This is a genomic window from Chitiniphilus eburneus (assembly GCF_005048205.1).
Lineage (GTDB): Bacteria > Pseudomonadota > Gammaproteobacteria > Burkholderiales > Chitinibacteraceae > Chitiniphilus > Chitiniphilus eburneus.
The window spans coordinates 1-42,369 of the sequence record NZ_SUMF01000029.1 but is presented as its reverse complement, the minus strand read 5'-3'; the positions used below and the strand labels follow the sequence as shown (position 1 = coordinate 42,369).

The window sequence follows — 42,369 nt, the reverse complement described above, 5'->3', positions numbered from 1 at the left end:
GCTTCCAACCCGATCCATAGCTTTGGGCGCTATACCTATGCCAATAACAATCCGCTGAGGTATGTTGATCCGGATGGTCGTGCCGCCATTGTGCTTGAAGTTGGTGTGCCGCTTCTAATTGCTGCCATCTATGTTGCTAATAATAAAGATGCTCAACAAAGTCTGATTGATGCATGGAACTCAATTAAGGGGATGATGAATAGTGATCCCAGTCCTACAACTCCCACTGGTTCTCGTGGTAGTCCGATTGAGGTTGAGCCGGGTACGAATGCACCAGGCACGATTGGTGATCGCGACTACAGCGGGCATGCCTTTGATAGGATGCAAGGTCGGGGTGTTCCACCCTCGGCTGTGGAGGAAGCAATAAAGAACGGTGAGAGTCGGCCTGATCGAGGTGAGATTGTGCACAACGATACGAAAAATGGTGTTCAAGTGGTAGTTAATCAAGACGGTAAAGTAGTTACAGTAAAAAGTATCGGGAAAAGCGGAAAAAAGGAAAAAGGGGAGACAAAGGGTGAAGATAAGGGCGGGGGAGAAAACAAGGGTGGCGGTGGCGATAAAAAATAATTGAAAAGAGGTTTTTTAATGAATTCAGATATATTTCTTGATTTGATAAGAACGATTGATGGTTTTTTTCAAAAAAAAATTAAATTGCCATCGCTGCTCTTGCGCATGGAGACACTAAATTCCCTTTTGATGGAAAGGGGGTTTGAGTGGGATTTTGACTTTGAAGACGGGATGCTGGGCATCGACATTGTTTGCGGGAATATGTCTTTGGAGGGGCGCTCAGATATGAGTCCAGATGAAAAATTAGAAGTGGAGTTTTTTTTGCGTGAGGTGAGTGAATTGGCAAAAAAAGAAACAATGAGTGACGAATGAATGTTTGGATGTTTGGTGATTTAAAAGACGAAGCTGCCATTATCCTGCCGCACAAAGGTGGTGGCTATGGCGAAAGCTCAAGACATCGGAGAGTTGACAGCGCTGAGTCGGCGCGTCATGCGCCAGTCTTGCGGTTGATGAACAGCTTGCGTGGTTGTTCTGTTGACCACCAGCACTAGATTGATGTGCTTGCCTTCGTCCCCATCGGGCAGCATGCCCCGGCGCGCGACGACGTGCTGCTCCGCATCGTCGGCCTGAAACTCGGCAAGATCCGTCGTCGCATCGAGGAAAACCACGGCGCGCAGGTGGATTTCCTCGAGGAGCTGATCGAACTGGTGATCAGCCGCTGCTACGACGTGGACAGCGGCGCACGCGACGCCGACGCGATCCTCAACCGCACCGTGCTGGCACGCATCTCCGCCGACCTGCTCGACCGCATGGCGGCCGGCAAGCCGATGAAGAAGATCGGCGTGACGGTGAAATCAAAGGTTGGAGTTTAAGTAAAGGGGAGTTTGATCTATGAAAAATTCATTTTTTCTTTTTTTCTTCTATGCAAATTGTGCAATGGCACAGAATGGATTAATTTGTGACGTCCGCTTGGATAGGGTTTTTCATGACAAGGCCCAAAAGGAATTTGTTTATAAAAAATCTCAAGTTCGCGATTTGACAGAAAAAAGCCCCAAGGAGTGCTTGCAAAACAAAAATGCACTAAAAGCCATATTGGCAACAAAAAAAACCTTAAGTGACGATATTAAACATGCAATGGCTGCCGTCTTCAAGGAGGGGGATAGGTATCAAGTTAGCCTTCACAATGGTGGTCCAAGGGAAGAGTTTGAATTTGGTGGAATTTATAGTTGTGAGGTAATAGAAGGAAAGGCTTTTGATTGCAAATTTGATCGCTAAAAAATAGTTTGCGCATCAGTAGATCGACCTCGCCCCCGGCGCCTGCGTAAACTTTATTACCGCGCCCGCTAGAAAATAGCGGATGAAGCCACCAATGGCACGTCCTGTTGCACTGCGACTCCCTGGGCCACCGGATTGCCGCCATCGCCGCCAAAGGCAAACTACTGTGGCGGAGGATCTACCGCCCATATGGCGAAAAACTGGTCGGTGCCACCGGCCGGAGCTGCCGCGCGAAAAATGAAAGGCGAAGCTCATGGAGTGAAAGGGAAGGGAAATTGAAATGGATGTTATTGTCATTCCTTTTGAAAGTGTTGGCGATGTAAATTTCAACTCGCCGGTACCAATGGCCTGCAGTACCAGGAAGTCGATCTCAGTACCGGCAGCCGCGAAGACTTCTATTACTACGACTACCAAAAAATGACGGACAAAGCCGCCAACGGTACGTCACCCCTGTACCACAGCAAGCCACTGGGCAAGGTGAAGCGATGAAAAAAATATTGGAAAATGTAAATTTGGATTCGATTGTTATTGAAAATAATGGAAGAAATATCAATTTGAAATTCATCGATATGATGAAAGGGGATTTTGTTGGTTGGGTGGAATGTAGAAATACCATTTCGTTGGATTATCAAAATTGCTTTGACGAGGCAGAGCATGAAGGGTTTGCCGAATATGTTGGCTTGGTGTCTTGTCAGGTATTTTCACCAGGAGAGTGTGAGCAATGGATGGGGAATGAATATCGATTTGGATCGAAGGAGGATTTTAAAATGAAAAATTTGATTTTGCTTTGTGCCGCTGGCGGAGAGGTGGATTTGAGGATCGTATGTAAAGAAGTGTTTTTTAACCAATCCAGATTTGCTGTGGTTGATGGGTTGATAGGGGTGGACAATGAAACCCTTGGTTGAGTTTTTCAAGGCATCTGGCGAAGTATTGAGTATTTTGAGGTTTGAAAAAAATAACCAGAAAAGGGTGCGCCTTCTGGCTATTTTGAAAGCAATCCATATGGGAGTGGCTGAGGGTAAAGCATTTGATATGTTTGGTGAATTTTACTCGCCGGAGTGGATTCTTGAGCAAAAATCGCAGGCCGATGAGAATAATCTCAAGGTTTTGGAAAGATACGAAGTTGTCTTGTGGGCGGGTGTTGAGGAGATTTTCAGGCTCTCCACTGCCGGTGATTGGGATGAGTTGCAGGATTTGGCTGATACATTGCACTGTCTGGGTGACGCGATTCAAAACAAGCATGGATGGGATGAGCCGGGGTTTTGGGCTTGTTATCTTTTACCCTATGAGAAAAGATGGAATAAAATGCTGTTTTCCAGATATAAAAGATGAAAATTTATTCGTTTTTTGTCGAGTTTCAAGGGGGCACTTACGTGTCTCAATATCTTGCTGATACTTTAGATGATGCTGCGTCCCTGTGAGGGAAGGATTTTTGAAGAAAAGAAGAGGTTTCTTCTAATAGAAAGATGTTTTCAAGACTGATGTCGTCTGTAAATGAACCTAATGATGAATTTGTTTTGCTGGATGGCATGAAGAACATATGGTGCTTTACAGTGTTGCTGGATGAGGACCTGCTTCTTGCTCATGTTGTTGAATCATGATGGAAGGGGTGGTTCTTTAGCGGAAATATGTGAAGCTTTGGGGCCAAAGAGTAATTTCAGGTGAGAAAATTCCGGTGAATGTCTACGTATTGGAGCACATTTATGGGAATGATGAGTGTGAGAGCGAAAATTATAAATTTTTAGGGGTTTTCGACTCAGCGGAGAGCGCGGAAAAGGCCATCGAATTTCTAAGTGGCCTCCCGGGGTTTAGAGATTACCCGGATGGATTTTTAATAGAAAAGTATGCAATGAATGATGTCCATTGGACGGAAGGGTTTGGATGGGATGAATGAAGAGGTGGAAGTAAAAGTAAAACATATGAAACTTTAGGGGCTGTACCCGTGGATTCTGTTTATATACTACATCATGTACATGAGCTTCCCGGTGGGGAAGAGGATGTAAAATTTATCGGTGTTTATGCCAGCGATGCAGAGGCAAGGCTCGCAATTTCAAGGCTTTCGGAAAAGCCCGGTTTCATGGATGCACCCGATGGATTTGACATCCAAAAATACCAGGTGGGCAAGGATCACTGGGTTGAAGGGTATTTCACCTATATTCCGGAATAAGAGGCCAATGGTTTTTTCTTGATTTTATTTTTTGAGAAAGCAAGCTGAAGCAACCAAGCTGCCATATTGCGGCCTGAGTTCACCTGCACCAATTGTCTGCTGTAGCAAGAGATCGGCGTCAGTGCCAATCAAGCCAAAATCTTCTACTGCCACGGCCCCCGGGAAGTGCATTCGTTCAATCGATATGAGTGTACGAATAGCAATCCATTGAGGTTTATTAAGCCCGATGGAAAGGAATGGCAGGCATGATTATGCCGTTGACTTACACAATTGATGATGAGATGGATAACGCGGGATTGAAAGTCAGGATTGCTGCGCTCGACTGGATGCTGGCGCTGGCCCGCTTTTGGTTGGGCTACACAAATGGCCAACCTGACGTGGGCATGGCGAGCAGGTACATCCGTGCGTTGTGCCAGTTTGACGTATCCGGGAAGGAGAAGGTGCCAGCGTTCATGGCCTTGCAGGGGTTGCCACAAACAGAAATTCTGTCAGAGGCCGATTTTATCGCACAGTTCGAAAGTGCTGTCTGTGGGGTTGAAACACCCAATTTCCGGCTTTTGCTTGACCGCTATCATGCAGTCATCGCGGATGGCATCTTGGAAGCAAAGAAAGCCATCAATGCGGGGAAATATCGAGAGGGCCATGAATTGCGTGGATGCTATTCATGCATTGCCCTCTGCGGTGCTGTCGGTTCGGTGGAACCCAACTGCATATTGGGTGACATATCTGGCGCCTTATCATAAAAAGTGGAAATCAAACGTGTTTGAGCCTTATAAGGCGGATTTTCACTATGGTACGACGTGGCTATTCAGCTGTATTTACTGGAATGTTCGGCGGTTTTTCTTACAGAAAATTTCGTTGGGAATCGGTGCAATTTTCCCGCCAGACGAAGAGGGTGTCGCCCTGGACGGGTTTCGATTGAGCCGAGCCCTGGAAGGCAAGGACTGTGCGCTTACCGTGGTTGGAGGGCAGACCATTCAGGGAATTCATCGTATCGAGAGTGCAATCAGGGCGAGGCGTTCAGTCAACGTCAACAACTGGTGTGTGAAGCCATGAAAAGTGCTATGGAAGAGACGAAAGAATTCATATCTGATGGCTATCTGGATGAAGTTGAGCGGCGCTGCAATGCGGCCGCGCCGATGCCATGGGTTTCCTATGTGGAGGGGCGGGATCATCAAAGTGGTTCCAACTTTATAATGATTGGAGAGGGCGAGAACCGAAGAGAGGATATCGAGTTGATCGGCGCCAGCGTGGCAGATCAGGATTTTATTGCCAAGGCGCGCCAGGATATTCCTCAATTGATTGAGGCTATCCGATTTTTGAAGAAATCAATTTCAGGTGTGGACTGACTACGAAGCGGCCAAGCCGGGCCGTTGTAGCATTCACACAGCCGACAGCTTGCTGCATCAGGCGATCAATCTTGTCTCTGATGCAACCCAGGCCATTCATTCCACGGCCGTTACCAAGCTGGTGCAGTGTTCAAGAGCCAGCTCCAGGACTTTGGGGTGGATTGACCGGGCATATGCAACATGGGCGCAGCCTCCTCCGATATTCTCGCCGCCATCAGTAGCGACGCAGTACTTGTAAAGTGACTCTTGATAGGCGCGAATGTAGGCGTCCCCACATGCCTCCCGCTCCCCCTGCATTGAATTGAATTGAGCGCGACCTTCGGCTGCTCGTTCAGATGTATAGGATTCCCTCGGAATACTTGGATTTATGAGGGGGGCAGCTTCCTGAGCATTGGAGCTACCAATTATTGGCACGACCAAAGCGGTGAGAAGAAAGGAGCGAAAGTTCTGGGACGTTTTCATGTGGTCTAGCGAATAAAAGGGACTTCCCCATCCGAGGCTGCGGTGGAGGCCGCAGGCAGCACTTACAAGAGGGGAAAACCATGACTTGGATGATCAGATTCCGCATTCGGTATCACGGTAGTTTGGCCGGTAGCCTCCATGGCGTCCGCCAAAAAAACAAAGACCCGAAGGTCTTTGTTTTTGTCGTTCATGCTGAGTCGGCCGTTCATGCCTGCCGGAAATCCAGCAACTCCCGCAGTTGACCCAGTGTGGAGTCGTCTTTGATCACCGTTTGCAACCAGTCTTCCAGTGGCATTTCGGCCCATTTGGCGGCGCGCTCGGCGAGCAGGGCGACGGGGCTGTGCGGTTCGTTGGCGCGGAAGAAGCGCGCGATGTCGCGGAGCTGGCGGATGGCGTCGGCGCGGCTGGCGATGGGGCCGGCGGCGATCAGTGCCTGGGGCGTGGCTGTCGGTGTGGCCGGGGCATCGTGCGGGGTGGTGTTCATGACGGGCTGGGTCTCCCCGGCGGGCGTGGCGGCGGCGCGGCCGCCGAACTGTTCGAACAGGCGGTTCACCACGTCGCTGGCGGCGTTGATCGCTTCGCGGATTTCCGCCAGGTTGGGCGCGGCGTAGCCGAAGCGTTCGTCGCACAGGCTGTCCAGCCCGGCATAGGCGTCGCGTGCGTCGGTCAATTGTTCGCTCAGGGTCTGGAACCACGGCAGGCCGGCGTACTGCGCGGCTTTGTCGAACACTTCGCCGGACAGTTTGCCTTCGGCGATGGCGCGTTCGCGGGCTTCGCCATCGCGCAGGCCCAGGTTTTCCACCTCGCGCGATTCCTGCCAGCGGTACCAGTCGTAGCCGCCGTGCGCCTGCGGGATGAGCGGCACCTGGCGTATGGCGCGTCCCAGTTGGGTGTTCAGCCATTCCAGCTTGCCCACGCGTTCGTCCAGGTCGTCCGGGTCCAGTTCGGGATACGCGGTTTCCCAATAGCGTTGCAGCAGGCCGGCGACGAAGCGCAGCCCGAAATCCAGGCCGGCGTAGCCGTCGATCCGGGTCAGTGCTTCGACGTACCACACTGCCAGTTGCAGGTCTTTGCTCTGGCCGATCAGCGCGTCTTCGCACAGTTTGCGCGTTTTGGGCCAGTCGGCGCTCTTGAGCGATGCGGCCCAGTCGCCTTGCGACAGCACCGGGTCGTCGGCGCGGCGCGCTTCGCGAATCTGGTCGAACAACGGCGAATAGCCCAGGTCGCTACCGGCCGGCTGGGCCTCCGATACGGGGGCGAGCAGCAGTTCCAGTTTGTCCTGCCGGGACTGATCCATGCTTTAACCTCTTTCCATGTTGGGTATCGTGGCGATCAGCGCGGCGCCACAGCTTGTCTTGTGTCCGTCCAGCGCGACGGGTTTGCCATCGACCAGCCAGTTCGGATCGGCTTCGACGATGACGCAGTTCGAATGGCCGGGTTTGGGGCAACTGACTTTGTCGCCCAGGCGGGCGATGGCTTTGCCCATCACCACCGTGGACGGTGATGCGCTGACCACCGAGCCGCCGTGGCTGGTGGGGTCGCCCAGGCGGATGACGCGTTTCATGGGGTTGCTCCTGCAATGGCGGGGCGCATCACGCCGACCCCGACGAAGTCGTCGCCGTCGAACTCGGCCGCGACGGTGGGCTGCGCCAGTTGCGCGGCGCGCAGCAGCGCTGTGGCCAGCAGCAGCGGGCCGCGTGCGGCGCCGATGTCGCCGTATTCGACGACCACGTTGGTGGCCTGGTCGATGGGGTTCAGTTCGCTGCCGAAGTAGTGCAGGGCGGTGGCCAGCGCTGCCAGCCGGCTGCCGCCGGTATCGACGCTGCCGCTGTTGTGCGCCAGCCAGCCGATTTCCACCGGCGCGGGGGCGTCGGCCTCGGCGCTGTCGAATGGCTGGTCGCGCAGGCTGGCGTTGATCAGTGCGCCTTCCAGCAGGTTCTGGATCTGCCGCGACAGGCCGTTGCCGTGTCCCACGCCGCCCTGCTTTTGCAGGGTGCGGCCCTGGTGCAGGGTGGCGAGCGGCGCCAGGTCCAGCAATGCGGGTTGCAGTGGCGGCGGTACGCGGGCCCAGCCCAGGCCGGCGGCTTCGCCGCCCTGGCGTTCCCAGTAGGGCTGGTACGGGTCCTGGTCGTCACCGGTGACCACTGCGTCGTCGTCGCGATAGCTGGTGGTCAGGCCGGGGCGGCTGAACAGCAGGGCGACCACGGCATGGCCGGGCTTGCCGCTGGCGGATGGGGCGGGGGGCGCGTCGTCGTCGTAGGGGTCGTCCGCTTCGGTGTCTGCCAGTGGCGAGTCGGGGCCGAGCAGCAGCAGTGCGGGCAGGGTGGGGTCGTTTTCGAACAGGGCGACGACGCGGTCGGCCACGCCATCGATGCCGGGCAGGAACTTGCAGTCGGCCTGGCCGGGCGGGTGGTCGAGGGCATTGTCGTCGATGGCTGCCTGCCAGGCGCCGCGCGCCAGGTCCAGTTGGGCGGCGCCGGCCATCTGGTTGCCGGGCAGCAGGTAGATCGGCAGCCAGGCGATGGCGGGGCTGCTGCCGATGGCCAGCGAGAGCACTTCGTGCAGCGATTGGCGCAGGGCGGTTTCGCGGCCGACGCCCAGCGTTTCCTCGGCTGGATGTTCCAGGAACGCGCAGGGTGCCGGCTGGCCTTCGAACCAGCCGGGCGGCGGTGTGGTGGAGGAGACCCAGACGCCCCGGCAATCCACGTAGGCGCGGCGGCGGCGCAGTTCGGCTTCGTGCGTGTCGCGCGCGGCGCTGATCCGGGCTGCGTTTTCGGCGGCCTGGGCGTCGATGGCCGCTTGCGCGAGCGCCGCCGCGCGTTTGGCGCGGTAGCTTTTCCAGGCGCTCCATGCGCCCATCAGCAGTACGGGGGGCGCCACGTGCAACAACGTCAGCGAGGGCACCGACAATTGTCGCAGGTCCACGGGCAGTACGAACCACACCAGTGCCCACCAGATGCCGGTGATGCCGCCAAAAATCAGGGAGTTGAGAATCATGCTGGAAAGCTTACTTTTTGTTGGTTTGCTGACAGCGGTAAAGCGGCATTCTATCTCTTTTGCTACATCCAGCGATAAGTGGGCTGACTGGACTACGCCCGGGTTCTTGCAGCATTGCGTCATGGCCGCTATCCGCGGGCGCTGCCGTCGGGCGGCGACAAGGCGACGATTATCCCGGCGCGGGCCAGTGGCAACCGTTGGTAGCTGACGATCGGATGGCGTTTTGCGTGCCGGCGCCGGAAGGACGGCCGGGGGTGGTTGGCAGTGTGCTTTGCTTACGCCAGGGCAGGCGGCGATGCGGATATCATGCGGTGCGATGGGCGTGGCGCTTTGGAGGCGGTGTGTTCGGGCTTCATCCTGGGCGATCTTGGCTTACCCTGAAGACAGGCTGCGCGGTGGCGGGCCGGTGCCGCCCGCGATGCCGGGCTTGCCGAGCCTTGCGGATGGTGCAGCCTTGGCGATTGTCACTGGCTCTGGATAGGGACTACTGTCGCGTGTCGCATGAGCAAACCCCTCAGGAGGACTGGAATGAACTATAAGGCCGCTTCGGTCACGCTGGCGCTGACCTCGGTGTTTTCATTGGGGCTGATCAGTTGTAACGGGCCCGCCGATGGCACCGGGGGCGGTGATCCGTCCCCCACGCCCACCACGGCGCCGACCCCGACCCCGGTGCCGGCCCAGGGGATCTACAGGGGATCCACGTCCGACAGCCGCCAGACCACCACGCTGATCGTGCCCAGCGGGCAGTTCTATACCTGGTACACCACCAAGCTGTCGTCGAGCATCATCGGCGGTGGTGTGGAAGGCGTTCTCTCTGCCAGCGACGGTACGCTGGCCTCCAACAATGCGGTCGATTACAACATCGAGCTGGGCACCATCAGTCCGGCCTCGATCACTGGCAGCTACACCGAGCAGAGCACGATCTCGGGCAGTCTTACCTATGGCCAGAACGCGGATACGGTGACCTTCAGCGCCAATTACGATTCCGCCTATGAAAACACCCCGTCGCTGGCGGCGGTGGCCGGCTCCTACGATGGTCTGGCCAGCAGCCCGGGCGGTACCGAGGTGGTGGTGTTGACCGTGGACAGCGATGGCAAGGTCACCGGCGTGGATACGGCCGGGTGCGCTTTCAGCGGTACCGTGACTCCGGATGCGACGCATAACTATTATGCGATCAGCACTACCTTCGGTGTGGCGCCGTGCGTGTCGGCGGGGCTGACGTTCACCGGTGTGGCGTTGTACGAAACCAGCGGTGGCCGCCTGCTGGGCATGGCGCCCAACAGTAGCCGGACCGGTGGGGTGATCTTCAATGTGGTGAAGCGTCCCTGAGTCGCTCATGGCCGCACCCACCACCACACCGCGCTTGGGTGCGGTGTGGTGGTTTGGGTTCACGCTGCCTTGGGGATCAGTTCGGGCGGTAGCGCGGTGCGGGAATGGCGATGCAGGTAGCGACGCAGCAGCAGGAAGGTCGCCACTGCCAGCAGGGCTACGGCGAGGTAGAGCCGCTGTACCGGTACGCGGTCGCCCACCGCCGTGACCAGCAGCCCCGCCAGCGGCAGGCTCAATTGGTTGAGCAGGACGATCAGGCCGATGGCGCGGCCCAGTTGCGCTTGCGGTATCCAGTGCAGGCGTTCGGTGCGGATGAAGACGTTGAACAGGCCGCACAGGGCGAAGCTCAGCGCGTAGCCGAACACGAACACGGGGTAGCTGCCGGCCAGCCCCATGATCAGCCCGCCGACGGCGATGACCAGGAAGGCGACGATGCCCAGACGGTAGACCGAGATGCGCTTGAGCAGCCACGGTACCAGCAGGAAGCTGGCGATCGACAGGATGCCCACCGAGACCTGGAGGCTGGCGTAGGCTTGATCGGGCAGGCCGAAGTGGCCGACGGTGATGGCGGCGCCGGTGGCCAGCGCCAGCCCCACCACCAGGTTTACCGCCAGCGACAACCCCACCAGTGCGATCAGCAACGGCGTGCCGCGCAGGATGCGAAAGCCGGTTGCCAGGCCGGCCAGTACGCCTTCGCGGCGGACGTCGGTATCGATCCGTCGCGCTGCACGCAGGGTGCGCACGCCGCAGGCGCTGAGCGCGAATACTGCGCTGGCGGCCCATAGTAGCTGTGCCGGCGCCAGCCACAGCATCAGCAGGCCGGCCAGTGCGGGGCCGGCCACGCCGGCGCCGTAGTTGATGCCTTGCAGGGTGCTCTGCGCCTTGGGCATGTCGGCTTTGCTCACCAGCAGCGGTACGGTGGCTTCCAGGGCGATGAAGGCCTGGGCGTAGCAGAACGCGCACAGCGCCATCAGCAGGGCGGTGACGGCGAACGCCTGCTGGGGCGCTACGGCCAGTGCCCAGGCCGCCAGCAGGCAGGCCACGGCGCGCACGCTGTCGGCCACGACGTAGACGCGCGCGCCACCCACGCGGTCGGCCAGTACGCCGGCCAGCGGCAGCGAGACGACGCGGGGCAGCCATTCGCAGAGAAAGGCCAGTCCGGACATCGAGACGCTGCCGGTGGCGCGGTAGACGATCAGCGGCACTGCGAACATCAGCATCTGGTCGCCCAGGGTGGAGGCCGCGCGCGAGGCGAGGAAGACGGCGATGCGCGAGCGGGTCATGTCAGTGCCGGTACGGGCTGGGTGACGGCATGCGGTGCGATGTGCAGGCTGGCCTCGATGGCGCCGGCCAGCGCGTCCAGCCGGGCGCGCAGTGTGGCGTGGTCGTCGGCGTGCAGGATGATCTGGCCGATGAAGGCGGCGTTGTCGCGCACGGTGGCGCTGACGATGTCGCCCGGCTGCTTGGAATAGCCGGCCTGTTCCACGGCGATGCCCAGCGCCTGGGCCAGTGTGGCGATGTCCGGCATCGCGAGCAGGATGCCGTCGGCCGGTGCGCGCAGCATGCGGATGCCGCTGTAGCCCCGGCGCTGCAATGGCGCGGCGCGGTGGCTGTCGTCGAGCGCCCAGGCCACCCATTCTTCCCACGGGTTGAAGCCGGGGAACGACAGGGCGGCGAGGTCCCAGATGTGCATGCCGGCCGGGCGCATATTGGTTTCCACCGCCCAGGTGGTGTCGTCGCGGTGGAAGATTTCGTTGTGGTAGGCGCCGTTGGTGTCGGACACCAGTGCGCGCATGTAGCGCCCGGCCTGATCGATGCGATGCGCGTCGGTGGCCAATAGCGGCGCCGGTACGATCTGTTGGTATTCGGCGCGGAATTCGTCCTGTGTGGTGTGCTTTTCGGTGATCCAGCACTGGCCGGCGACGTAATCCCAACTGTATTCGCGGGCGTGTTCGATCAGTGTTTCGACGATCACGCCGCCCTGGCGGTAGGGCGCCAGCGCCTGCCATACGGCGGCACAGGCGCCGAGGTGGCGGATGACGTGGCAACCGCGGCTGTTGCCTTCGCTGGCGGGTTTGACGAAGGCTTTGCCGCCCAGCGTGGCTACGGTGGTCTGCAAGGCGTCCAGGGTGTCCACCTGGGTGCTGAATACCGGCTGGTAGCCGGGCGCGCGTTCGGTGCGGGCCTGGTCCAGCGCGCGGAACACGCGTTTGTCCAGCCCGGCGGCGGCCTGTGCGGGGGCCGGGCCGGGCAGACCGAAGCGGGTGGCGAGCCGCGCGCCGAGCAGGATGCCCCGGTCGGAGAATGGCAGGATGCCCAGCGGGCGTAGCCCGTGCTGGGTCAGCGCGGCTGCTACCACGGCCTGCGCGGCGTCCAGCGCGGCGGCGTCCAGCGAGACGACGATCACCGCGTCGGCGGCGTCGTAGTCCTGTGGCTGCGGGCGTTCGGTCAGCAGCATCAGCCGCAGGCCGCGTCGCTGGGCGATGGCGCGCAGCTTGGCGATGTCGTAGATGCGTACGTTGTTGTAGCCAACGACGATCAGGCAGTGTTCCATGGCGGTCCTCGAGCGTTTCAGGCGGTCTGGCTGACCCGGGTTTCGGCAAAGATGCGTTGTAGTGTGTGGCGTACGGCGTCGGCGTTGCCCTGGACCACGCCCGATAGCGGCGATGCGCCGGGGGTGTAGCTGATGCCGTGGCTGTCCCGGGGGCGGTGGTTGCGCTGGTGGGAGCGCAGGGTGTCCTGCCAGCGGGCGGCGTCGAAGTCGACGTGCAGCGGTCCGTGGTAGCGGTGGCCGGGGTAGACGAACCAGCCGAAGTAGTGGTCGTGCTCGCGCGGTTGCAGCACGGGCGCTTCGGCGTGCAATTGGTAGTACAGGTCGGCCTGGTAGAGGTTGATGCCGGTTTTCAGTTCGAAGGTTTCCGCCACCCCGGCGCCGCCGACGCGCGCGGCGGTTTCCAGGAACCAGTAGTGGCCGTCCGGATCGCGGATGCCTTCGAAGTGAAAGCTGCCGTCGCGCTGGCCCAGCGCGGCCAGCGTGCGGCCGGCCAGCGCCAGCGCCACCGCGTCGGCCGGCCGTTGTGCCGATCCCAGTGGTGCGCCGTTGGCGTAATTGAGGCAGTCGCCCACGTAATCGCTGGTCACGGCGGTGACGATGCGGCCGGCGGCGATGAAGCCGTCCACATGGAAGATGTCGCCGGGGACGAAGGCTTCGACGATCAGCGCGCCGGTATCGTCGAGCTGCGCCAGCCGCGCCGCGATCTCCGCCCGCGTGCCGGTAACGATGCCGGTGCTGGAGGCTTCGAGCCGGGGCTTGATCAGGTAGCGGCCGGTTTCCGGCGCTTGGTGCGCGAAGGTGGCGGCGTCCCAGTAGTCGGGCTGCGGCAGGCCGGCGGTGCGGCAGCGTTCGCGCATCAGCCATTTGTCGCGCAGCGGCAGGAGGGCGGCCGGGCGCTCGCCGGGGATATCGAAGCGTTCGCGCAGTTGCGCGGCGGCCAGCAGGTCGTATTCCGAGCGCGCGATGATGCGATCTGCGTCTTGCCACAACGGCGCCAGCGTGGCGGCCAGGTGGTCGGCGTCGAAGCGTTCGCGTTCCAGCAGGCGGAAGTCGGCCGTGCTCGGCAGGTCGGCGGCGCTGGTGGCGTCCAGGCACAGGTAGGTGACGCGGTGGCGGGCGTGGTCGATCGCCAGGTCGTAGCGTACTTTGGCGTAGGGAATGCGGTGCAGGATGACGATGTTCATGCGTGATACTCGATGGCGAAGTGCGCCTGGCTGTCGATCACGAAGCGCGCGCGTTCGGCGGTGGAGAGCGCGGTGATGTCCCACAGCGCCTGGCCGATGAAGATTTCGCGCTCGACCTGCGGCAGCCGTTCGCCTTCGCGCACGAACAGTTTGTCGCGCAGCGCGGGCTGGCCGGTGTCGCGGCGGCTGAGCTGGCGCACGGTGCGGCCGCTTTCGCCGAAAAATACGCGGAAGAAGGTGTGGCGGCGTTCGTTGTGCGCGGGGGCGGCGATGCGGCCGGTCAGCAGGTCCAGCCAGCGTGCCAGCAGATCGACGCCGCTGTGCAGTTGCGTGCTGTCGACGATGTAGGCGCCGCCGATGCGTGGGTTGATCTCGATGATCTCCCAGCCGTCTTCGGGGTGATGGCGCGCTTCGATGTGGTAGACGCCGCTCTGGATGCCGAAGGCGGCCAGGCAGCGCGCGATGAAGTCGTGGCCGCTGGCGGCGGCCTGGGGCGGCAGCGACAGCGGGGGGCAGGTGCAGGCGTTTTCCAGCGTGGTGCGGCCGTGCGATTGCAGGTCGATCTTTTCATGTACCGCGTGGACGCAGACGCAGCCACGCTCGACGCTGACCTCGAAGCTGCATTCCGGGCCACGGATCAGGTCTTCGACGATGAAGGCCGGTTCGCCGCTGAAGATGCCGCTATAGGCCGCGTCTTCGCAGGCCAGGCGCCACAGCGCCGCCAGTTCGTCGAAATGGGTCAGTCGGTCGGCGCGGAAGGTGCCGAAGCTGGCCAGGCCGGTGCGCGGTTTGATGAAGTGCGCCGCGCGGTGCTCCAGTGCGGCGAAGCGTTCCGGCGTCAGTGGCTGCGCGGTCTTTTTCGTCAGGCCATGCCGGGCCAGCGTGTCGCGCATTGCCAGTTTGTCGCGCAGTGCGTCGATCACCGTCGCCGGTACGTCGCAGGCGCCGAGCCGCTGGTTGGCCTGCGCCATCAGGCCGCGATAGCCATCCCACACCGAGATGCAGCCGACCATGCGGTATTGCCCGGCGAGTGTGTCGAGATGGGTGTCCACCTGTGGCCAGGACAATGCGTGGTCGTCGGTGAACGCGGCATGGTCCACCTGTTCCGCCCATTCCGGATGCAGGCCGCGCGCGGAGGCGGACGACAGTACGCAGGCCGCGTAGCCGCGCCGGGCCAGCTCGGCGGCGAGCGGCGCCACCATCGACAGGCCCTGGTGCGACAGAATCAAGAATCCCTGTTTCATTGTGTTCATCCTCGCTGCCCGCCGCCGCAGGGGCGGCGGGCGATTGCACCGGGCACTCAGGCGGCTTGCTGCTCGGCGGCGCCGTGCAGGCGATACATCTCTTCGAAGAACATTTTCAGCAGGTCCTGGATCTCCGAGAGGTAGCGCTTGATGTCGGTCAGATCCTGCTCGTTGTCCACCAGCAGGCTGAGGATGTCCCACATGTCCTGGGTGTGGTCTTCGACCAGGTCGGTGTTCAGGTGGGCGGCCTGGCCCCGGATGTGGTCCTTGCCCAGCGATTCGCCCATGGCTTTGATCTGCCGGGGGGTGATCTTCTGGGTGGTGTATTCGACCAGGTAGCTGTAGCAGATCACCCCCAGCGGTTTTTCGTGCTCGGCGACGAAGTACAGGTAGCCGGCTAGCAGGCGTGTGCAGAAGCTGGGCTCGGTGGCGTAGATTTCGTCACGGCTGACGCCGATGCGCTCGGCATCCTGCATGAACAGCATGTCGTGCAGCATTTCCTCGTCCTGGTAGGCCGCGTACAGCTTGGCGGCCTCGGCGTGCAGCTTGGTGATGCGATGCAGGGCGTTGGCCTGCGCGCTGCGCATCAGGCGGATGCGCCAGCAGTGCTCGATCAGCGACTGGCGGTAGTAGGGCAGGTGAACCTGTTTGCCTTCGAAGTGCCGCGCGTAGGGCACGGTGCGGTTCCATTCTTCGATCTTGCCGTCGAGGAAGGCGTCGATCTCGCGCTTGGCGCGGGCGCTGGCTTCCTTGTCGAGAAAGGGCTTGCTGCGGATCAGCGAACGGTCGGTGATGCGGTTGTGGTGTTCCATGGAAAGCTCCTAGTTGATTTCAAACAGCACGGCGTCGCCGTAGGCCTTGCATTGGCAGGCGAGCCGCATCGCGGGATCGGTTTCGCCGGTGAGTTCGAACAGTCGATGCTCGCGGTCGGTCTTTTCGGACAGGTTTTCCCCGCCACTGACGATGCGTACGGCGCAGGTGCCGCAGTTGCCGGATTTGCAGCCGAACATGATGTGGTCTTCCATCTCGATCAACGCCACGCTGCCGGTGAACTCGACCTGGGTGCCGGTGTTGACGAACCTGAGGGTGGGCATGTGCTGGTTTCTCCAAAGCGTGCGAAGCCTGGCGAAACGCTTTGTCTGTCATGGCGATGGGCGATGCCCGCCTGGCTGGAGCGGGCGTTTCGCATCAGGCGAGCGCAAGGGTAGGGGGTGGGGCGTCCAGCGGGCAGATAAATGGCTCAGCAAAATAGCCTGACTTTACCGGTACGATTACCAGTAAAGTTTGGAGTGGTATGTGCACGTATCTGCAATAAATTTCACGATAGGTTTGCCTAAGGTTCAACAGATTGCCGATCACCTGGCGCAGGCCATCGCCGCTGGTGAACTGCCGCCAGGCACCAAGTTGCCGTCGATCCGCGAGCTGACGCAGACCCTGGGCGTGAGTAAGTTCACGGTGATCGATGCGCTCGACCGCTTGCGGGGGCGCAATCTGATTGTTTCGTACCAGGGGCGCGGCTATTTCGTGGCCGCGCGCGGCCAGGGCGGGCAGACCTCGGCGGTCTTGAACGATCTGCTGCCGCAGGATTTCCTCAGCGTGCTGCGGCGGCTGCTGATCTCGTCGAACGGTGCGGCACGCCCCGGTTGCGGTTTTCTGCCCGAGTCCTGGCTCGATTCGGACGCGTTGCGCCAGGCGATGCGGCAGACGGTGCGCGCGCCCTTGCTGCGGCTGGCCGAATACGGTGTGGCCAGCGGTTACCCGCCCTTGCGCGAGGCGTTGCGGGAAAAGCTGGCCTGCCAGGGGTTGGTGGTGCCGGCGGAGCAGATCGTGACCGCCGCCAACACCATGCAGGCGGTGGACATGCTGTTGCGGTTGCTGCTGCGCCCCGGCGATACGGTGCTGCTGGACGATCCCTGCTATTTCAATTTCCACAGCAATCTGACGCTGCACGGGGCGCAGGTGGTGACGGTGGCGCGCGGGCCGGAAGGCCTGGACCTGGAGGCGTTCGAGCGCTGCCTGTCGTCGCGCCGGCCGCGTGTCTATCTGACCTCCGGTCTGTTGCACAACCCTACCGGGCAATCGTTCCTGCCGGCGCAGGCGTTCCGTCTGCTGCAACTGGCGCGGCAGTACGGCTGCCATGTGATCGAGGACGATCTCTACGGTGACCTGCACGATAAGCCGCCGCCCCGGCTGGCGGCGCTGGCCGGTGTGGAGCAGGTGAGCTATGTGTCGGGGTTTTCCAAGATACTCACTGCCAATCCGCGCGTGAGCTATGTGGCGGCGTCGCCCAGCCTGGCCGCCGCGCTGACCCATCTGAAGCTGATGAGCGGGGGCGTGACCTGCGAGCTGCTGGAGCAGATCGTCTATCGCATGCTGATCGATGGCAGCTATGGGCGGCACTGCAAGCGCCTGGTCCATCGCTTGATGGAATCCGGCGGGCGGGTGGCGCAATGGCTGCTGGCTGCCGGGTGCACGCTGCCTTTCGGCGGGGAGGGCGGTATGTTCCACTGGGCGCGCCTGCCGGAAGACATCGACAGCGAGACCCTGGCCCGCGCGGGCCTGCGCCACGGCCTGATTCTGGCCCCCGGCAGCCTGCTCAGCCGTGGGCCGGATGCGCGGCGGTTCATGCGTTTCAACGTGGCGTATAGCGACGACGATGCCGTGAAAGCACGCTTTGGGCTGGCGTTGGCTGATGTGCGCGCGAAATGAGCGGCGGTTAAAGCCCCGGTTGGGGAGAGGTGCGGAATCTGGTTACTGGTGACGATCCATTCTGGCGTTGGGGGCACTTCGCTGAATGGATGTGGCATTCACATGCTGCGTAAGGTGCGTCATGCTTGTATGATTGCGTGCATGCAAAGACATTTGTTGGGTAAATGTTATAAAAATCATCCCCTTGGGGGCTTGGGGATATCCGTATTACTGATGATGCACTGATGGAGCTGTCAGTCTCAACTGTGAGGGCCAAAAACATGAAAATGCGTTTCGCACTAGTCTGTCTGCTTGTTCTTGCTCCGCATATTGCAGCCGCTTCGAATTTCATCGCGGTCAAGTTAGATCGTGGGGTAGAGCTTCAGCTCCCGAAAGATTGGGGGCTCTTTACGGCAGAACACCATCAGTTAATTGATACGACGGTTGAGGCCACCATGGAGCTCTCAGGCGTGGGCGCACCAGATAGAACAAAAGCAAATCTCATTGCGGCCTACTCGATGCCTCGATCCACCTATGCCGCGGTTCGGGTGGATTCAACGAAACCCCTTGCTGGATCGACGTCGGCGATTGCCAATATGAGCACTGCTGGGATAAAGCTATTTCAAGCCGGGGTGCACAGTACTCTGCAAAAGACTCTTCGCCAACAAGGCCTTCAGCTATTGGCGTTCTATGGTGTTCGTCGTGCCACCATCTCTGGGTACCCCGCTCTGATTACCGACTATCGCCATAGCGACCCCAAAGGCCCCGTCATTGGGAGCATTGTTCAAATATTTACGCCAAGCCAAACCCTCGCTATCAATCTTTCCTACCGGGAATCTGAACAGGCAATCTGGAAGTCCGTCATTGGAAAGGTATATAAGTCAATTATCATCCACCGGTGGCCCTGACCATCGCATGCAGCCGAGGTATTTGCCTTCGCTCCGCTGCGGCAAATCCGCGGCTGATGCGGGGCGTTAGAACCATGACACCACAACGACGTCGCCTTTCGCTCATAGTGCTGGTTTCGGCAATCCTTTTCGTAGCAATCATCAGTATTTGCTGGTTCAACTACTCAACAGCCGTTAAGCACGAGGCGCATATGTTTTATGCGATTGAGGAAGGGGCTTCTCGTGAATCCGTCGTAGAAGTCTTGGGCCCACCAAGCGAGGTGCGTCCATGCGGTGATAATTTGTGGTGGGGAAAGGATGCCGACTACCGTGGCAAGAACGATGGTCGCTGTGTCACCGAGGAACGCTACATGCACTTTCTTGGCGCATTCGGGATTGGATACTCAGCGGGTGGCAAAGTCGTTTCAAAGTATGAGTACATTTCGGAATAGAGGTGGGAAGCACTCTGGCTGTCCAGCCAACCGGACTGCCCGAAGCTGCGCTTTGGGTTCCCTCCGTTGCCGTGCAGCCCCGGCCTCCCGTCAGGCGACACGGAGTGAGCACTTCCGTAACCGGACCCATGTCCTGGGGCAAGGCGGTGGGCGTTTCGTCGCGCATTTCGAACGGAGGACACCATGGGGCTCTTGACCTTCAGTATCAACCTTACCCTGGACGGCTGCGTCGACCACCAGGAAGGAATTGCCGACGGCGAGACACACGCGTTCTTTACCCGTCTCATGGAAGAGAGCGGGGCGATGCTGTGGGGGCGCGTTACCTACGAGATGATGGAAAGCTACTGGCCAGCGGTCGCCCGTGGCGAGGCGGAGGCGTCGTCGGCGATGCGCGAGTGGGCGGTCAAGCTGGAGGCGAAGCCGAAGTATGTGGTGTCCTCGACGCGACAGGTCTTTCCGTGGACCCATAGCCACCTTATCGCCGGGGATCTGCGCGCCGGTGTGCAGAGACTCAAGGATGCGACACCGGACGGTGTGCTGCTCGGTAGTGGCAAGCTCGCGACCGCGCTGGACCGGCTGGATCTGATCGATGAGTATCAGTTGTTGCTCCACCCCAGAATCGCCGGCCACGGCCCTACCCTGTACGAAGGCGGCTTGCCCGGCACGAGGCGACTCGAGTTGGTTTCGGCGAGGCCGCTTGGCAACGGTGTGATGGCCATGCACTACCGGCGCGCGCGCTGACTGGAAGGTGGGCGATGTCGCCTCATTCGGACGTTAAGGTCTGCAATGCGGCGAGATGCCGACATCGATTGGCCGGCCATGAACCGCCGCGCTGGCCGCAAAGCAGCAGTTCCGCCCGCACCCGCTGCTCAGACTTCGACGGAGCGGGCCTGCGAATTTGTCTGGCAACAGACCAGGGGCGCGCCGGGCGGCGTAATGTGGCGGGATGATTGACGAGTACATGATTCGTTGGGGCCTCGTAGCGGACGGCCTGCCCATCGCGACCCAGAGCGGGCACCTTTTGCCAGTCCGGTACGACGGAATGCCTGCAATGCTCAAAGTTGCCGTCCAGGAGGAGGAAAGGGCGGGCGCCGCTTTGATGATCTGGTGGCGGGGCGAAGGCGCGGCCAGGGTTCTGGCCCATCACGGAGCGGCGCTCCTGTTGGAGCGTGCCGAGGGGGGCATGGCGCTCGCCGAGCTGGCTTGCATTGGACGCGACGACGAGGCAAGCCGGATCATGTGTGAAGTGGCTTCCCGGCTGCATGCACCGCGACCTGGGCAACCGCCTGTATTGACTGGCCTGTCCAGACGGTTTCAAGCGCTGGAGGCCCGCGCCGCGCAGGGTGGAATCTTTGCCAGTGCCGCGGCAACCGCCAAGGACTTATTGGCATCGCCACAGGATGCTCGAGTGCTCCACGGGGACATACACCACAACAATATTCTCGATTTTGGTCCGCGTGGCTGGCTCGCGATTGACCCGAAGGGGCTGTTGGGGGAGCGCGGCTTTGATTATGCCAATATCTTCTGCAATCCCGACTTTCGGACCGCGGTGGAGCCGGCGCGGTTTTCCCGAAGAGTGGATGTCGTGGCGACGGCGGCTGGCCTGGAGCATGGGCGGCTGCTTCAGTGGATTCTGGCATGGGCGGGGCTTTCCGCCTCGTGGCATCTCGAGGATGGCTCCACGCCCGATACTGCCCTGGCCATCGCTCAATTGGCGTTGGCCAGGCTCTGACCTGGGGCTGGATCAACGTCTGCACGTGGCCGGTTGCTGCGATTGGGCAGCAGTGGGGGCTGGGCAGGAAGCAAGCCCCCGGGGAGCACCTGGATGGGTGGTCAGGCTTTAGAGCCGCTAATAACCCCCTTCTGACTATGTCGCGGGGGGCGCCGAGCCTCACTTGCCATACGCCTTGTACTGTCTGCGACCGAAGGAAGTCCGGTTTCTTGCCTTTCAGGACGTTTCGCGCGCCTTGCCAGAACCGCTGTGCTGGGTTTTGTCAGCGGCTCTTGGTTTTAGCCGAGGCCGTGGCGGCAACGTGCTCCAGCTCGCTGATTAATTTGGCGATTCGGCGCAAGCGGGTTTCAGGCGATTTCGCTGCTTCGATGCTTGCGATGTGTTTGCGCCGAAGACCGAACGGCAAGTGCTCGAAGGCGTTGCGCAGTGCTTTTTGCTTGTTCAGCGCCAATGCCACATCTGCTGGTTCTTCAACCGTGCGCGGTTCAATGTCGAGTGCAAGCAGGACTTCTACCAGATCATTTTCGGTTATTTTGCTCGCTTTGCGATTGGCTGCGCTGATACCGACCAGGTGCATGCCTCGCATTACTGCGATCCGGCTTCGCCAACTGTGTCCGTTGATCGTTATGACGACCGCTGGACGGGGTCCGGCGTTCAGTTGCTCCAGCGCTTCCTTCGGCGCTTCGACGGCCGTCGCGTTGCCGGAGGGAATGACTTTTGCCCAGAATTTCATGTGGTGTCGACTTTTGCCTGTGCGGTTCAACTGTCGGCGGATGGGCCCGTCAGCCCATCCGTAATCCATCATCCAGCCGTAGGTCTGTGATGTGCCATCGGGGTATCCGAAACCCAGGCTGATGCCACGACATGGCGTCGAGTTGAACGAATGGTCAATCCACTTTGGACCAGATCGGAGTCAGCGCCGTAACGTGTGGCGGGCCAGATAGAAGTGGCTCTACGTCTTTCAGGTAAGCAGCGTAGCTATCCGTCTTTAGGAATGCTTGTGATGCTTCGGCGCTTGTGTACTGTTGGAAGGCGTGGATGGCATCCGGGTCGGCGTTGTCAAAGCAATAGAAGTACGCGATATGCCCCGGGTTGGCGGAGATGGCCGGGGCCATGTGCCTTTCCCATACTTTTCGGACTTCATCTCGTTTTCCGGGGAGCGTTTTGTGCTGGATGATGAGCGCAAAAGCAGTCATTGAAACTCCACGTGTCGTGTTGAGTTCGTCTGCGGACGGCGGCGGTGATGGGGGTAGTCAAGCTATGCGTGGTGTTCCGCGTCAACGTCCGGGAGCAGTGATTGTAGATCGCTCCGGCAAAACCTGATTTGCTGGATGCGTTTGCACCGGTTCCGGGATTCCGGGTAGCAGTTCCCATACCCTTCGGACATCTTCATTCGCATCGGTTTTGCGCACGGCAATGGCTGCTTTGGCCGAATTGCAGACGAATTGTTGCTGATCAGCTAACCAGTCGCCCGCGCGCGCGGCGGGATGGTCACAAGTGATCAGAGAGGGTCATCTCCGCCGGATTTTGCAGGGAGGGGAGGCATCTTCAGCCCGCGCCGCTGTCGGGGGGCCGTCATGGCTTCGGTCAGCCTGGCGGGCGAGTGCGTCTGGCGGCGGTGAAGCCGCGTGCTTGGGTGTGGCGCCGTGGGGTGGGGCGAGCGCCCGACTTCGCGGTAACCCGCGTTGTGGCGCACGCATGAAGGCGCGCGCCAGCGGGGGCCGTCAGTTCAGCGGGACGAATACATCCATATAGTGGGTGCCGTCGATGTCGTATTCTTTTTCGAATGCCAGGCGGTTTTCCCATGATTGGGTCTTGGCGTGGTCCATCAGCATCTGGTACGCCTTGGGGATGTTCGTGCACGAATCGCTATGCGGGTCCGTGATCGTCAATGTGGCGTAGGTATCCTGCTCGATATGCGCGATTTCGGCCCCGCCGCAGCGGGGTTCGAAGTTTTCCGGGATGAGATAGGCGTAGACGTAGCCTCGTAATCCGAATTTCTCCTGTTGTTCCTGCGTGACGAACGGGAAATCCCAGCCGATTGTTTTCTTTTGATACGACTCGAATTCAAGCAGTCCGCTTTTTTCAGCCCAGGCATCCATATAGCGAATGACATCGTGTTCGGGGTTGGGGCTGATGATCACGTATCTGGCCACCCGGAATTTATCCAGGGTGACCGTCGTAATCGGGCTGTAGAGACTCGCGTTCGACATACTGATCCTCCACCGGAATGGAATACCCGGTTCACGTTGATGTGTATTTGCATACGCCACGGATTGCGATCTGCATCTTATTCCGGATGAATAGCGCGTCAATGTGAAAGGGGGCTGGGTTTGGTCAGGATCAATGGGGTGCGTTTTGAACGGGCTTTGGGAAAGATCGGCAAAATCCGACTCGATGATGGGGCGGGCGCGGCACGCCTGCGGGCCTTGGCTCCGCCGCAGCCCCTTACGCCGGCTGGCGCCGCCGACGCTGGCCAGGTGTTGCCGTGGGCCATGGCGGATCAGCACTGCAAGTCCGCCTTCAGGTGATGTGGCAGACGGGGCGCCAGGCACCGCGCTGCGTGATCCATGGCGCCGCAGTACCAGCCGTCGAGCACATCGAAGGTATCCCGACGCAGGCGCCATGCCGTTTTGGGGTCGCGGCCGAGCACGGCGGCCAGGTCTGCAACGCTGCCACGGTCGGCGCGGCGGCGCTCGGTTTTCAGGAACTGGAGAGTCAGCAGGGTGGCGGCGGGCTGTGACAGGGCGCCGAGGCACTGGCGCAGTTCGGGCCCGAGCGCCACGGCGACGGCCTCGCGCTGGGCCATGCCGAGGCGGCCATAGACCAGTGCCCGGCCGGCCAGCGGTTCGATCTGCGTGAGGCAGGCTACGGCCAGCGCCGCGTCACCGGCTCGCTCCAGACGCGACATTTCCGGCCGGCCACCACGGCCATGGCGCACCGCCGCCAATTGCGATGGTACGGAAGCGCCTTCGGCGATGCGGAGCTGTTCGGACAGCCAGGATTCGAGCGGGGCGTAGCTATGCATGGGCCACCCCCGTTTTTTCGAGGTGGTGCAGGGGCAGCGGCATTCGCATGATGGCGTGGCGCGCCGTGGCCGGATTGCTGGGGACGCTGGCGCGCGGCGTTACCTTCGTGTGCCGCAAGGCGGTGGCGGCGATGGCTTTCACCGCCGCGTCCGGGGCTTGCCGCAAGTTGGGGGCGGTGGGGACGAACGCTTTGCAAATCTGCACCATTGAACATCCTTGTTGTGGTGGCGGTAGGTGTGGGCGCGTGCGGTGGCCATCCGCCGATGGCGGATGACCGGCCGCGTGTGGAAAGGGCTGTGCACCCAAGTCATGGCGAGCTGCCTGCCCGGCGCGGGTGCGGCCGATGAGCCGCCCCGAAAAGGAGGTGGGCGTCATGGTGCGTGCTCCGGCACGACGACCCCCAGCACCCGGGCGCGGTCGAGCAGGGCGGGGTAGCCGGCCAGGTCTTCGCCGAAGGTCGCCAGTGCCGACAGCGCGAGTGCCACGCTGCATCGTGGAAAGCGATGCGCTTCCCGGGCGATGTCGTAGGCCCATCGGCGATGGGTGTCGCCGCGCTGGTGGCTGACGTTCAGCCCGATTTGGGCGGCGCGTTGCTGTGCCTGCTCCCGGGTCAGCGTGGTGTGGCCCGGTGCTGGCAGCGCGGTGGCTGGATCCGCCGGCGGTGGAATGGGGCGATCCCGCATTGCGGCGGCGCGATCCCAAGCGGCGAGCCACCGGCCGCGCAATTGGGGTGCGGGCATGGCCAGCAGGTCGCCTCCCAGCTTCTGGGCGGCCCAGAACACGCGCGGGTTTGGCCAGTGCTCGGGCTCGCCCCGGCGGCGGGCCATTGCGCATTCGATGGCGACATGCAGCAGCGCGTCGGGATCGAGCGATGCGCCGGGGCGGCACGCCTTGAGGAACTGCGGCAGGCTGGGCGGCATGTCGTGGCGCTGGCGACATTGGCTCAGGCCGTGCCTGACCTCGGCCGGTGTAATGGATTCCTCCTGGAATGCCTCGACCCAGGTCTGCTCCCAGTTGTCGATTGCCGCCTGGCTGCGGAAGGCCGCGCGCCAGACGTTGGGGTACATGCCTTCCAGCCGGTTGTAGAGCTGTGCAATGGCTGAACGGCCTTCGCACTCCAGGCGTGGCTTAAGCCAGGCGCTGGTAATCGGCATCGACGACATGGCCGGCCTCCTCGAGGGTGGCGCGGTTGCGATTGACGTAGGCGGCCGGGTCGAAGGCCGGTGCCTTGCCTGAAGCGGGCTGCGTGGTGCCCCGCGCCTGGGGCAGTACGGTGTTGCGCAGGATGGCATCGAGGTAGGCGGCGGTGATCGGCTGCTGGCTACCCTGGGCCTGGCGTGCGTTTTCCGCTGCGTCCATGGCCTGGCTGATCTCGGCATCGGTGAGGCCACCGCGCACCCAGGCATGCAGTTCGGGATTGGCGGGCACCACGACCGCGCCGCGTTCGCGCAGGTGGCGCACCATCCTCAGTACCTCGGGCGGGGTGTGCGACGTCGCCGCGCCGGTGTTGAGTGTCCCGGACGACGATGGACCTGCGGCGGGTTCAGGTTGTTGTTCTTTGTGGTTCTGACTTCTGACCCCGGCGCGTGCGAGGGGTGCGGGGTAGCGGGCGCCCTCCGGTGTGGCCTCGAAGCTTTCACCAAAGGGGGGCTCTGGTGTGTAGGGTTGGGTATCCCGGGCGTGGCCCCGGGTGAGGCGCTTGTGCTCGTCGATCACCATGCGCGAGCTGTACCAGAGCGGGCCCGGTTGCGCCGCGATCAGCACCACGGCTGGCCCCGCTTTGCGGCCGGAAACGGGGGTGTAGCGTAGTTCCGGCACGGGCTGGCCGGTGTCGCCCCCTTTGAGCACCCCCTTGGCGACCAGGGATTTCAGATCGACAGGCCGGCAGTTGATCGCCCGGGCGATTTCCCTGAGCGGCCAGGCCAGCGCGCCATATTGCGCTGAATCGTGCATCAGGCACATGACATCGAGCCAGTAGGCGCGCTCGGCGGGCGTGCAGCGGCGCAGGTTGGCGTTGGCCTGCCAGTCCGCCGGGTAGAAGGGGAACCAGGGGCGGGTCACTGGGCCTCTCCGGCCTGGAGGTTGCGGGGACCGTGGCCCATGCGGGTCGTGGCGAATGAGGGGTCGACGGCATGCGCGCGGTCGCGTCGGTGCCGGCTGCGCGGGGAGCAATCCGGGGGCGAGGTATTGCCGGGCATCGCCACGCCAGGGCGCGGGGACCGCGCCTGCATCGGGCCGCCCTGCATGCGGGTATCGCGCCCACCGCATGGACGGATGGGGCGGCCCACGGTGGTTGTGGCATCGATACGCGCATGGTGGAGCCCGGCCATCAGCCAATGCGGGAGGTGGCGCCTGGCCGAGGGCACTGGTTTGCGCCCCGTTCCGGCCAGATGCTCCATCTGGTGTTCGGGTAAAGCGTGTTCCGCTGGATGCTGGGCATTGCTTCGAAGCCCGGGGCGTGCCTGGGGGCGGCCGGACGGGCGCTGGTGCGCCATGGCGGCCCCCGGTGCTGGCGAACAGGCCATCGCCGCTACGGCGGCGGGTGGCGGCGGGCTGGGCTTGCAGGGCTTTGTCATCGGGTTGCCAATCATGTCGGTCAGCAAATATTAGCAATGCTTATTTTCGAAATCAACAGCATTGATGCTTGGAGGGATTCAGCATTGCTTATAAACTGAGGCACTCATTGAGCGGTGCGAACCATGACGACACGACGACCCCTAAACGCAACTCAGCAGGCCGATGCCAGCAGGCTCAAGGCTTTGTGGGAGGTTTTCCGGGTGGAACGGGGCTGGAATCAGGCCCGCCTGGCCGAGGCGTGCGGGTGGTCCAACCAGAGCGCGGCCAGCCAGTACCTGAATGGGCGTATTCCGCTGAATCTGGAAGCGGTGATGAAGTTTTCCACGGTGCTGGGCGCGCAACCGGCGCAGATCAGCCCGAGCCTGGCGGCCCTGCTCCCTGCGGGCCAGGCCAATCTGATTCAGGAGCCCGCGCAGCCGGCGTACGCGGCGCGGGCGACTGCCCACGATGCGGATCTGGTCGTGCTACCGTGGTTCACGGTGCGGGTGTCGGCAGCCGATGGCGCGCCGACGCTGGTGCCCCGGGCGGGCGACATGGCGGTGGTGAGCAGCAGGGCGTGGGGGAAGCGCGAAGGCTACGCCCCCGGTAGCCTGTTTGCGATGGGCGCCACCGGTGACGCCATGGCGCCGACCATTCCCGATGGATCGACCCTCACCGTGCTCCAGCTGCACGATGCCTCGATCCGGAATGGGGCGGTCTACGTATTCGTGCGCGGGGGCGAAGTCCACCTGCGCCGGCTTTACCGGCAAATGGATGGCGGCCTGCTGGCCCGCTCCGATCACCGGGATGTGTATAGCGACCATGTCATTGCGGCGAACGATACTGATTTCAGTGTTGTTGGCAGGGTGATTGCGGTGACTTTTAGACTGTAGGGTGAATTGAGCTTCAGGCGGGGGTGGTTGGGGGCGTGCCGTGACGCTTATTCGTTTAGCTCGACGCTATTTCGTGGCATCAGTTTGGGTTTTGGCTACCCCCGACGTCCCCCCAAGTTTGAGGAGCACGCAGCTTTAGAGTCCAATCCCCTCAATCAAGGAGACTGGACGTGAAGAAACGCTTTTCCGAAGAACAGATCATCGGCTTCCTGCGGGAAGCTGAAGCTGGCCTGCCGATCAAGGAGCTGTGCCGCCAGCACGGCTTCTCCGAAGCCAGCTACTACCTGTGGCGCAGCAAGTTCGGCGGCATGAGCGTCTCCGACGCGAAGCGGCTCAAAGGAACTCGAGGCCGAGAATGCCCGGCTCAAGCGCATGCTGGCCAATTCGATGCTCGAAAACGAGGTCATCAAGGAAGCGCTGCAAAAAAAGTGGTGACCGCACCAACGCGACGCGAGCTGGTGCGGTTCCTTGCCGGACGGGGTCTGAGTGAGCGCTGGGCGTTGCGCATCGCCCGGATGAGTCCGAGCGCCTTGCGCTACCAACCTCGGCCGGACCCGAACGGCCCGCTGCGCCAACACCTCATCGAACTGGCGCAGCGCCATCGTCGCTACGGTGCCGGGATGATCTATCTGAAGCTACGGCAGAGCGGCTGGCGAGTGAATCACAAGCGGGTCGAACGGCTGTATGCGCAAGCCGGGCTGCAAGTGCGGCGACGCAAGCGCAAGAAGGTAACGCAATCGGCGCGGCAACCGCTGATCCGGCCATGTGCCGCCAACGCGGTCTGGTCGATGGACTTCGTGTTCGACCGTACCGCCGAAGGCCGGGTGGTGAAATGCCTGACCATCGTCGACGACGCCACGCACGAAGCCGTCGCAGTGATCCCGGAACGGGCCATCAGCGGCGAGATGCTGACACGGTTACTGGACCGGATCGGCGTCACACGCGGCTTACCGCTGGTGATTCGCACTGACAACGGTAAGGAGTTCTGTGGCCGGGCGATGCTGACCTGGGCGCATCGGCGTGGCATCACGCTGCGGCAGATCGAACCGGGCAAGCCGAACCAGAACGCCTACATCGAATCGTTCAACGGCCGGCTACGGGACGAATGCCTGAACGAGCACTGGTTCACCAGTTTGGCGCATGCGCGGGTGCTGATTGAAGCTTGGCGGCGGGAATATAACGAGGAGCGGCCGAAGAAGGCATTGGGCGGGCTGACGCCTTCGGCGTTTGCCCGGCAATTGGCGATGACAAAACCGGTAATATCGGGGGCCGGGCTCTAAAGCGCAGTGCTATTCAAGACGGGGTGACGTCGCCCCTAGCCCAAAGCCCACCACTCGCGGTGCGGCTTAACTCAGGTGTTATTGTTTGGGTGAGTCCGCCCCGGTTTTCATATCGGATCATGGTCATTTGTCGGAGTAGATGCGGGCGCTGGTGTTCGCTGACTGTGATGCGGGTTATGCCTGATCACATCGTGGGCGCCCGCTGATCTGGAACGGGCACTCAAAGCGAGCGGCTGAATTCGGCTAACTTTCGCAGCCGCCTGATTGGACGGCGGCTTGTCGGCCTAAGCGGACGGTCAAGGCAGCAACTTATGATGTCTGTTCAAGGCTGATTGCTGAAGTTCAGCAATGACCACTTCGCGGACTTTCAGCCTTGGGCTGCGAGTCCATAGGCGATGTCGTAGCGCGTCTTGCTAGGCCGCCGGCAGGATCCTCGGCCTGAACAACCAGTAGCCGCAGCCCCTACTGCAGCGCCTTACCGCAAACGAAGACCGAGCCGTACTCACTGCCATAAGCCTATGCGGAGTTCCACTTTTCCCAGCCTTCCTTGACGCGGTGTCGCAATGTCTTCCAGCCCTCATTCGGCGGTGCCGCTTCCGTCCAGAACTTGCAGACACCCCAAGTTTCGTGTGCTGCGATGCGAGCGCCAGACCGACCAATGACTTGGTAGAGCGCTAGCTTCTCGAGCATGTCCAGTCCGTCTCGAACACATCCACTTAGGCGTTCGAGGGGCAGCCAAGTTTCGTCGATGGCCTCGCTCGCACGGCAGACCAACTCGGGAAGTGATGCGATGTACGCGATGTCTGGGAGAACTCGCAGGACGAAGTCCCGGCTGCTCTCGCACTTATTCAGCTTCTTCAGGGAAGGGTTAAAGACAGTCTCCATGGCCGTGAACGGCTTCCCTGCCATCCATGCTTCGAGGAGCGGTAGAAGTCTCGGAATGGCAAATTCCCCTCGCTCCTCCGGCGTCGTCAACGCAGTAAATTTGCTGCCAAACAAGGTTTCAAGCCCTTCCTGACGAGTCATCTCAATGAAGGCCCTTGGTTCCGACTTCAGCCAATCGAAGAGCCACCGAGTCCAACCGTTTACCGAAGTGTCACTCGGCGGTAACTGGAGGTGTGTTTCTAACGAGCGAAGCGTGGAAGCCTGAATGCCGAACTTCGCTGCGAGCACATTCGACCAATCGGAATCTTCATTCGGGTCTGCAAGCTCCTTCTTGGCAGCGATTGCTGCAGCTACGCGAGACTCCAGCCAACTCTGATCACCGGACAGACCTTTGAGGTATGCGTTGAAGGTTCGAGCTAATATTGCGCGCGACTTCGTCTCCGTCTCTTCATCCGATTCGCCGACAGGAAGGCGTCGGAGCAGATAGTCGGCTGCGACGTGATTCTCTTCATGCGAGTGTATTGAGTCGAGAATAGGCGCAAGAGGGTCCTCAATAGCAAGGCATTGGTCCGATTGTGAAAAAATTTCCTTGAGGCTCGTCCAATGGTGATGGATGAGGCCGACCGAATCGTCGAAGTAGACCACTTTGCTTGGGATGACAAGAACGAACCCATACGAACTCTCGCCGGCTCGTCCTGCTCTACCCGCCGCGTTCAGCAGCTCGTGGGCCTGCAGACGTTCGAGTTGGTTGTTTGCCGCGTCGAAGCGGCTGTCGCCTGCAATCAGAACAATCTGACTAGGCAGATTCATTCCCTGAGCAAGCGTCGACGTCGCGGCCAACACATGGATGCCATCTTTGCGTCGATACAGCGACTCGTGCAGGTGCCGCTCCGCAGGTAGAAGCCGGGCGTGATGCGGCAGCGCCGATGAAGTCACTTCCTTCTTGGGGGAAACTTCAATGTATAGACTGTCTGCGCTTCCAACTTCTTGCAAGGCAAGGTCGAAGAGTTGATTCTCCTCAGTGCTCAATTGGATTGCGTTCTTGCCCAGCCGCTCTCTGGTGTACTCGGCAGTGCTGTTCGCATTCACTGTCGTCTGGCAGAAGATGAGGGTCTTGAGCACCCGAGAGGAACTGTGGTCGACGGCGGCAGACCCTATCGCCGACGCAACGTTGTTCGCGTTTGGCGTCAGTTTCCAGTACTTGCTGAGCGCCAATTGAACCGGCCGGTCAAGCAAGGGAAGCAGTGCGTAGTCGACGCGGTTCGTCGTGTCCCAAGTCTGCTTCAGACCGAAGAAGCCTTGTGGCCGAGCCAGCATTTGTCGCTTTGCCTTTTGAGGAGGCACGCTGGTCGTTGCATAGGCCTTCAATGACCTCGCGAGGGTCGTCAATGCGTCGACCTCGGAACGCGGATACACCAAGCAGCCGCGCACCTGTCGAGTCGGCTTCCAACTCATGGAGAGTGCAAGACATTGCCGATTCATGACGCTCTGGAGCCATCCAGCAATTTGAGTTGCGTTGCTCATCATGGCCGACAGCATCAGCATGTCGGCCTTCGGAGCAAGCTCCACAGCATTGAGCACGCAAAGCATGGAATCGACGGCACGCTTCCCCCTCTCTGTGTCGATGGCATGCAGTAGGTGGCATTCGTCAAAGACGATGAGGCCAACGCTCTCGAATAGTTTCGGTTCGAAGCCCATCAGAGCGAGGCATCGCTCCGGCGTCATGACGGTGATTGGAGGAAGACGTACAGCCTCGAATCCGAATGGATCGTCGCTCGCGTACTCGCGTTCGACATCCGCGTCAGGGAACGCTGCGGCTAGGACTCGCGCCGTTTGGTCGACGAGTGATAGCGTCGGAGCCAGAAACACAACATCTAGCTGCTTGCTGAGTGTGGCAAGTATTTTCAGTTCGGATAGCGTTGACTTCCCTGCTCCGGTTGGGAAACTGATTGCAGCGGATGTTCCGAGGTCTAGGTAGCCGCTTCGAATGGCGTCGAGGTGGTTCGGCCAAAGGTACGGGCGACGGTGCGAAATATGGCGAACTCCGCGCCTCCACCTAGCTGAGTCGCTGCCATTGGGAGGACTGAGATTGGCAACACTAGCCTGCGGAAAGTCCCCGGCGAGAATCTTGAGCAACACGGCTAAATGTCGCGGCCCAGCAAGGACCCGAACTATAGTTTGACCTTCATACGGGCTACCGATTGTTCGGCTGCAAAGAGCCTCCACTCTCGCGAACTCTGCCTCGCTACTCGAATCCGCATCGCCGAGCATCTCCGCTGCTAGGGCGGCCAGCCCGTTGTAAATCAAGTGGTATAGCGCATCAATCGCCTCCCCGATGCTCTTGCGACCATCACTAGTGGTACTTATGAACTCGGACTGCGGCTGAATGTAGCCGAGTTCTCCCTTGGCAAATCGACGGATAGCGGCTAAGAGCGAAGCCCGATGGGAATTCGACTGAGAGAAGTCTTCTTCAATCTCTCCGGCCATCTCGGCGGCGTCAGCACTCGCTCCAGCAATCATGAAGAGCACAGTCGCAGACACCTCAGGCGAGACGTAATCCAGCTCAAGGCGGGAGACCACCTTTTCCCCAAGGATGCGTTCTGCCTGCAAGAGAACGTAGTGCGCGGTAGCAGCGACGAAAGCCGCCGAGCGTCGGTCTTCGCGAGAAGGGCTCACAGAGATGAGAGCTTCCTGGGTACTCGCAAGCTCCCTGAGGAACTTCATCTCTTTGGCGACGTTTGAAAGCGTCTCTGCCCGTGACTCATCTCCTTCGTCGGGCTGTGCTGCCAAGTCACGCAGCCGCATGCGCGCAGCCACGATGGTTGTATATATCCGGGTGAACTCTTTTGAGAGCTGGTTGTTATCCAGTCCATCAAGAGTAGGAGCGTGCCGAATCAGTTCTTCGGTAGAAGGGTCAAACATCGCAAAGCCCTCCCGAACTTAGAACGTGGACACTTGAGCGATTGCTTTGGCGGCTAGATTCGCCATCCACGCTCTAACGTCGCTGACCACGAAAACTTCCGCCTTTCGACGGTCAATGCTCCCCTGAATCTTCTTGTCGTAGTCCTTGAAGAGGCGTTTCCGAGAAGTTGGCGTACTTTTGCTTGCGGTAATACTAATGCGATAGCGCCTAGTCGTATTCCACGAAATCTTGTTGACGGCTGTTGTCGGGTTCGGGTGATGCGCCGCTGCCAAAATTCCAGAAGCTTGTTGCGTGAGTCTGTTCACCCCATGTCCCGACTCAAATTTGACGAACTCCGGCCAAACATCTTCTCGAACTGTGTCTCGCGGGTTTGTGGTCGCCTTGTCCTCGAAAATAATGGTCGCGACAACGTCCTGCGACGCATCAAGCAGTATTTCGAGGCCGTCGAGGCCTTTCTCGGCGTGAATCAAGTGCGGAAGCGCAATAAGGGCGCCTCGCGTGTTCACATGGGCCGCGAGCCACGACATAACCTGAAACATCCACCCATCTCGGTGCCATGGGTCGGCGCCTTTCTGGGTTAGGAGTTCCACGGCGTCTAACTTCGCCGCGTCGTTCGTGGGTGGGGTCCCGGTGGGGTTCGCTGCGTGAAGAATCTCTGCGACGTGGGACGCTTGGCCAATGGCCACCCACGCAATCCATTTAGCAAGGACGTCGTCGTCAGGCACAGCCCACGTATTGCCGGTCCAAAGCGGATCCGTCGCTCCGAACGGAGTTAGTTCGATTGGCACACAACCTCCCTGACCACGTTTGATTTTTTAAGCCAGTCTACACCGTACCGGGGACAGCCGACGCAGGGCAGAACCGCAACTTGCATATTGAACGGCTACTAATGGGCGCCGAGTTCGTGGAAGCGAAAGACCGCACCCGCTGCTTAGCGGTCATAAATGAATTGCCTCCCGACTGTCCGCTTTGGCCGATCTGCTGCCGTTAATAAGGCGCGATGATCAACCTCATCAACACAGTGATCACGAGGGGCAAAGGATACTCGCGAGTGAGCAGCTTCCGCATGAAGGTGGGTTCGCCTAGCCACCCAGCCCGATGATCCAGGCGCCCCGACGGGTGCTTTTTTTTATCCTCATGAAAGAAAAACCTCCATCTATTCAAAGGTATGGCCTCGGTACGTCGAAAATTATCAGCATTGGTGTTGATGTTTCATTTTGAGTATTGCTAATATTTGGCGTCAGCAAGGCGAAGTAAACAGCAGTAACGCTGTTGATCAGGGGCTAGTGCCAGTGGCCACGCCTGCGGGCGATGTCTTTTCTGGAAGCGAGATGGACCCCGAACAAATGCAGGCGCTGGTCGATCTGATTCGCCGTTGCGAACGGGAGTACGCGGTGTTGAACCGCCGGCCCATGATCATCGATGAGGAGTATCTGGATGAAGCGCGACAATGCGTTGATGAAGGCAGCGGCCCGGCTGATGGCCGCTGAGGGCGCCGATACCGCGACGGTGGTGGCTACGGTACGAACGGTACACGCCATGCTGGCGGACCTGCTGCGCCCGGCCACGGTCAGCGTGGCGGTGCCGGTCAGTCCGACCGCCTGCATGCGGCTGGACGTGCTGCTGACGCATGACGGGGAGGTGGAGTGTGTTTATCTGCCCGGCGCGATCGATCCACTGCCCGCGGAGGATGGCTATCTGGGTGCGTCCGGGCGCTGGACGCCGAATCGCTGGCCGGTGTTGCTCGATCACGACGCGATTGCCGCTGCGCTGGAGGCCACGCGCGGCCATCGCTATGTGGCGGTGGTGTGATGCGTGCGCTGGGCTCCCTGCGGGTACTGGTGCATCCGGCGCTGGCTGGTCGCCGCGGCCTGCTGCGGGCGCTCCAAGTCACCACCGGCAGGGTGGTGCGACGTCGGCAGGGCATTCTGTACCTGGCGGAGCGCTGAGCATGCAGGCGTTGAAAGTCTTGGTGGTGTCCCTGTGCTGCGGCGTGCTCTGGACCTTGGCGGGGTTGGCCTGGTTGGGGGTGGAGCAGATTTGGGTGGGAGAGTGGGAGGAACGCGCCAGGCATGGACGCGAACATCGATCCGATACGGGAAATCAGACCTATATGGAATTTGATTCCATCTCATCCCGCTGGCTGGCGCGCCTGATGACCGAATGAATTATGTGATCAGTGTCAAAAGCCATTCTTGTAAAGTGCTGGCGAGTTGCCAGTGCGGGGGTATTGTCGATTCAGCCAGCGCGTTGTTATAAAAGAATAGAAAAACAAGACGGTTGTTGGCGGATTGGGGGCGTGATGGCCCGAGCTTCTGAACTGTACTTGCCGTCGCCCAGTCTGGTGGTGAGGCGTTATACCGGGATACGCTCAAGGGCATCGAGCTGTGCCCAATTTCTGAAGACGATGCTTTCGGCGCCATGGTCGCAACGACTGTGGGCCGAATATCTGGCCGCGAACCCCGATGAAGGTTGATTGTGCCGCAATGGATGGATTGGTGCTGCCAAGGGCCATACCAGCGCGGTGGGGCCGTCAATACCCAAGTTTCGACGTGCTGTCGTGGTTTCAAAATAAGGCGGCTGGACGTCCAGTGCGAGCAGGCGGCCGACAACCTGCGCCCCTTGTTTGGTTGGCTTCGCAAGCTGGGTATCGATGCTCAGGCCAGAGGCGGGCGGGATAGGGTGGGGCTACACCGTATCGAAGGCCCCTACCTTGAAGCCGCCACAGCCCAAGTGCCCCATCTTGCGCGGGCCGATACCAGCCGGCTTGCCTGGTGATGGTGGCTATAAACGGCTGAGGTTTTGAAACCGGCCGTGGGTGCTCATCATTCGGAGCAATAGACACGAGCAGTAGGCCGCTGGCCGCTGCGGGCCTGTGCCGGATTGCCTCAGGTGGCAAGGCGGGCGGCGGTTACTTTTTGGCTTCTTCGAACTTCGTCCACGCCACCTCAAATCTGGCTTTGGTATTGGTGGATGTCCTTGGCGATAACGGCGCCGACATTGCTTGACCGCCACTGGTGACCATCTGCGTGGTACCTGCGTCGTCCATCACCTGCACTTTGGTTCCTTTGGGGCCTGGCGCGTTGGGGCCGGCGAAATGCCGTTTGAGGCTGAGGGTCGAGCCCACCGGCGGGAGTGTGCCTTTGGTGTTGACCATATCACTCATGTGGACGCTATCTTTCCGGACGGTCACGTGGGGAAACGGGGAGATCGTGCCGTCGTCGCGCTTTGGGCCATAAACCGTCATGTCATCGTTCGATTTGATCACGGCGGCTTCGCACCCGGCGATGGTGCTGGGGACGTGCGAGGCGCGCAGATCGGTGCCGCTGGCGCTGGAAGATGCCATGGGTGGTTGCCTGGAGGATGGGGAAACCACGGTATAGCAATAGCGCCAGGCAATGCCAAATGCATTTCTTATCTTATAAGAGAGAGTGCAGTAGTGTTTGACGCCCGAAACACCCGATATCTACAATGAATCCATATTCTGGTGATCCTGCGTTCAGCGGGAGCCGATGCCAGAAAACCAGCGCCATCCGGATCAATCCGCGTGGCGTTTTTTGTTTCCGGCCCGGGGTCTTGGGCCAGATTGGTAGCGCCTTGCGCCATTCGGGGTGATTCCCGGGTGGTGCGGGGCGAGGTTTGTGTAGCCCGCCGCGAGCGGGCTTTGTCGTTTCTGGAGCCCGCATGACCCACCTTTCTTTTGAGCAGGCGATCCCGGTCCGGGGGCTGGCTGTGCCGCGTGTTTCGCTGGCCGGTATCGAGGCCGCCATGACCGGGGCGGGGTCACGGCCGGGCGATATTTTGCGCACCCGGTTCGGGCTGGGTGGCTGATCGTGTCTGAATCCATCCCGGCCGCAAGCGCCGCGATGCGGCAACAGGCGATCGAGGCTTTGCAGGGGCAGCTGCGCGAGCGAGAGCGCGTGATCGATGGGCTGACCTCGCGCGTTCGGCAACTGGAAGGGCATATGGCCGGCTTGGAGACGCGGCTGGAAGTGGGTACGGAACGTTTCGGCAGGCTGGAAGCGCATGTGGATCAACTGGTTGTCACGCAGCAGGCGCATGCCGCGCACTTGAGCGAAGTTCGCCAAATGCAGGCCGATATCCGTGCGTTGCTGGCGCTGTTCGGCGATCTGCGCGGTACGCTGCGTACGCTGTCGCTGTTGGGCAACCTGATCAAGTGGCTGGGGGGCGTTGCGGTGGTGATTGGCGCCGGCATCGCCTGGTTCCGGTCGGGTGGCTGAGATGGCCGTGCACACCGATTGGGAGGCGATCGAGCGCGATTACCGCGCGGGCATCAAGACGCTGCGCCAGATTGCCGAGGAACATGGCATTACGCATGGCACGGTAACCCGCCGCGCCGGGCGTGACGGCTGGACGCGCGATCTGTCGGCGAAGATCGCTGCGCGGGCCGAGGCGCTGGTGTCCGCGCAGGCGGTGCCCGGGGCCGCCGAGGAATCCGGCATTGCCGAGCGCGAGATCGTCGAGGCCAACGCCAATGCGATCGTTGCTGTCCGGCTGGCGCATCGGCGCGATATCGGCCGCAGTCGCGAGCTGGTTTCCCGGCTGTTTGCCGAGTTGGAGCCGCTGTGTGGCGCGGATACCGTGGCGCTGTTGGCGCAACTGGGCGAGATGATGCGCGCGCCCGATGAGCGCGACCGCGATCCGCTCAACGATCTGTACCACAAGATCATCAGCCTGCCGGAACGTATCAAGACGATGAAGGTGCTGAGCGATTTGCTGGCCAAGGTGGTGGACATGGAGCGCCAGGCTTTCAATCTGGATGCCAATGCCATCGAGGAGGAGGGCGGCACGACATTGACCGATGCACAGCGCGCCAGTCGCATCGCGACCTTGCTCGATAAGGCGAGGCGCCAGGATGCCTAGTCCGTTGCCGGCCGATCTGACGCCGACCGAACTGGTCGAACTGATGCAGCGGCTGACGCTTGAAGAGCAGGCCGAGCTGGATCATCTGTTGACGGCGGGCCTGCCCAGGTGGCTGCCCCAGGTGGGGCCGCAAACCGATGCGCTGGAATCCGAGGCCGATATCGTGTTCTACGGCGGCCAGGCGGGTGGCGGTAAATCGGACCTGCTGCTGGGCGCGGCGCTGACCCGGCACGAGCACAGCATCATTTTTCGGCGGGAGTCGGTGCAACTGGTTGGGCTGGAGGAGCGCGTGGCCAGGATTCTGGGCTCGCGCAGCGGCTACAACGGCCAGGCCAAGGTATGGCGTTTGCCCGGCGCTACGCCACGCATCCTGGAGTTCGGTTCGGTCAAGGAGCCGAACGACTGGATGAAGTACCAGGGGCGCGCGCATGACCTGAAGGGATTCGATGAGATCACCCACTTCTTGGAAACCCAGTTTCGCACGCTGATCGGCTGGATGCGCACCGACAACCCCTCGGTGCGCCAGCGCGTGATCTGCGCGGGCAATCCGCCGACCGATGCCGAGGGCGAGTGGGTGATCCGTTACTGGGCGCCGTGGCTGGATCCACAGCATCCGAACCCTGCCCAGCCGGGCGAGCTGCGGTGGTTCGTCACGGACGAGGAGGGCGGCGACCGCGAGGTGCCGGGGCCGGAGCCGGTGATGGTGGGGGGCGAGCTGATGACGCCCAAGAGCCGGACGTTCATCCGCTCCAGCGTGGACGACAACCTGTTTCTGCAACTCACTGGTTATAAGGCGACGTTGCAGGCACTGCCGGAGCCGCTGCGCAGCCAGATGCTGCGCGGCAACTTCATGGCTGGCCGCTCTGATCCGGTGTGGCAATTGATTCCCACCGATTGGGTGAAGGCGGCGATGACCAGGTGGTCGCCACGGCAGGAGAAGGGGCCGATGACGGCGCTGGGGCTGGACCCATCGCGTGGCGGGGCCGACAAGACCTCGGCGGCCCGGCGCCACGGCGCGTGGTTCGATGTGCTGGTCACCGCGCCGGGCCAGGTCACCTGCGATGGCCCCACGGCCGCTGGTTTCGTGGCGCCGCTGGTGCGTAATGGCGCGTGTATCTGCGTGGATTCGATCGGTATCGGCTCCAGCGCGCTGGATTTCATCAAGGGGCTGAATCTGCTGGTGCTGGCGGTGGCCGGCTCTGAGGCAAGTACGGGTTCTACCGTGGCGGGCAACCTGCGCTTTCGCAACAAGCGCGCGGAGATGTACTGGCGGCTGCGCGAGGCGCTGGACCCGGCGGCCGAGCCACCGATTGCGTTGCCGCCGGATCAGGAGTTGCTCGGCGACCTGTGCGCGGTGCGTTACAAGGTGGCGCAACTGGGCAAGGCTGCCGCGATCCAGATTCGGGATAAGGATGAAATCCGCGAGCTGCTGGGCAGGTCGCCCGACAAGGGCGACAGCGTGGCGCTGACTTTTGTTTCCGGTATCCCAATGCCGGGCCCGGCGCGCCAGCGCACGGCCCGCGAGGTACCGGACTGGCGTGTGTGTTGATCATGGGAGAAGGCGATATCGTGATGGCTGAGCGTGATGACGGCCTGGGCCTGCCGGAGTTTTCGGGCTGGCTGCGCGAGTTGCAGGAGCAGCCGGCCTGGCGCGCCCGGGCGGATCGGGAATCCGATTACTACGACGGTAACCAGCTCGACGCGGATATCCTGCGTCGCCAGCGGGAGATTGGCATCCCCCCGGCCATCGAGCCGTTGATTGGGCCGACCATTGATGCGGTACTGGGCGCGGAGGCAAAGAGCCGGACCGATTGGCGCGTGACCGCTGACCATGACCGCGAAGGCGTGGATGTGGCCGAGGCGTTGAACCAGCGGCTGAACCAGGCCGAGCGCCAGGCGCGGGCGGACGATGCCTGTTCGGCGGCCTACGCCAGCCAGGTGAAGGTGGGCGTGGGCTGGGTGGAGGTGGCGCGCGAGGCGGACCCGTTCCGCTTTCCGTATCGCTGTCTGGCGATCCACCGCAATGAAATCTGGTGGGATTTCCTGGCCAGGGAGCCGGACCTTTCGGATGCGCGCTACCTGATCCGCAGCAAGTGGATGCAGATCGGGCAGGCGGCGCTGCTGTTCCCGCAGCATGCCGGGCTGATCCGTTCGGCCGGCATGGGCGGGCATGCGCTGGACCTGGCCAATCTTGGTACCGAGGGCGGCGCTTCCACCGATCTGGCGATGTCCTGGAACATGGCGCGCGGCTGGTCGATCGAGGAACAGGAGTGGCGCGACTGCGCCAACCAGCGCGTGTGCCTGTTCGAATGCTGGTACCGGCAGTGGGAACGTGTGCTGGTGCTCAAGCTGGGCGACGGTCGGGTGGTGGAGTATGCGCCCGACAACGAGGCGCATCAGGTTGCGGTCGCGCTGGGCGGCGTGGTGCCGGAATACGCCGTGGTGTCGCGGGTGCGGCTGTCGTGGTGGCTGGGGCCGCATCGCCTCAGCGACGCGGCTTCGCCTTACCGCCACCGGCACTTTCCCTATGTGCCGTTCTGGGGCAAGCGCGAGGATCGCACCCGCGCACCGTATGGCCTGATCCGGGGCATGATGTTTTTGCAGGATGAAGTGAACGCCCGTATCTCCAAGATGCACTGGGGCCTGGCCGCCACCCGCACCACCCGTACCGAGGGTGCGGTCAAGGATGATGACACCACGTTCCGCCGTGAAGTGGCCCGGCCGGATGCCGACATCGTGCTGGACCACGACCGCATGCGCGAAGGGGGGGTGTTCAAGGTCGAGCGCGATTTCCAGTTGAACCAGCAGCAGTACCAGCGGCTGGCCGATGCGCGCGAAGGCATCAAGCGCACCGGCGGTGTCTACAACGCTTTCATGGGCCAGGATGGCCAGGCGAAATCGGGCGTGGCCATTGCCGGGCTGGTCGAGCAGAGCAACCAGACGCTGGCTGACCTCAACGACAACGCCGCCTATGCGCGCAGCCAGGTGGGCGAGTTGCTGCTGTCGATGATTATCGAGGACCTGATCGGCAAGCCGGACGAGGTGTTCATCGATGGCGAGGGGATTCGCGACGACAAGCGGATTTCGCTCAACACGCCGCGCACCGATCCAGCCACCGGCGTGCGGTATCTGGATAACGATATCGAGCGTATCCGGCTGAAGGTTGGCATGGAGGACGTGCCGAGCACGCCGACGTTCCGCGCGCAGCAACTGGGCGCGATGAGCGAAGCCTTCAAGTCGATGCCGAGGGAGTACCAGCGTGTGATGTTCCCCCACCTGCTGGCGCTGATGGATGTGCCGAACCAGCGGGCGATCATCGAGGCGATCCAGCAGGCGGATCAGCAACAGACCCCGGATCAGGTGCAACAGGCGATCGAGATGCAGGTGCAGCGTGCGCTCAAGGATGCGCAGTACGACCTGAAACTGCGCGAGCTGGACCAGCGCCAGCCGCTGATCGATGCCCAGGTGCGCCGTACCCGGCACGAGGCGGCGGGGAAGGGGGTCGAGAGCCTGGTCCGCGCCACTCAGGCCGCGGCAAGCGTTGCCAGTCAACCGGGCATTGCACTGCTGGCCGATGAGTTGCTGGAGGCGGCTGGCTCCGACGTCGATGCCGATGCGCCGCTGGCGCCGGTTGCCGTGGAGCGCGGCATCGAAGGTGGCGCGCTGGGCGCGCCTTGACCCATCGAATTCAGGACAGCTGGCGCAAGCCGGCTTTTCTGTTTGTACGCTCATCACCGCACCCCAGCGAGACGGGGCCGGCTCGACGTGAGGTCGATCCCGGAATGGAGCGATTGAAATGGCGAAAGACCTGGATTTTTTCATGGCCAATCAGGCGGAGTTCGACATCCTGAGCAATGACGACAAGGCGGCGCTGTTTGCCGGCGGTACCTTGGAAGGCGATACCCCCACCGATCCCGAGCCGACCGACAAGGCCGGCAGCGATGAGACCGGCACCGGGGACAGCAGCGACACGCCTGCCGCCGCCGGAGCACAACAGGAGGCGACCAGGCCCGATGGCCAGGAAGGGCCGGCCACGTCCCCACTTGCCAGCAGCGGCACCGAAGCGGCGCCAGCCGTGCCGGAAGCCGTGGTGCTGACCCGCGATGGCAGGCACACGATTCCGTTCTCCGAACTGCAATCGGTACGGGACCAGGTGCAGCAACTGTCGCAGGAAAAGCAGGTGCTGTTGCAGGCCCTGAGCAGCGCCACGGCCAGGGAGGCGGTCGCGGCAACGCCGCAGCCGGCTGAGCCCGCCGGGTACGATTTCGCCAGGGCGGAACAGGCCATGATGGAAGCTATCGTCAACGGCGATCACGAAACCGCGACCCAACTGCGCGCCGAAATCTTTGCCGCGCAACGCCAGATGCTGGAGGCTGAAATCCTGGCCGATGCCGAGTACCGCGTGGAGGCGAAGTTCAACGAGCAGCGGATCAGGGAGCTGTATGAAGTGGCCATCCTGCGCACGCTCACCGATTACCCGTACCTCAACGACAACGAGGCGGCCCTGGCCGAAGTGATCGAGTGGCGTGATTTCTACGCGGACAAGGGCGACCTTCCCCATATCGCTCTGGAGCGGGCGGCGGCCAGGATCGCGCCGCAATTCAAGCCGGCCGATCCCGTCACGCAGCAACCCGTCCCGGCCACGGCGCCCACTCCGCCGGTCGATGTGGCGGCCAGGGCCGCCGAGATCGTCGCCGCGACCAAGCCCAGGCCGCCCACCAGCCTGTCGCAGGTGCCGGCGACGGTGGCCGCGCCGGGCGATGAACTCGCTGCGCTGCGCGACATGAGCGGTACCCGTCTGATCGATCGTTTCGCCGGCAAGTCGCCGGAGCAAATCATGGAGTTGTTGGACCGTCTGGTGTAACCGACCGCTTCCGCCCGACCCCTGACCTCGACCCGCCACTGGCGGGTTTTTTCATTTCCTTTTCCGGAGACGCATCATGTCCGATACCACCATTCCCTACGGTTCGCCGCAGGCCGTTACGGTTCAGTCCGCCGGCCTGTTCGCCGCCAGCATGCAGCGCCCGACGGTGCTCAACCGGCTGACCGGCAAGCTGCCCCAGCAGGCCGATGCCAGCGCGACGCTGCGCTT

Annotated in this window: 46 protein-coding genes; 27 read left to right on the top strand and 19 right to left on the bottom strand. The window is 61.4% G+C overall.

From position 1 onward, the window contains the following. The 10 genes from FAZ21_RS16865 to FAZ21_RS16820 all read left to right on the top strand — a co-directional run. Nucleotides 1-567 (top strand): DUF4258 domain-containing protein (locus tag FAZ21_RS16865; RefSeq protein WP_136774612.1); only part of this gene is annotated, 567 nt, incomplete at its 5' end. An 18-nt stretch (nt 568-585) separates the two neighbouring features. Next, complete coding sequence (locus tag FAZ21_RS16860) at nt 586-879, top strand: hypothetical protein (protein ID WP_136774611.1); 294 nt, start codon at nt 586-588, stop codon at nt 877-879. A 185-nt stretch (nt 880-1,064) separates the two neighbouring features. Further along, nucleotides 1,065-1,379 (top strand): ClpB D2-like domain containing protein, encoded by a 315-nt coding sequence (locus FAZ21_RS16855; protein WP_246038737.1) that lies wholly within the window; start codon nt 1,065-1,067, stop codon nt 1,377-1,379. A gap of 19 nt (nt 1,380-1,398) precedes the next feature. Beyond that, nucleotides 1,399-1,782, top strand: coding sequence for a hypothetical protein (locus FAZ21_RS16850; protein WP_136774610.1), 384 nt, complete (start codon nt 1,399-1,401; stop codon nt 1,780-1,782). A gap of 485 nt (nt 1,783-2,267) precedes the next feature. Further along, on the top strand, nt 2,268-2,687 hold the full coding sequence (locus FAZ21_RS16845) for a hypothetical protein (RefSeq protein WP_136774609.1): 420 nt from the start codon (nt 2,268-2,270) through the stop codon (nt 2,685-2,687). Further along, complete coding sequence (locus FAZ21_RS16840) at nt 2,671-3,114, top strand: hypothetical protein (RefSeq protein ID WP_136774608.1); 444 nt, start codon at nt 2,671-2,673, stop codon at nt 3,112-3,114. The genes FAZ21_RS16845 and FAZ21_RS16840 overlap by 17 nt, the downstream gene beginning before the upstream one ends. Nucleotides 3,115-3,412: 298 nt before the next feature. Beyond that, nucleotides 3,413-3,676, top strand: coding sequence for a DUF7336 domain-containing protein (locus tag FAZ21_RS21350; RefSeq protein WP_444542053.1), 264 nt, complete (start codon nt 3,413-3,415; stop codon nt 3,674-3,676). A 48-nt stretch (nt 3,677-3,724) separates the two neighbouring features. Next, nucleotides 3,725-3,949 (top strand): DUF7336 domain-containing protein, encoded by a 225-nt coding sequence (locus tag FAZ21_RS16830; protein ID WP_136774606.1) that lies wholly within the window; start codon nt 3,725-3,727, stop codon nt 3,947-3,949. A 245-nt stretch (nt 3,950-4,194) separates the two neighbouring features. Then, nucleotides 4,195-4,692: a hypothetical protein gene (locus FAZ21_RS16825; protein WP_136774605.1), complete on the top strand. Its 498-nt coding sequence runs from the start codon at nt 4,195-4,197 to the stop codon at nt 4,690-4,692. A gap of 309 nt (nt 4,693-5,001) precedes the next feature. After that, nucleotides 5,002-5,298, top strand: coding sequence for a hypothetical protein (locus FAZ21_RS16820; protein ID WP_211243505.1), 297 nt, complete (start codon nt 5,002-5,004; stop codon nt 5,296-5,298). A 667-nt stretch (nt 5,299-5,965) separates the two neighbouring features. On the opposite strand, the gene tssA is transcribed toward FAZ21_RS16820, so the two are convergent. The 3 genes from tssA to FAZ21_RS16805 are packed head-to-tail and all read right to left on the bottom strand — an operon-like array spanning nt 5,966 to nt 8,757. Then, a complete protein-coding gene (tssA, locus tag FAZ21_RS16815; protein ID WP_136774604.1) occupies nt 5,966-7,057 on the bottom strand; it encodes a type VI secretion system protein TssA in 1,092 nt (363 codons plus the stop codon). Between the two features lie 3 nt (nt 7,058-7,060). Continuing rightward, nucleotides 7,061-7,324: a PAAR domain-containing protein gene (locus tag FAZ21_RS16810; protein ID WP_136774603.1), complete on the bottom strand. Its 264-nt coding sequence runs from the start codon at nt 7,322-7,324 to the stop codon at nt 7,061-7,063. Beyond that, nucleotides 7,321-8,757, bottom strand: a complete 1,437-nt coding sequence (locus FAZ21_RS16805) for a hypothetical protein (RefSeq protein ID WP_136774602.1) — start codon at nt 8,755-8,757, stop codon at nt 7,321-7,323. The genes FAZ21_RS16810 and FAZ21_RS16805 overlap by 4 nt, the downstream gene beginning before the upstream one ends. A 528-nt stretch (nt 8,758-9,285) precedes the next feature. On the opposite strand from FAZ21_RS16805, the gene FAZ21_RS16800 reads away from it, so the two are divergent. Next, nucleotides 9,286-10,086: a hypothetical protein gene (locus FAZ21_RS16800; protein WP_136774601.1), complete on the top strand. Its 801-nt coding sequence runs from the start codon at nt 9,286-9,288 to the stop codon at nt 10,084-10,086. Between the two features lie 59 nt (nt 10,087-10,145). Here the strand turns inward: FAZ21_RS16800 and FAZ21_RS16795 are convergent, their stop codons facing one another. Genes FAZ21_RS16795 through FAZ21_RS16770 form a run of 6 tightly spaced genes read right to left on the bottom strand, consistent with a single transcriptional unit; the run spans nt 10,146 to nt 16,162 of the window. After that, complete coding sequence (locus tag FAZ21_RS16795) at nt 10,146-11,369, bottom strand: MFS transporter (RefSeq protein ID WP_136774600.1); 1,224 nt, start codon at nt 11,367-11,369, stop codon at nt 10,146-10,148. Further along, a complete protein-coding gene (locus FAZ21_RS16790) occupies nt 11,366-12,640 on the bottom strand; it encodes an ATP-grasp domain-containing protein (protein ID WP_136774599.1) in 1,275 nt (424 codons plus the stop codon). Before FAZ21_RS16790 ends, FAZ21_RS16795 begins: the two co-directional genes overlap by 4 nt. A gap of 17 nt (nt 12,641-12,657) precedes the next feature. Then, on the bottom strand, nt 12,658-13,824 hold the full coding sequence (locus FAZ21_RS16785) for an ATP-grasp domain-containing protein (RefSeq protein WP_136774598.1): 1,167 nt from the start codon (nt 13,822-13,824) through the stop codon (nt 12,658-12,660). Next, nucleotides 13,821-15,068 (bottom strand): ATP-grasp domain-containing protein, encoded by a 1,248-nt coding sequence (locus tag FAZ21_RS16780; protein WP_136774597.1) that lies wholly within the window; start codon nt 15,066-15,068, stop codon nt 13,821-13,823. Before FAZ21_RS16780 ends, FAZ21_RS16785 begins: the two co-directional genes overlap by 4 nt. 56 nt (nt 15,069-15,124) lie before the next feature. Continuing rightward, nucleotides 15,125-15,880 (bottom strand): iron-containing redox enzyme family protein, encoded by a 756-nt coding sequence (locus tag FAZ21_RS16775; RefSeq protein WP_136774596.1) that lies wholly within the window; start codon nt 15,878-15,880, stop codon nt 15,125-15,127. Between the two features lie 9 nt (nt 15,881-15,889). Continuing rightward, nucleotides 15,890-16,162, bottom strand: coding sequence for a 2Fe-2S iron-sulfur cluster-binding protein (locus FAZ21_RS16770; RefSeq protein WP_136774595.1), 273 nt, complete (start codon nt 16,160-16,162; stop codon nt 15,890-15,892). A 235-nt stretch (nt 16,163-16,397) separates the two neighbouring features. Between FAZ21_RS16770 and FAZ21_RS16765 the strand changes: the two genes are divergently transcribed. From FAZ21_RS16765 to FAZ21_RS16745, 5 genes are all read left to right on the top strand, one after another. Further along, complete coding sequence (locus FAZ21_RS16765) at nt 16,398-17,777, top strand: aminotransferase-like domain-containing protein (RefSeq protein ID WP_246038720.1); 1,380 nt, start codon at nt 16,398-16,400, stop codon at nt 17,775-17,777. Between the two features lie 260 nt (nt 17,778-18,037). Beyond that, the gene (locus tag FAZ21_RS16760; protein ID WP_136774593.1) at nt 18,038-18,664 is read left to right on the top strand and encodes a hypothetical protein; all 627 of its coding nucleotides are present in this window, start codon (nt 18,038-18,040) and stop codon (nt 18,662-18,664) included. Between the two features lie 74 nt (nt 18,665-18,738). Next, complete coding sequence (locus tag FAZ21_RS16755; RefSeq protein WP_136774592.1) at nt 18,739-19,095, top strand: outer membrane protein assembly factor BamE; 357 nt, start codon at nt 18,739-18,741, stop codon at nt 19,093-19,095. Nucleotides 19,096-19,278: 183 nt separating this feature from the next. Further along, nucleotides 19,279-19,836, top strand: a complete 558-nt coding sequence (locus FAZ21_RS16750; protein ID WP_136774591.1) for a dihydrofolate reductase family protein — start codon at nt 19,279-19,281, stop codon at nt 19,834-19,836. Between the two features lie 205 nt (nt 19,837-20,041). Next, complete coding sequence (locus FAZ21_RS16745) at nt 20,042-20,827, top strand: aminoglycoside phosphotransferase family protein (RefSeq protein ID WP_136774590.1); 786 nt, start codon at nt 20,042-20,044, stop codon at nt 20,825-20,827. Nucleotides 20,828-21,089: 262 nt separating this feature from the next. Here FAZ21_RS16745 and FAZ21_RS16740 read toward each other — a convergent pair whose 3' ends face one another. The 7 genes from FAZ21_RS16740 to FAZ21_RS16710 form a co-directional block, all read right to left on the bottom strand. Beyond that, nucleotides 21,090-21,560, bottom strand: coding sequence for a YdeI/OmpD-associated family protein (locus FAZ21_RS16740; RefSeq protein WP_136774589.1), 471 nt, complete (start codon nt 21,558-21,560; stop codon nt 21,090-21,092). Between the two features lie 154 nt (nt 21,561-21,714). Next, nucleotides 21,715-22,023 carry a putative quinol monooxygenase gene (locus FAZ21_RS16735; RefSeq protein ID WP_136774588.1) on the bottom strand — a complete coding sequence of 103 codons (309 nt, stop codon included), beginning with the start codon at nt 22,021-22,023 and terminating at the stop codon, nt 21,715-21,717. 528 nt (nt 22,024-22,551) lie between these two features. Further along, on the bottom strand, nt 22,552-23,337 hold the full coding sequence (locus tag FAZ21_RS20630; RefSeq protein ID WP_211243504.1) for a hypothetical protein: 786 nt from the start codon (nt 23,335-23,337) through the stop codon (nt 22,552-22,554). After that, nucleotides 23,331-23,855 (bottom strand): hypothetical protein, encoded by a 525-nt coding sequence (locus FAZ21_RS16725; RefSeq protein WP_136774587.1) that lies wholly within the window; start codon nt 23,853-23,855, stop codon nt 23,331-23,333. Before FAZ21_RS16725 ends, FAZ21_RS20630 begins: the two co-directional genes overlap by 7 nt. Continuing rightward, complete coding sequence (locus tag FAZ21_RS16720) at nt 23,848-24,063, bottom strand: hypothetical protein (RefSeq protein ID WP_136774586.1); 216 nt, start codon at nt 24,061-24,063, stop codon at nt 23,848-23,850. The genes FAZ21_RS16725 and FAZ21_RS16720 overlap by 8 nt, the downstream gene beginning before the upstream one ends. Nucleotides 24,064-24,227: 164 nt before the next feature. Continuing rightward, a complete protein-coding gene (locus FAZ21_RS16715) occupies nt 24,228-25,019 on the bottom strand; it encodes a replication protein P (RefSeq protein ID WP_136774585.1) in 792 nt (263 codons plus the stop codon). Continuing rightward, the gene (locus FAZ21_RS16710) at nt 24,985-25,917 is read right to left on the bottom strand and encodes a hypothetical protein (RefSeq protein WP_136774584.1); all 933 of its coding nucleotides are present in this window, start codon (nt 25,915-25,917) and stop codon (nt 24,985-24,987) included. Before FAZ21_RS16710 ends, FAZ21_RS16715 begins: the two co-directional genes overlap by 35 nt. Nucleotides 25,918-26,555: 638 nt before the next feature. On the opposite strand from FAZ21_RS16710, the gene FAZ21_RS16705 reads away from it, so the two are divergent. Both FAZ21_RS16705 and FAZ21_RS16700 read left to right on the top strand, forming a co-directional pair. Then, the gene (locus FAZ21_RS16705; protein ID WP_136774583.1) at nt 26,556-27,305 is read left to right on the top strand and encodes a LexA family transcriptional regulator; all 750 of its coding nucleotides are present in this window, start codon (nt 26,556-26,558) and stop codon (nt 27,303-27,305) included. A 170-nt stretch (nt 27,306-27,475) separates the two neighbouring features. Beyond that, on the top strand, nt 27,476-28,585 hold the full coding sequence (locus tag FAZ21_RS16700) for an IS3 family transposase (RefSeq protein ID WP_246038718.1): 1,110 nt from the start codon (nt 27,476-27,478) through the stop codon (nt 28,583-28,585). A 516-nt stretch (nt 28,586-29,101) separates the two neighbouring features. Here the strand turns inward: FAZ21_RS16700 and FAZ21_RS16695 are convergent. After that, nucleotides 29,102-32,392, bottom strand: a complete 3,291-nt coding sequence (locus tag FAZ21_RS16695; RefSeq protein WP_136774582.1) for a DEAD/DEAH box helicase — start codon at nt 32,390-32,392, stop codon at nt 29,102-29,104. 18 nt (nt 32,393-32,410) lie between these two features. Continuing rightward, the gene (locus tag FAZ21_RS16690) at nt 32,411-32,920 is read right to left on the bottom strand and encodes a hypothetical protein (RefSeq protein ID WP_136774581.1); all 510 of its coding nucleotides are present in this window, start codon (nt 32,918-32,920) and stop codon (nt 32,411-32,413) included. Between the two features lie 804 nt (nt 32,921-33,724). Here FAZ21_RS16690 and FAZ21_RS20415 point away from each other — a divergent pair. The 3 genes from FAZ21_RS20415 (at nt 33,725) to FAZ21_RS16680 (ending at nt 34,560) form a co-directional block, all read left to right on the top strand. Then, nucleotides 33,725-33,883: a hypothetical protein gene (locus tag FAZ21_RS20415; protein WP_169307467.1), complete on the top strand. Its 159-nt coding sequence runs from the start codon at nt 33,725-33,727 to the stop codon at nt 33,881-33,883. Then, nucleotides 33,831-34,205, top strand: a complete 375-nt coding sequence (locus FAZ21_RS16685; protein WP_136774580.1) for a hypothetical protein — start codon at nt 33,831-33,833, stop codon at nt 34,203-34,205. The genes FAZ21_RS20415 and FAZ21_RS16685 overlap by 53 nt, the downstream gene beginning before the upstream one ends. A gap of 139 nt (nt 34,206-34,344) precedes the next feature. Further along, nucleotides 34,345-34,560 (top strand): hypothetical protein, encoded by a 216-nt coding sequence (locus tag FAZ21_RS16680; RefSeq protein ID WP_136774579.1) that lies wholly within the window; start codon nt 34,345-34,347, stop codon nt 34,558-34,560. Between the two features lie 744 nt (nt 34,561-35,304). Here FAZ21_RS16680 and FAZ21_RS16675 read toward each other — a convergent pair. Beyond that, nucleotides 35,305-35,739, bottom strand: coding sequence for a hypothetical protein (locus FAZ21_RS16675; RefSeq protein ID WP_136774578.1), 435 nt, complete (start codon nt 35,737-35,739; stop codon nt 35,305-35,307). A 338-nt stretch (nt 35,740-36,077) separates the two neighbouring features. Here FAZ21_RS16675 and FAZ21_RS20410 point away from each other — a divergent pair, with 338 nt between their 5' ends. From FAZ21_RS20410 to FAZ21_RS16650, 6 genes are all read left to right on the top strand, one after another. Further along, on the top strand, nt 36,078-36,224 hold the full coding sequence (locus FAZ21_RS20410; RefSeq protein ID WP_169307466.1) for a hypothetical protein: 147 nt from the start codon (nt 36,078-36,080) through the stop codon (nt 36,222-36,224). Between the two features lie 2 nt (nt 36,225-36,226). After that, entirely contained in the window at nt 36,227-36,634 is a 408-nt protein-coding gene (locus tag FAZ21_RS16670) for a hypothetical protein (protein ID WP_136774577.1), read from the top strand. Nucleotide 36,635: 1 nt separating this feature from the next. Then, nucleotides 36,636-37,277: a hypothetical protein gene (locus FAZ21_RS16665; RefSeq protein WP_136774576.1), complete on the top strand. Its 642-nt coding sequence runs from the start codon at nt 36,636-36,638 to the stop codon at nt 37,275-37,277. After that, nucleotides 37,270-38,826, top strand: coding sequence for a terminase (locus tag FAZ21_RS16660; RefSeq protein ID WP_136774575.1), 1,557 nt, complete (start codon nt 37,270-37,272; stop codon nt 38,824-38,826). The genes FAZ21_RS16665 and FAZ21_RS16660 overlap by 8 nt, the downstream gene beginning before the upstream one ends. Before the next feature lie 23 nt (nt 38,827-38,849). Continuing rightward, nucleotides 38,850-40,955: a portal protein gene (locus FAZ21_RS16655; protein ID WP_136774574.1), complete on the top strand. Its 2,106-nt coding sequence runs from the start codon at nt 38,850-38,852 to the stop codon at nt 40,953-40,955. A 118-nt stretch (nt 40,956-41,073) separates the two neighbouring features. Continuing rightward, a complete protein-coding gene (locus FAZ21_RS16650) occupies nt 41,074-42,141 on the top strand; it encodes a hypothetical protein (protein ID WP_136774573.1) in 1,068 nt (355 codons plus the stop codon). Nucleotides 42,142-42,369 lie beyond the last annotated feature (228 nt).

Bases quoted from the DNA above. Each gene is read 5' to 3' on its own strand.
- FAZ21_RS16860 (WP_136774611.1), top strand. From the start codon at position 586: ATGAATTCAGATATATTTCTTGATTTGATAAGAACGATTGATGGTTTT.
- FAZ21_RS16825 (WP_136774605.1), top strand. From the start codon at position 4,195: ATGATTATGCCGTTGACTTACACAATTGATGATGAGATGGATAACGCG.
- FAZ21_RS16790 (WP_136774599.1), bottom strand. From the start codon at position 12,640: ATGGAACACTGCCTGATCGTCGTTGGCTACAACAACGTACGCATCTAC.
- FAZ21_RS16770 (WP_136774595.1), bottom strand. From the start codon at position 16,162: ATGCCCACCCTCAGGTTCGTCAACACCGGCACCCAGGTCGAGTTCACC.
- tssA (WP_136774604.1), bottom strand. From the start codon at position 7,057: ATGGATCAGTCCCGGCAGGACAAACTGGAACTGCTGCTCGCCCCCGTA.
- FAZ21_RS16820 (WP_211243505.1), top strand. From the start codon at position 5,002: ATGAAAAGTGCTATGGAAGAGACGAAAGAATTCATATCTGATGGCTAT.
- FAZ21_RS20415 (WP_169307467.1), top strand. From the start codon at position 33,725: ATGGACCCCGAACAAATGCAGGCGCTGGTCGATCTGATTCGCCGTTGC.
- FAZ21_RS16735 (WP_136774588.1), bottom strand. From the start codon at position 22,023: ATGACTGCTTTTGCGCTCATCATCCAGCACAAAACGCTCCCCGGAAAA.
- FAZ21_RS16845 (WP_136774609.1), top strand. From the start codon at position 2,268: ATGAAAAAAATATTGGAAAATGTAAATTTGGATTCGATTGTTATTGAA.
- FAZ21_RS16785 (WP_136774598.1), bottom strand. From the start codon at position 13,824: ATGAACATCGTCATCCTGCACCGCATTCCCTACGCCAAAGTACGCTAC.
- FAZ21_RS16805 (WP_136774602.1), bottom strand. From the start codon at position 8,757: ATGATTCTCAACTCCCTGATTTTTGGCGGCATCACCGGCATCTGGTGG.
- FAZ21_RS16665 (WP_136774576.1), top strand. From the start codon at position 36,636: ATGGCCGTGCACACCGATTGGGAGGCGATCGAGCGCGATTACCGCGCG.
- FAZ21_RS16720 (WP_136774586.1), bottom strand. From the start codon at position 24,063: ATGGTGCAGATTTGCAAAGCGTTCGTCCCCACCGCCCCCAACTTGCGG.
- FAZ21_RS16690 (WP_136774581.1), bottom strand. From the start codon at position 32,920: ATGTCGTGGCTCGCGGCCCATGTGAACACGCGAGGCGCCCTTATTGCG.
- FAZ21_RS16810 (WP_136774603.1), bottom strand. From the start codon at position 7,324: ATGAAACGCGTCATCCGCCTGGGCGACCCCACCAGCCACGGCGGCTCG.
- FAZ21_RS16680 (WP_136774579.1), top strand. From the start codon at position 34,345: ATGCAGGCGTTGAAAGTCTTGGTGGTGTCCCTGTGCTGCGGCGTGCTC.
- FAZ21_RS16695 (WP_136774582.1), bottom strand. From the start codon at position 32,392: ATGTTTGACCCTTCTACCGAAGAACTGATTCGGCACGCTCCTACTCTT.
- FAZ21_RS16755 (WP_136774592.1), top strand. From the start codon at position 18,739: ATGACACCACAACGACGTCGCCTTTCGCTCATAGTGCTGGTTTCGGCA.
- FAZ21_RS16675 (WP_136774578.1), bottom strand. From the start codon at position 35,739: ATGGCATCTTCCAGCGCCAGCGGCACCGATCTGCGCGCCTCGCACGTC.
- FAZ21_RS16685 (WP_136774580.1), top strand. From the start codon at position 33,831: ATGAAGCGCGACAATGCGTTGATGAAGGCAGCGGCCCGGCTGATGGCC.
- FAZ21_RS16795 (WP_136774600.1), bottom strand. From the start codon at position 11,369: ATGACCCGCTCGCGCATCGCCGTCTTCCTCGCCTCGCGCGCGGCCTCC.
- FAZ21_RS16775 (WP_136774596.1), bottom strand. From the start codon at position 15,880: ATGGAACACCACAACCGCATCACCGACCGTTCGCTGATCCGCAGCAAG.
- FAZ21_RS16780 (WP_136774597.1), bottom strand. From the start codon at position 15,068: ATGAAACAGGGATTCTTGATTCTGTCGCACCAGGGCCTGTCGATGGTG.
- FAZ21_RS20410 (WP_169307466.1), top strand. From the start codon at position 36,078: ATGACCCACCTTTCTTTTGAGCAGGCGATCCCGGTCCGGGGGCTGGCT.
- FAZ21_RS16840 (WP_136774608.1), top strand. From the start codon at position 2,671: ATGAAACCCTTGGTTGAGTTTTTCAAGGCATCTGGCGAAGTATTGAGT.
- FAZ21_RS16705 (WP_136774583.1), top strand. From the start codon at position 26,556: ATGACGACACGACGACCCCTAAACGCAACTCAGCAGGCCGATGCCAGC.
- FAZ21_RS16740 (WP_136774589.1), bottom strand. From the start codon at position 21,560: ATGAAATTCTGGGCAAAAGTCATTCCCTCCGGCAACGCGACGGCCGTC.
- FAZ21_RS16655 (WP_136774574.1), top strand. From the start codon at position 38,850: ATGGCTGAGCGTGATGACGGCCTGGGCCTGCCGGAGTTTTCGGGCTGG.
- FAZ21_RS16660 (WP_136774575.1), top strand. From the start codon at position 37,270: ATGCCTAGTCCGTTGCCGGCCGATCTGACGCCGACCGAACTGGTCGAA.
- FAZ21_RS16760 (WP_136774593.1), top strand. From the start codon at position 18,038: ATGAAAATGCGTTTCGCACTAGTCTGTCTGCTTGTTCTTGCTCCGCAT.
- FAZ21_RS16750 (WP_136774591.1), top strand. From the start codon at position 19,279: ATGGGGCTCTTGACCTTCAGTATCAACCTTACCCTGGACGGCTGCGTC.
- FAZ21_RS16725 (WP_136774587.1), bottom strand. From the start codon at position 23,855: ATGCATAGCTACGCCCCGCTCGAATCCTGGCTGTCCGAACAGCTCCGC.
- FAZ21_RS16715 (WP_136774585.1), bottom strand. From the start codon at position 25,019: ATGTCGTCGATGCCGATTACCAGCGCCTGGCTTAAGCCACGCCTGGAG.
- FAZ21_RS16850 (WP_136774610.1), top strand. From the start codon at position 1,399: ATGAAAAATTCATTTTTTCTTTTTTTCTTCTATGCAAATTGTGCAATG.
- FAZ21_RS16800 (WP_136774601.1), top strand. From the start codon at position 9,286: ATGAACTATAAGGCCGCTTCGGTCACGCTGGCGCTGACCTCGGTGTTT.
- FAZ21_RS16745 (WP_136774590.1), top strand. From the start codon at position 20,042: ATGATTGACGAGTACATGATTCGTTGGGGCCTCGTAGCGGACGGCCTG.
- FAZ21_RS16650 (WP_136774573.1), top strand. From the start codon at position 41,074: ATGGCGAAAGACCTGGATTTTTTCATGGCCAATCAGGCGGAGTTCGAC.